The 57671-nt window shown below is 39.3% G+C and carries 59 protein-coding genes and 3 tRNA genes (2 of these 62 running past the window's edge); 32 read left to right on the plus strand and 30 right to left on the minus strand.

What is annotated here, in order from left to right:
* From PO830_RS10155 to PO830_RS10190, 8 genes are all read right to left on the minus strand, one after another.
* Positions 1–403 carry the 5' portion of a sugar O-acetyltransferase gene (locus tag PO830_RS10155; protein ID WP_272853598.1) on the minus strand. 173 nt of this gene lie to the left of the window's left edge, so 403 of the gene's 576 nt are visible here — the first part of the coding sequence; it begins with the start codon at positions 401–403; the stop codon falls past the left edge of the window.
* 72 nt (positions 404–475) lie between these two features.
* Positions 476–1342, minus strand: a complete 867-nt coding sequence (locus PO830_RS10160; protein ID WP_272853454.1) for a helix-turn-helix domain-containing protein — start codon at positions 1340–1342, stop codon at positions 476–478.
* Positions 1343–1417: 75 nt separating this feature from the next.
* Positions 1418–2137, minus strand: coding sequence for a heavy metal translocating P-type ATPase (locus PO830_RS10165; RefSeq protein WP_272853455.1), 720 nt, complete (start codon positions 2135–2137; stop codon positions 1418–1420).
* 1 nt (position 2138) lies between these two features.
* Positions 2139–3365 carry a permease gene (locus PO830_RS10170; protein ID WP_272853456.1) on the minus strand — a complete coding sequence of 409 codons (1227 nt, stop codon included), beginning with the start codon at positions 3363–3365 and terminating at the stop codon, positions 2139–2141.
* 15 nt (positions 3366–3380) lie between these two features.
* The gene (locus tag PO830_RS10175; RefSeq protein WP_272853457.1) at positions 3381–4223 is read right to left on the minus strand and encodes an NHL repeat-containing protein; all 843 of its coding nucleotides are present in this window, start codon (positions 4221–4223) and stop codon (positions 3381–3383) included.
* 77 nt (positions 4224–4300) lie between these two features.
* Positions 4301–4924: a heavy-metal-associated domain-containing protein gene (locus PO830_RS10180; protein ID WP_272853458.1), complete on the minus strand. Its 624-nt coding sequence runs from the start codon at positions 4922–4924 to the stop codon at positions 4301–4303.
* Positions 4925–4940: 16 nt separating this feature from the next.
* Positions 4941–5723 (minus strand): hypothetical protein, encoded by a 783-nt coding sequence (locus tag PO830_RS10185; protein WP_272853459.1) that lies wholly within the window; start codon positions 5721–5723, stop codon positions 4941–4943.
* Between the two features lie 68 nt (positions 5724–5791).
* Positions 5792–6196 carry an HYC_CC_PP family protein gene (locus tag PO830_RS10190; RefSeq protein ID WP_272853460.1) on the minus strand — a complete coding sequence of 135 codons (405 nt, stop codon included), beginning with the start codon at positions 6194–6196 and terminating at the stop codon, positions 5792–5794.
* Positions 6197–6354: 158 nt separating this feature from the next.
* Here PO830_RS10190 and PO830_RS10195 point away from each other — a divergent pair, with 158 nt between their 5' ends.
* Complete coding sequence (locus PO830_RS10195) at positions 6355–6981, plus strand: carbonic anhydrase family protein (protein WP_272853461.1); 627 nt, start codon at positions 6355–6357, stop codon at positions 6979–6981.
* A gap of 87 nt (positions 6982–7068) precedes the next feature.
* Positions 7069–7596: a DUF421 domain-containing protein gene (locus PO830_RS10200; protein WP_272853462.1), complete on the plus strand. Its 528-nt coding sequence runs from the start codon at positions 7069–7071 to the stop codon at positions 7594–7596.
* Between the two features lie 26 nt (positions 7597–7622).
* Here the strand turns inward: PO830_RS10200 and PO830_RS10205 are convergent, their stop codons facing one another.
* From PO830_RS10205 to PO830_RS10245, 9 genes are all read right to left on the minus strand, one after another.
* On the minus strand, positions 7623–8036 hold the full coding sequence (locus PO830_RS10205; protein WP_272853463.1) for a DUF6691 family protein: 414 nt from the start codon (positions 8034–8036) through the stop codon (positions 7623–7625).
* Between the two features lies 1 nt (position 8037).
* Positions 8038–8595 (minus strand): YeeE/YedE family protein, encoded by a 558-nt coding sequence (locus PO830_RS10210; protein ID WP_272853464.1) that lies wholly within the window; start codon positions 8593–8595, stop codon positions 8038–8040.
* A gap of 93 nt (positions 8596–8688) precedes the next feature.
* The gene (locus PO830_RS10215; protein ID WP_272853465.1) at positions 8689–9420 is read right to left on the minus strand and encodes an acetolactate decarboxylase; all 732 of its coding nucleotides are present in this window, start codon (positions 9418–9420) and stop codon (positions 8689–8691) included.
* Between the two features lie 77 nt (positions 9421–9497).
* Entirely contained in the window at positions 9498–9698 is a 201-nt protein-coding gene (locus PO830_RS10220) for a YgaP family membrane protein (RefSeq protein ID WP_272853466.1), read from the minus strand.
* Between the two features lie 35 nt (positions 9699–9733).
* On the minus strand, positions 9734–11041 hold the full coding sequence (locus PO830_RS10225) for an NAD(P)/FAD-dependent oxidoreductase (protein ID WP_272853467.1): 1308 nt from the start codon (positions 11039–11041) through the stop codon (positions 9734–9736).
* Positions 11042–11199: 158 nt separating this feature from the next.
* The gene (locus tag PO830_RS10230) at positions 11200–12618 is read right to left on the minus strand and encodes an MBL fold metallo-hydrolase (RefSeq protein ID WP_272853468.1); all 1419 of its coding nucleotides are present in this window, start codon (positions 12616–12618) and stop codon (positions 11200–11202) included.
* Positions 12619–12742: 124 nt separating this feature from the next.
* Complete coding sequence (locus PO830_RS10235) at positions 12743–13540, minus strand: sulfite exporter TauE/SafE family protein (protein ID WP_272853469.1); 798 nt, start codon at positions 13538–13540, stop codon at positions 12743–12745.
* A 16-nt stretch (positions 13541–13556) separates the two neighbouring features.
* On the minus strand, positions 13557–14183 hold the full coding sequence (locus PO830_RS10240; RefSeq protein ID WP_272853470.1) for a Crp/Fnr family transcriptional regulator: 627 nt from the start codon (positions 14181–14183) through the stop codon (positions 13557–13559).
* On the minus strand, positions 14183–14575 hold the full coding sequence (locus PO830_RS10245) for a DUF983 domain-containing protein (protein WP_272853471.1): 393 nt from the start codon (positions 14573–14575) through the stop codon (positions 14183–14185). Before PO830_RS10245 ends, PO830_RS10240 begins: the two co-directional genes overlap by 1 nt.
* Before the next feature lie 118 nt (positions 14576–14693).
* On the opposite strand from PO830_RS10245, the gene PO830_RS10250 reads away from it, so the two are divergent.
* Positions 14694–15551: a sugar phosphate isomerase/epimerase family protein gene (locus tag PO830_RS10250; RefSeq protein ID WP_272853472.1), complete on the plus strand. Its 858-nt coding sequence runs from the start codon at positions 14694–14696 to the stop codon at positions 15549–15551.
* A 97-nt stretch (positions 15552–15648) separates the two neighbouring features.
* Here the strand turns inward: PO830_RS10250 and PO830_RS10255 are convergent, their stop codons facing one another.
* Entirely contained in the window at positions 15649–16542 is an 894-nt protein-coding gene (locus PO830_RS10255; protein WP_272853473.1) for a T9SS type A sorting domain-containing protein, read from the minus strand.
* Positions 16543–16963: 421 nt separating this feature from the next.
* On the opposite strand from PO830_RS10255, the gene PO830_RS10260 reads away from it, so the two are divergent.
* The 5 genes from PO830_RS10260 (at position 16964) to PO830_RS10280 (ending at position 21387) form a co-directional block, all read left to right on the plus strand.
* Positions 16964–18211, plus strand: a complete 1248-nt coding sequence (locus PO830_RS10260) for a tyrosine-type recombinase/integrase (protein WP_272853474.1) — start codon at positions 16964–16966, stop codon at positions 18209–18211.
* Positions 18199–19095 carry a hypothetical protein gene (locus PO830_RS10265; RefSeq protein ID WP_272853475.1) on the plus strand — a complete coding sequence of 299 codons (897 nt, stop codon included), beginning with the start codon at positions 18199–18201 and terminating at the stop codon, positions 19093–19095. The genes PO830_RS10260 and PO830_RS10265 overlap by 13 nt, the downstream gene beginning before the upstream one ends.
* 105 nt (positions 19096–19200) lie before the next feature.
* Complete coding sequence (locus PO830_RS10270; protein ID WP_272853476.1) at positions 19201–19497, plus strand: helix-turn-helix domain-containing protein; 297 nt, start codon at positions 19201–19203, stop codon at positions 19495–19497.
* Positions 19498–19760: 263 nt separating this feature from the next.
* Complete coding sequence (locus tag PO830_RS10275) at positions 19761–20531, plus strand: AAA family ATPase (protein WP_272853477.1); 771 nt, start codon at positions 19761–19763, stop codon at positions 20529–20531.
* 145 nt (positions 20532–20676) lie between these two features.
* Positions 20677–21387: a hypothetical protein gene (locus PO830_RS10280; RefSeq protein ID WP_272853478.1), complete on the plus strand. Its 711-nt coding sequence runs from the start codon at positions 20677–20679 to the stop codon at positions 21385–21387.
* Here PO830_RS10280 and PO830_RS10285 read toward each other — a convergent pair.
* Positions 21377–21610, minus strand: coding sequence for a helix-turn-helix domain-containing protein (locus PO830_RS10285; RefSeq protein WP_272853479.1), 234 nt, complete (start codon positions 21608–21610; stop codon positions 21377–21379). The genes PO830_RS10280 and PO830_RS10285 overlap by 11 nt on opposite strands.
* A 102-nt stretch (positions 21611–21712) precedes the next feature.
* On the opposite strand from PO830_RS10285, the gene PO830_RS10290 reads away from it, so the two are divergent.
* The 3 genes from PO830_RS10290 (at position 21713) to PO830_RS10300 (ending at position 22852) form a co-directional block, all read left to right on the plus strand.
* Positions 21713–22144, plus strand: coding sequence for a lipocalin family protein (locus tag PO830_RS10290; protein ID WP_272853480.1), 432 nt, complete (start codon positions 21713–21715; stop codon positions 22142–22144).
* Between the two features lies 1 nt (position 22145).
* Positions 22146–22331: a hypothetical protein gene (locus tag PO830_RS10295; protein WP_272853481.1), complete on the plus strand. Its 186-nt coding sequence runs from the start codon at positions 22146–22148 to the stop codon at positions 22329–22331.
* A gap of 71 nt (positions 22332–22402) precedes the next feature.
* Entirely contained in the window at positions 22403–22852 is a 450-nt protein-coding gene (locus PO830_RS10300) for a JAB domain-containing protein (protein ID WP_272853482.1), read from the plus strand.
* A gap of 652 nt (positions 22853–23504) precedes the next feature.
* Here the strand turns inward: PO830_RS10300 and PO830_RS10305 are convergent.
* The 6 genes from PO830_RS10305 to PO830_RS10330 form a co-directional block, all read right to left on the minus strand.
* The gene (locus PO830_RS10305; RefSeq protein ID WP_272853483.1) at positions 23505–25325 is read right to left on the minus strand and encodes an AAA family ATPase; all 1821 of its coding nucleotides are present in this window, start codon (positions 25323–25325) and stop codon (positions 23505–23507) included.
* A gap of 67 nt (positions 25326–25392) precedes the next feature.
* Entirely contained in the window at positions 25393–26661 is a 1269-nt protein-coding gene (locus PO830_RS10310; RefSeq protein ID WP_272853484.1) for a 5-methylcytosine restriction system specificity protein McrC, read from the minus strand.
* Positions 26661–28640: an McrB family protein gene (locus PO830_RS10315; protein ID WP_272853485.1), complete on the minus strand. Its 1980-nt coding sequence runs from the start codon at positions 28638–28640 to the stop codon at positions 26661–26663. Before PO830_RS10315 ends, PO830_RS10310 begins: the two co-directional genes overlap by 1 nt.
* Before the next feature lie 3 nt (positions 28641–28643).
* Entirely contained in the window at positions 28644–32276 is a 3633-nt protein-coding gene (locus PO830_RS10320; RefSeq protein ID WP_272853486.1) for an Eco57I restriction-modification methylase domain-containing protein, read from the minus strand.
* A gap of 2 nt (positions 32277–32278) precedes the next feature.
* The gene (locus PO830_RS10325; RefSeq protein ID WP_272853487.1) at positions 32279–35524 is read right to left on the minus strand and encodes a helicase-related protein; all 3246 of its coding nucleotides are present in this window, start codon (positions 35522–35524) and stop codon (positions 32279–32281) included.
* 14 nt (positions 35525–35538) lie between these two features.
* Positions 35539–35730, minus strand: a complete 192-nt coding sequence (locus PO830_RS10330; protein WP_272853488.1) for a helix-turn-helix transcriptional regulator — start codon at positions 35728–35730, stop codon at positions 35539–35541.
* A gap of 691 nt (positions 35731–36421) precedes the next feature.
* Between PO830_RS10330 and PO830_RS10335 the strand changes: the two genes are divergently transcribed.
* Entirely contained in the window at positions 36422–36799 is a 378-nt protein-coding gene (locus PO830_RS10335; protein ID WP_272853489.1) for a hypothetical protein, read from the plus strand.
* Between the two features lie 86 nt (positions 36800–36885).
* Here the strand turns inward: PO830_RS10335 and PO830_RS10340 are convergent.
* Positions 36886–36970 (minus strand) — tRNA-Ser (locus PO830_RS10340).
* 205 nt (positions 36971–37175) lie between these two features.
* On the opposite strand from PO830_RS10340, the gene PO830_RS10345 reads away from it, so the two are divergent.
* Both PO830_RS10345 and PO830_RS10350 read left to right on the plus strand, forming a co-directional pair.
* Positions 37176–37664 carry a ferritin-like domain-containing protein gene (locus PO830_RS10345; RefSeq protein ID WP_272853490.1) on the plus strand — a complete coding sequence of 163 codons (489 nt, stop codon included), beginning with the start codon at positions 37176–37178 and terminating at the stop codon, positions 37662–37664.
* Positions 37665–37793: 129 nt separating this feature from the next.
* On the plus strand, positions 37794–38804 hold the full coding sequence (locus PO830_RS10350) for a M28 family metallopeptidase (protein WP_272853491.1): 1011 nt from the start codon (positions 37794–37796) through the stop codon (positions 38802–38804).
* Positions 38805–38886: 82 nt separating this feature from the next.
* Here PO830_RS10350 and PO830_RS10355 read toward each other — a convergent pair.
* The 3 genes from PO830_RS10355 to PO830_RS10365 form a co-directional block, all read right to left on the minus strand.
* Positions 38887–38962 (minus strand) — tRNA-His (locus PO830_RS10355).
* 74 nt (positions 38963–39036) lie between these two features.
* Positions 39037–39753 (minus strand): bacillithiol biosynthesis deacetylase BshB1, encoded by a 717-nt coding sequence (gene bshB1 / locus PO830_RS10360; RefSeq protein ID WP_272853492.1) that lies wholly within the window; start codon positions 39751–39753, stop codon positions 39037–39039.
* On the minus strand, positions 39750–40922 hold the full coding sequence (locus PO830_RS10365) for a trans-sulfuration enzyme family protein (protein WP_272853493.1): 1173 nt from the start codon (positions 40920–40922) through the stop codon (positions 39750–39752). Before PO830_RS10365 ends, bshB1 begins: the two co-directional genes overlap by 4 nt.
* A gap of 108 nt (positions 40923–41030) precedes the next feature.
* Here PO830_RS10365 and hutI point away from each other — a divergent pair, with 108 nt between their 5' ends.
* From hutI to PO830_RS10390, 5 genes are all read left to right on the plus strand, one after another.
* Positions 41031–42266, plus strand: coding sequence for an imidazolonepropionase (gene hutI / locus PO830_RS10370; protein ID WP_272853494.1), 1236 nt, complete (start codon positions 41031–41033; stop codon positions 42264–42266).
* Positions 42263–43264, plus strand: coding sequence for a formimidoylglutamase (locus PO830_RS10375; protein ID WP_272853495.1), 1002 nt, complete (start codon positions 42263–42265; stop codon positions 43262–43264). Before hutI ends, PO830_RS10375 begins: the two co-directional genes overlap by 4 nt.
* 3 nt (positions 43265–43267) lie before the next feature.
* Positions 43268–43726, plus strand: coding sequence for a GNAT family N-acetyltransferase (locus tag PO830_RS10380; RefSeq protein WP_272853496.1), 459 nt, complete (start codon positions 43268–43270; stop codon positions 43724–43726).
* Between the two features lie 62 nt (positions 43727–43788).
* Positions 43789–44586: an MBL fold metallo-hydrolase gene (locus PO830_RS10385; protein ID WP_272853497.1), complete on the plus strand. Its 798-nt coding sequence runs from the start codon at positions 43789–43791 to the stop codon at positions 44584–44586.
* A 67-nt stretch (positions 44587–44653) separates the two neighbouring features.
* A complete protein-coding gene (locus PO830_RS10390) occupies positions 44654–45484 on the plus strand; it encodes a universal stress protein (protein WP_272853498.1) in 831 nt (276 codons plus the stop codon).
* Between the two features lie 498 nt (positions 45485–45982).
* On the opposite strand, the gene PO830_RS10395 is transcribed toward PO830_RS10390, so the two are convergent.
* Positions 45983–46057: transfer RNA gene (locus PO830_RS10395), tRNA-Pro, on the minus strand.
* A 101-nt stretch (positions 46058–46158) separates the two neighbouring features.
* Between PO830_RS10395 and PO830_RS10400 the strand changes: the two genes are divergently transcribed.
* The 13 genes from PO830_RS10400 to PO830_RS10460 form a co-directional block, all read left to right on the plus strand.
* Complete coding sequence (locus PO830_RS10400) at positions 46159–47280, plus strand: PQQ-dependent sugar dehydrogenase (RefSeq protein ID WP_272853499.1); 1122 nt, start codon at positions 46159–46161, stop codon at positions 47278–47280.
* A gap of 11 nt (positions 47281–47291) precedes the next feature.
* Positions 47292–47741: a c-type cytochrome gene (locus PO830_RS10405; RefSeq protein ID WP_272853500.1), complete on the plus strand. Its 450-nt coding sequence runs from the start codon at positions 47292–47294 to the stop codon at positions 47739–47741.
* Positions 47742–47805: 64 nt separating this feature from the next.
* Positions 47806–48423: a uridine kinase gene (gene udk / locus PO830_RS10410; protein ID WP_272853501.1), complete on the plus strand. Its 618-nt coding sequence runs from the start codon at positions 47806–47808 to the stop codon at positions 48421–48423.
* Between the two features lie 38 nt (positions 48424–48461).
* The gene (locus PO830_RS10415; protein ID WP_336375870.1) at positions 48462–48755 is read left to right on the plus strand and encodes an FtsB family cell division protein; all 294 of its coding nucleotides are present in this window, start codon (positions 48462–48464) and stop codon (positions 48753–48755) included.
* Positions 48748–50130, plus strand: coding sequence for a methylmalonyl-CoA mutase subunit beta (locus PO830_RS10420; protein ID WP_336375871.1), 1383 nt, complete (start codon positions 48748–48750; stop codon positions 50128–50130). The genes PO830_RS10415 and PO830_RS10420 overlap by 8 nt, the downstream gene beginning before the upstream one ends.
* The gene (locus PO830_RS10425; protein ID WP_272853504.1) at positions 50120–50734 is read left to right on the plus strand and encodes a hypothetical protein; all 615 of its coding nucleotides are present in this window, start codon (positions 50120–50122) and stop codon (positions 50732–50734) included. Before PO830_RS10420 ends, PO830_RS10425 begins: the two co-directional genes overlap by 11 nt.
* A complete protein-coding gene (scpA, locus tag PO830_RS10430; RefSeq protein WP_272853505.1) occupies positions 50727–52859 on the plus strand; it encodes a methylmalonyl-CoA mutase in 2133 nt (710 codons plus the stop codon). Before PO830_RS10425 ends, scpA begins: the two co-directional genes overlap by 8 nt.
* 2 nt (positions 52860–52861) lie before the next feature.
* Positions 52862–53407, plus strand: coding sequence for a GNAT family N-acetyltransferase (locus tag PO830_RS10435; RefSeq protein ID WP_272853506.1), 546 nt, complete (start codon positions 52862–52864; stop codon positions 53405–53407).
* A gap of 100 nt (positions 53408–53507) precedes the next feature.
* The gene (locus PO830_RS10440; RefSeq protein ID WP_272853507.1) at positions 53508–54416 is read left to right on the plus strand and encodes a hypothetical protein; all 909 of its coding nucleotides are present in this window, start codon (positions 53508–53510) and stop codon (positions 54414–54416) included.
* A gap of 62 nt (positions 54417–54478) precedes the next feature.
* Positions 54479–55363, plus strand: coding sequence for an SDR family oxidoreductase (locus PO830_RS10445; protein ID WP_272853508.1), 885 nt, complete (start codon positions 54479–54481; stop codon positions 55361–55363).
* Positions 55364–55456: 93 nt separating this feature from the next.
* Complete coding sequence (locus PO830_RS10450) at positions 55457–56221, plus strand: ParA family protein (protein WP_272853509.1); 765 nt, start codon at positions 55457–55459, stop codon at positions 56219–56221.
* 6 nt (positions 56222–56227) lie between these two features.
* The gene (locus tag PO830_RS10455; RefSeq protein WP_272853510.1) at positions 56228–57127 is read left to right on the plus strand and encodes a ParB/RepB/Spo0J family partition protein; all 900 of its coding nucleotides are present in this window, start codon (positions 56228–56230) and stop codon (positions 57125–57127) included.
* Positions 57117–57671, plus strand: the 5' portion of a protein-coding gene (locus PO830_RS10460; RefSeq protein ID WP_272853511.1) for a DUF5683 domain-containing protein. 54 nt of this gene lie beyond the right edge of the window; the window shows 555 of its 609 coding nt (coding positions 1–555); the start codon lies at positions 57117–57119; its stop codon lies beyond the right edge, outside the window. The genes PO830_RS10455 and PO830_RS10460 overlap by 11 nt, the downstream gene beginning before the upstream one ends.

Consider the following 57671-nt stretch of genomic DNA (forward strand, 5'->3'; position numbering starts at 1 on the left):
GGATGGGTTTCGGGATTAGGGAATGCCTGTTTTCAGGTTCTATGGGATGTCCTTCGGAAAGCAGACGAACATTCGGGGCGATGAGCACTTCGTCTTCAATTGTGATTCCTCCAAGATCCAAAAAAGTACAGTTAAAATTGATAAATACCTTTTTCCCGATTCGCGTATTCTTCCCGTAATTAATGTATATCGGTGGAAAAAGTGCCGTGCTTGAATCAATTTCAGCCCCCGTAATAGCGGCCAAGAGTTGGCGTATCTCCCCGGCATCAAAAGCCGCATTCAACTGGCGAAGCAGTTTCATTGTGGCAAATGAAGCGTCTCGTAGTGATTCACGTTCTGGATCGTCATGAGCTATGGTTTCTCCATTTCGTAATCGATCAAATATAGTTTCGTTCTCCATCATAATGTACGCTATGCAAAGTTGCGGAAATAGATGCGGCATGGGTAGAAGGATTCAAACGAATCCTTAATATATTCAAACCTTTTCTTCTCTAACGGCAGTCGGACTCGCTCCTGTGTGCTTTTTAAAGAAGTTATTGAAATACGTAGGATAGTCAAATCCTAAGGCGTATGCGATCTCTGAAATATTCCAGTGCGTATGTAGTAAAATGGCTCGAGCTTCTTGTACAATACGCTCTGAAATTAGTGTTGTGGTGGTCTTCCCTGTAATGCTTTTTACGGAACGATTCAAATAATTAACATGTACCGAAAGATTTTCTGCGTACTCCTTTGCCGTCCGCAACTGCAAAGGGTGCTCCGGACTTTCCACAGGGAACTGCCGTTCTAATAATTCCATGAACACCGTCGTTAAGCGCTCGGCCGCGCTTTTTTCCTGATGAAAGTTTTCGGAAGGCTTCAGCTTGAGAGACTCGTGTAAGATAAGCTCTATATAATTACGGATCAGTTCATCCTTATGAGCGTATTTCGATTGTTGCTCATCAATCATCTTTTCAAAAATGTTATTTAAGAATTGGCGTTGTTCTTCTGAAATCTCGAGAATGGGGGTTCCGCCCATTTTAAACAATAACGATTTCCGAAGCATTTCTGAGCGCTTGGGAGAGATTAAAAAATCTTCCGAAAACAACACCGTGTATCCTCGATATTCGCTCGACAGTGTTTCCCATGAATAGGGAATATTAGGGTTTCCGAAGAACAAAATAGTCCCAGAAGCTTCGTAGGTTCTATCTGAATAATGGATCTTACTCTTTCCGGTGGTTAAGCAAATCTTGTAAAAGTCCTTTCTACTGTACACCCGAGTCGCCGCTTTATCATCTTCAATTTGAAAGACATTAAAACCCGTTAGCTTTAAATCGGTATTGTAAGGAGAAATACTTCGTTGCATTTAGCAAAGTTAAGATATTCAAATCAAACCAAGGCGTTATAGTGAGATCGTAATAGTCCTCTTTACCTTTGGATTTTAGACGAAGCCGAATAACATGACGAGCGCCATCACGATCATGATGGTATTTTCTATGAAGGTCGCTTCAGTCATGGGCAATTTAAGAGCCGTACCCAGACAGGCACATTGAATTTTCTTTTTATCCAACAAGGCTCGAGTCACCCCAACCGTCGTTATTCCTAAGATCATTAGCGTCGTAATAAGTGCCACGGTGACTTCAAACCGAAATAAAAACATCAATCCCAGCGCCGTTTCCAGAAAAGGATAGATCCAACCATAGACAGGCAGCCGTTTCGCCAGTGGATCGTACATGGCAAAAGAAGAGGGAAATCCTTTCAAATCCAACAGTTTGAAAAAGCTAAAAACAATATAGAAAAGTCCCATAAAGTCTAGCATCATTTCCCCGTAGGCCAGCGTTTCCCAGTGGAGCGCTACCGATGCTACCGTGATGTACAGAAAAATCAGGAATAATGGTCGTAATTGTTTCCACTTGTTTTTAGAAGCTTCGGAAACACCCATCATTGCTGGTTGTTCCTCTTTCATTTGAATCGTATATTTTTCAGGTAATGCCTTTCGGAATTGCGACAGCGAAATCATTTTGTCCATTTCGATTTCTGCTGTTTCCGTCTCGAGATCGACACGAACGTTGGAAACGCCTGAAACCGAACGCAATGCTTTTTCAACAGAAGCCTTGCAACCGCCACAGGTCATGCCTGATATATGATATTGATGTGTCATATTATTGTAGTGTGTAATAAATAATGATACCTGCGGTGAGCCATACATACGATACCCATGCCCCGTATTTCAACACCTGCTCTAACCATTTTCCTTTGGGCGCCATATTTCCCATCTGGTGCTTTAACGAGCGATGTTTAAAGAATCCGATGTAGATTAAGAGTCCGGTACATATCAAAAAAACTAAATTGAGAAAAAAAGTATAATCAATGGCAAAAAAATCAGATTCCTGAATAGAAACCTGTCCCGTTTCGGGTAACATTCCGAAGAGATCAAACCCATAATGTAATAGCAAAGAAGCACCTATCAAAGCCGTAAAAAGTAAAAATACGATGAAAAGCGACATGCGCCACCCATAATACTTGGCGTTGATACGAACCACCGGAAACACCACCAGATCACTAAAAATAAACGCCATCACGCCCGCAAAGCTCACGCCTTTACCAAATAGCAAGGCAGCCAGGGGAATATTTCCCATGGAGCCAATAAAGGTTAAAAATGCGGCCACGGGACCAATAACGGCATGTTGCAGCAATTCTAGAAAGGAATAATTCGTGGTTTCTGTACCACTATTGATAAACAAGGTTTGAAAAAACGAATCGGGAACAAAAGCCGCGACTATGCCGGCGATCGTAAAACCAATGGTTACATCTTTCCAGACCATCTGCCACTCCATTTTGTATTGCCTCGCGACATGCGCCCAACCTTCGGAGGAACGCAGTTTATCTTTCCAGGATTTTTTGGATGCTTCGGAAGTGTCTTGCTCCTCTTCTAAACGCTCACGGGATTTTTTGATCAATTTTATCGGCTGAATAAGACGCAGCAATAGCCAAACGATTCCGATCAATAAAATACCTCCTACATATTCTCCTACGACGAATTGCCACCCTAAAAAAATGGCGATGATCACTCCCAGTTCTATCACTAGATTGGTGGAAGCCAATAAAAACGCCATGGAGGCCACGAAAGAAGCTCCTTTTTTGAACAACGATTTGGTGGAGGCTAGGGCAGCAAAACTGCAAGAACTGCTTATAAACCCAAAAAAGGTTCCGAGCAGCACGCCTTTTGAATGCCCAGAGCCCATGGTTTTTTGCATGCGCTCTTCGGTGACAAACACTTGGATCATACTACTAATAATATACCCCAGTACGAATGCCCATAACGCCATCCAGAAAAAACTCAGACTTGTGTGTGCCGCTTCTCCCCAACGTGTTAAGAAGTCATCCATGGACTCACTTTTAGACTACTCTTTATTGGATTTCTTCGGATTGAGATCTTCTTTCCAATCGTAAATGTTTACCCGATTGTTCTTATAGTTTGCAATGTACAGCTTGCCATCCACAAGGATCATATCGGTAGGCTTTTCAATATTTTCTGAAAGCTCTTGTTGCAATACGCCTTCATGATCATACACCAGCACGCGATTGTTCTCGAAGTCGGTTACAAACAGTTGTTCTTTGGAAACATAAATACCAGTGGAAGCATTCATCTTTTCGGCCTCACCAATTTTCCGAAGAAAATTTCCGCTCTTATCAAAAACTTGGATTCGGTTGTTATAGGCATCGGCTACCCAAATTTCATCGCCCAATAATTGTACATCCGTTGGGTAATTAAATTGACCGTTTTCTTTCCCTTCCGTGCCAAAAGAGTTCCAATCGACACCGTCTTTAGAATACAGTATACGATGATTATAAAAATCGGCGATCACCGTTTCCTCTCCCTCGCGCCAAATTCCAGCAGGAGCATCCAAACTATCACTAATCCCTATAACTTTGACTACATTTTCCTTCCAACGCAGCACCTCGTCATTACCGTATTGTGGAATAAGAAGCTCATCCCCATTGGTAGCAATGTGCATGGGTCGATCGAGTGAGTCGATGGTTTCCGTTATGTCTCCGTTGGCGTCAATGCGAACAATGCGATGGTGATCACCGTCACTTAGCCAAATTCCGTCAGAACGATGTGTAATGCCGATTGGATTGACTCCTTCTATTTCGAGCATCTGACTCAGTTGCCAGCTTTTGGGTTGCTCTTTACACGAAAAAAGCAGTAGCATCGTAACCGCTGCAAGTATTATTTTTTTCATAATCTATGTATTCAATATCAAAGCGTAGTAAAGTTACAGGCTTGAACCGTACTACGCTCTGAATAGATTCTTAAAATTTATTGTTCTAAGCGTTCGTACTTACAACAAGCGGGCAAATTCTCGTAGGTAGCAGCCAAGGCCTTTACATTTTTGGTATCATGCCCAACTCCGGCTACCGCCTTTTCGATGGTCTCAGCAGTTACATTCTCTGCATCGTAAGAAACGTTAAGCATATTCGCCTCTACTTTCCATACGGCGGTTGCCACTCCGGGAACACCTTTGGCTGCTTTTTCAATGCGTGCTTTACACATTTCGCATTTTCCGGCTACCAGGATCTTGGCATCCGATAAAGTCGCATTGTCGGCAATCATCGTTGTTGTTTCAGAGCTTTCCACAGCACCGTCTGCTCTTGTAATCTTTGTTGTTATTGGCGTATAACCAGCTTTAACGACCTGTGCTTCTACAGCCTCCATACTTAGATTTGCTTCGGAAGGCAGGGTAAAACTAAAGTCACCGGTTTCAATTTCGATAGCGACATCTTTGATACCGTCAAATTCTTTGAACTTTTTCTCTAATCCATAGGCACAAAACGGGCAACCGAGTCCGTCTACCTGAATTTCATATTGGTCTCTTCCCTCCTGCGCGAAGGAAACGGTGCTCACAAACAAGAAGGCTAGTACATTAATGATTATATATTTCATGATAATTATTTTAAGTTTATAGAATGTAGCGGGTTCCTAAGAATACCGCATAGTTTAATTGTTCGGAAACGGGAGCGTCTTGAATCAGCGGTAGCTGAATGGCCATCTCCCACGTCCATTTTTTTCGTGCGTACTGAATTCCCTGTGCGTAGAGCAATTGATACGCATCGCGTTCGTGCAACCATTCACTGGAATATTCAAAATACAAATTCAATTGATTTACGGGATAGGTAGGTTTCAAAAGTGGTAGTCCGAAGCCTAACTTGGCCTGAAACTTATCGAGTGTTCCATCGGGAACCCATCGATATCCTACTTCCGAAGAAATTCCGAATTTTAAGGACTCATATCCGCCAACCCAAGCATAATAGCCGGCATAATCTCCCGTACTCATTTCTTCAATATCTAGCGATTTTCCGGTGGGCATCGTCTGTAGCGTCTTTGCCACCATACGAAAGGTCTTCCCGGTACCGTCTTTACGATAAAACTGATATTTACCGAGAATATTAATATCCCCTAATGTACTTCCGGCACCTCGTCCAGAGGCATCGTTGAAGTTGTAATGGACATACGGCAGATGAACCGCAACCAGAGAATTGGCAGAAATAATATAGTGCCCCATCAAAGGAGCATTTACGAAGGTACCTACTTCGGTATTTCGAATCTCCGTGAGGGTTTTTAGCACCACCGTATTCCCGCCCAGCATGATAGGTTTATCGGCTGTAATGGGTGGTCCCTGTGCTCGCCCGATTTGAGCGAACAACACGCCTGCAAAAAGCAGGAGTAACAATTGTTTAGACATGTAAAAAAGATAATAATGTGATACTTCGATTAGAACGTGTAATCTAAACCCTAGAGGGTTTCTCAGTATCAAATTAAGAACACTTCGTACCAAACCTGTATGTCACGCTCTAGAGGCGGTGGGCGGTACGTAATAAGGGCTGTCGTTTCTTTTGAATTAACAACGGGAATGTCTAGGACAAACACTGAAGCAAAGGCGATGACAAACGTTGTATCTAGGGCCATATCAAAAGAGGCCTTCGAAAAATGATCATCTGTGTCTACCTTGGTGAAGTGGTTATCGCAGCAACCATGTGTGTCGGACGGACCATCACAAGTTGAAGATTCCATTGCCATTCCGCAGGATAGGTGTTGTTCTCCCAGGGTCACTTTTGCCAACATTTCATAGTCACCACAAAAATGTTGCGCATATGAAAGTCCGCTACTGCTAAGCAGCAACAATAGCGATAACAGTATGGAAATACTTTGTTTCACAGGGCAAATATACTAAATTTTGTGCAATTTTAAGCTAGTTAAAGTAGCGTACCAAACCTTAATCTTTCGTTAATTTATCTTCTGAAAAGCTTGAAAGCGCTACTATTTGCGAAGAAATCGTTATTTTTCTAAAGAATTAAAAAACATACGATAGCACTATGATTACCCAGACGAAAGAGACCCAAGCGAAAATGACCCCCGATGCCGCCATTGCTGCACTTAAAAACGGAAATCAGCGTTTTGTCGCCAATGACATGGCGGTTCGAGACCTTCCCAACCAGGTGAAGCAAACCAGTAGTGGACAATATCCATTTGCAACCGTGCTTCACTGCATCGACAGCCGTGTAAGCGCCGAACTATTATTCGATCAAGGTATAGGAGACGTTTTTAGCGTTCGCGTTGCCGGAAATTTTGTGAATAAAGATATTTTAGGAAGTATGGAGTTTGCCTGCAAGCTCGCCGGAACCAAGGTAGTCGTTGTGTTGGGCCATACGAGCTGTGGGGCGGTAAAAGGGGCTTGCGATCACGCACGCTTAGGAAACCTCACCCACCTCATTAAGAATATTGAGCCTGCGGTAGATGCTGTTAGTGAACCTGCTGATGAAAACAAACGAAACTCCGGGAATATTGAGTTCGTAGATGCCGTGGCTAAAAAGAATGTGGAGATGACCGTTGATAATATCCGAAAACAAAGTGAGGTACTCAAAGAAATGGAGGACAACGGAGAAATTAAAATCGTTGGCGCCATGTATGACATTTCAGACGGGCGGGTCACGTTTTACTAAATTCCGCTCACTTCGACCAGAATAAAGCACTCCCAAGCGAGTGCTTTTTTGTATCATTATCATTCCTAACCATCAAAATAAAAACCTATGAAATGGATTTACGCCAGTTCTGATCCGCTTTGGGAAACCTTAGTAGGGTGTGGCCTTGTTTTTATCGTAATTGTGCTGCTCACACGAATCATCGGACTTCGTTCTTTTGCCAAATTTACGGCCTATGATTTTGCCTTTACGGTAGCTATTGGGAGTATAATCTCTTCCACCCTAACCTCCAGCACCTCTATTGTTCATGGTGCGGTGGCCATCGCAGGGTTGCTTGTACTTACCTTCATTTTCTCATGGCTACAACGAAAATCATCGTTATTGAACAAAACAATTTCGAATGCTCCTTTACTGTTGATGGAGGGCGATCAAATGCTGGAGAAAAACCTGCGTTACGCGCGGATCGAGAAATCACAACTCATCGCCAAATTACGCGAAGCTAATGTCTTGAATCTCGACCAGGTGAAAGCGGTGGTGCTGGAATCTACAGGAGATATTTCTGTGTTGCATACCAGTGAGGACGAAGAATGTGAGCTAGCATCTATTCTGCTACAGGGAGTGCGCCGCAGTCCGTAGCCTTAAAAGAACAGCTTTGATGAAGGTTAATGGGGTAATCGGTTTCTGAGAATACCGTATAAGAAGGTACCTATCAACGCGCCTAATATCACCCATAATATCGTGAGATAACCTGCACCGGCCAGTACGAACATAGGGCCCGGGCACGCTCCTGCCAGCGCCCATCCGAGTCCAAAGAGAATACCTCCGAAGAGATACCGCGGTACGCTCTTATTCTTTGCATGTAACTGCATAGGCTCTCCGGTAATAGGCTTTACGTTCTTTCTCTTAATGATCTGAACGCCAATAATACCAAGGACCAAGGCCGAACCAATAATGCCATACATGTGAAAGCTTCCGAAGCGAAACATTTCATAAATACGAAACCAAGAGGCGGCTTCCGACTTATACATTACAATGCCAAAAAAAGTGCCGATAAAAAGATATGCCAGATATTTCATACTAAAAGATCAAAGGGAATAAAAAGTACACCATGGTCATGCCGCCAATAAAAAAACCGATCACAGCTAATAACGATGGTAGTTGCAAATTACTTAGGCCCGAAATCGCGTGTCCGGAGGTACAGCCCCCAGCATAGCGGGCACCAAAACCAATGAGCACACCGCCGAGCAACAGGGTAACAACCGACTTCCATTCAAAAAACCGCTCATTGGCAAATAATTCACTTGGTAAATACGCTGTGCCCGCTCCAGAGATTTGATATTTCTGAGACAGTTCTGTTGCGATAGAAGGATTTATGGCTACGGTGTTTGTAGACATATAATTGGCGGCTAGATAACCACCAACGATGGCCCCTACAGCAACCATTAGGTTCCATCGGTCCTTTTTCCAGTTGAAGTTGAAAAAATCGGCAATCTTATCGCCCCCTACGGCAGCACAGCAGGTGCGTAGGTTAGAAGACATTCCAAATTGCTTTCCGATAAGTAAGAGCGCAAACATCGTCAACGCTATAAGAGGTCCGGCCACATACCATGGCCAGGGAGCATATATCCAATCCATACTATTTTTTGAAGCAAAGATGGACTTTTGTAAGGAAGGATACCGTAACAATGGTTACAGTTTCAAAAGAATTTCAGAAAAATTATTATCCCATTATCGCATCGGAAGAAGCAGTGTCGCCTTGCCCAACCTTACAGCATCGAGATGCCCCATTTTGGTACGCTCATTATTCATGAGGTGCATATGCAAAAAACTATCGTGATGCGTAAAAACGCCTTGATGTTCTGTTGAAAAAAACCCAATAATGACAACCTCTTCGTTTTGTAGAGAGTATGACACCTGTCCTTGATGCGCCTCTTGGGGTGAGGTTACAACAGTACCCGGTGGTAGATTTTGTACATGAATGGTTGCTTCGGAAACGGTCCCCTTAATTTGAAAAGCAAATGGTCCTGAGTTCGCTTCGGAAGCATTTTGAAGGAATGTTTCAAGCGTAGCCATAGTTTGTACTTCCGAAGGAATCGCCATGGGTTCCCATTCGGAAACTTCCGCATAAACAAAAAATGGCGCGGTCACTTCGGGAATTACGGAAACACGCATGCTAGTGTCTGAAGTGACTTCCGAAACATATGCTTCTCCTTCCAACAGCATAATTTCACCTCGCATAAATGCCACCGGCCCCAGTCCGTATAGTGGCGCCTTCGACCCGAGCGTATCCATACGTACTTTCCCCGAAATTTCACCCTTCCACATGGCGTCTTTCATGGCGCCAACAACAACCGGCGTGGATGTCGCTTGATGTGAAAACGATTCTGATTTTTCTTTACAGCCCATTAAAATGACCAGAAAAAATACGGCTGCTAGCGTATAACTTGTCATTGTATTCATAGGGGTAACTTTTGATATTTGGCAAACATACAAAAGTTTGCTAAGGGGCGAGAACAGAAATAGTACCTTCCATAGCCCTATCGCCTGCAGGTGCGAATTCTGAAGAGTGTGTATAACGGACAAATGCTAATGAGGCTCGTGAGTAAAAAGATTGCCGCCAAACCCAATAAGAGGTAGCCTAGAATACCGCTAATTAGCCCCTGCCAAAATAAGATGGCAATGACAATCGCAATCGCAATTCGAAGGATGCGGTCTGCACCGCCCATATTTTTTTTCATGATTATATATTTATGGATTGTATTGTTAGACATGCTTACACATCGGCCCCTTTCAACATTTTATTCCAGTATAGATAAGGGAGTCCGTATTTCTTCAACATCCACAAACGCCAGTGCTCTTTTGAACTGTCATTGATCAATAACTGTTTTAGCTTGGGATCCGGGATAAAGTTTTTATCGTAATCAAATTCAGCCAACACCATCTTACCATAATCGGTTACCAACGGACAGGAAGAATATCCATTGTACGATTTTGTGCCCAGACGATCGCGCTGCATCAGAAGATGAAGATTATCCACTACCACCGGAACCTGCTTTCGAATGGCCGCTCCTGTCTTGGCTGTTGGTAAGCCCGCGACATCGCCCAAACCAAAAACATTCTTGTACTGGGTATGTTGCAGGGTATGTTTATCTACAGAAAGCCATCCGTCTGCATTCACCAAGGCAGAGTTTCTGACGAAGTCGGGTGCCACACTAGGAGGAGCCGTATGGAGCATATCATAATGAATTCCGTAGCGATTTCCCTGAACGGTGACTTTGATATCTTTGTAGTTATATTGAAAATTATCGTCAATGGTTTCGTTGTTTTCAGCTTCGGCCATCACCACACATCCTCCTGCGGTTACATCTTTGGTCAACTCATACCAGGCGATGTTGTTGGCTCCATCCACTTCCACCAATTTGTGGTAAAATCGAATGTTAATGTCCTTTCTATCGATCACTTTCATGAGCGTTTTGGCTATTTCCTTTACGCCAAAGATCACCGTACCTGCGGTTGCGAAAATTACCTCTGATTTATCGCGTACGCCCGTTTTACGAAAATGACTATCGGCCAAATACATGATTTTTTGAGGAGCGCCTCCACATTTAATTGGCGTTGCAGGCTGCGTAAAGAGCGCCGTACCTCCCTTAAAGTTTTTTATTACCTCCCAGGTGTGTTGAGGGTCGGTATAGTTGCTACAAACCACACCCGAATCCATCGCCTCTCCTAAGCCGGGAACAAGACTAAAATCGTATGCCAGGCCGGGACAAACCACCAAGTAATCGTAGGTTATAGTACCCTGCTTGGCCGTATGTATGGCATTATTATCGGGGTCGAATGCCGTGGCCTTATCTTGAATCCACTGCACTCCTTTGGGCATTACCGATGCCATGGGTTTTGCAGTTTTAGAGAAATCGTAGGTCCCCGCGCCCACAAGCGTCCATGCCGGTTGGTAATAATGTGTGTCGGCAGGTTCTATGATGGCGACATCCTTTGCTCTCTGCTGTGATAACAATTGTGCCGCCGTCATGATTCCGGCGGTTCCGCCTCCTATGATTACTATTTGATGATGCGTTGCCATAAAGAATAAAATTTCAGTGATTTAATAAATTTATTCATATTATTCTTTGTCTTTGGTAACTATTGTTACACATCCAATAATGGAGCCACATACTTTTTGTCTTGAGCATAAAAAAAGCGACCCATATGGGTCGCTTTGTTACAGTTTCGAGTGAATTCCTATTGTAAGGTAGAAGGACACACATAATCGGTGGTGTTGATCCCAGCGTCCTTCATGGCTTTAAATCCGCCTTGTACATCAATAAGGTTGTGAATGCCTCGGCTTTTCAAAATAGAAGCGGCGATCATACTTCGATATCCCCCCGCACAATGCACATAAAAGGTTTCCTCTTCGGGATATTCCGCAAGGTGCTCGTTTAACGTTGAGAGCGAAGTGTGCTTGGCATCTACGACGTGTTCTGACTCAAATTCTCCGGGCTTTCGCACATCAAAAACTGGCACTTTATAGTCTGAATCTTCCAACGCCTGTAGTACTTCGGATGCGGCTACTGAAGTGACCGTATCGTATTCTTTAGAGGCCTTTTTCCAGGCTTCGAATCCTCCTTCCAAATATCCTAAGGTATTGTCGAAGCCTACTCGAGAAAGGCGCGTGATCGTTTCTTCAATTCGGTCTTCCTCAGCGATCAGCAAAATGGGTTGCTCCACGTCTTTGATAAGATCTCCTACCCAAGGAGCAAAGCTCCCGTCAATGCCTATAAAAATAGAACCCGGAATATGACCTTTGGCGTATTCTTGCTGATGGCGAACATCCAGCATCACTGCTCCGGTTTCGTTCGCGGCCGCTTCAAAAGCGTCTGGAGATAAAGCGCTTTGCCCTTTCTCGATAACTTCTGCCACATCCTTATAACCTTCTTTGTTCATTTTTACATTCATCGGAAAATACGCAGGTGGCGGAAGCAAACCATCTGTCACTTCTTTGATAAACTCCTCCTTCGACATATCTGCGCGCAAGGCGTAGTTCATCTCTTTTTGGTGTCCTAAAGTATCCACCGTTTCCTTCATCATATTCTTTCCGCAGGCACTTCCGGCGCCATGGGCCGGATACACAATGACCTCATCCCCCAACGGCATGATTTTGCTGCGTAAACTATCGTATAAGATTCCTGCCAGCTCCTCCTGGGTGATATCGTCTGCTTTTTGAGCCAGATCCGGCCGCCCGACGTCCCCTAAGAATAAGGTGTCACCGGTAAACAAAGCATGGTCTTTACCGTCCTTATCACGAAGTAAATACGTTGTGCTTTCCATGGTATGCCCTGGTGTATGCAACACTACGAAGGTAACTTCGCCTAGCGGAAATTCTTGTTTGTCTTTTGCAATGATTGCGTCGAAATTTGGGTTCGCATTCGGACCGTAAATGATGGGAGCTCCCGTTTTTTCGGAAAGTGTCACATGCCCCGAAACAAAGTCGGCATGAAAGTGTGTTTCAAAAATGTACTTAATGCTGGCATTGGCTGCCTTTGCCTTTTTGATGTAGGGATCCACTTCACGAAGGGGATCAATGATGGCAACCTCACCGTTACTTTCAATATAGTATGCGCCTTGCGCAAGACAACCTGTATAAATTTGTTCGATTTTCATATTCCTCATATTTCAATAAAACGCAAGGAGGTACTCCTACGTTTTAGGTACAAAATTAAGACCTATATTTTTGATAGTAGGCAACTCATGTTACCAATTTTAAATTCAATTGGGAACTCAACCGTTACCCAATTTCTTTATAAATGATATAAACAGCCATGACGAGTACGAACCAGCCAAAGACTTTTTTCAGTTTTTTTCCGTCGATAAAATTATTTAACCAAATCCCTACAAAGATGCCCACAATAGATAATCCGGTAAAAATTCCTAAAAAGGACCAATCAATTGCGAAGTTTTGAAGGTCTCCCACAAAACCGATTAGTGATTTAATAGCAATTATCAATAAGGAGGTGGCCACCGCTTTTTTCATGGGCAATTTTGCCAGCAATACGAGCGCAGGAATGATCAAAAAGCCTCCACCCGCGCCAACAATTCCGGTAATCACTCCAACAACCACTCCCTCGATTACAATAAGTGGATAATTATACGTAGGAGCTTGCTCCTGAAGATCTTCTTTCCGCTTGTTTCTAATCATCGAAAAAGAAGCCAACACCATAATCACCGCAAAAAATAGCATGATCGCCAGATTTTTGGTAACGAGCCAACCGTTGATTTCAAATAATTCTTCCGGAATTGCCGGAATTAAATAAGCTCTTGTGAGATACACCGCAATAAAGGCGGGGAGCGCAAAAATAAAAGCAGTTTTTAAATCGACATTTCCCTTCATCATATTTTTTACCGCACCCACCAACGAAGTGGCGCCCACCACAAATAGTGAATAGGCTGTCGCCAACACCGGATTTAACCCCAAGGCATATACGAGGATGGGTACCGTAAGAATAGAACCGCCCCCACCTATAAGACCCAAAACGAGTCCGATGAACAAGGCCCCAAGATATCCAAGAATTTCAACTAGTTCCATGCGTTTCTATACGTGTTTAGAGCATCTCGATAGCACTTCGGTGCAAGCGTATAACACCATCATTTTCCATTTTTTTTAGTAAACGTGACACCACCACCCGACTCGTATGCAGGTCGGCTGCAATCTCTTTATGCGTTATATCGATGTGAGTATTATTCAAAATCTTCACCTTTTCTTCCAGGTAATGCATCAAACGCGTATCCATATTATTGAAGGCAATATTATCGATGCTCTCCAAGAGCTCCATCAAGCGAATGTGATAACTATCCATCACAAAATGACGCCATGACTTGTACTTGCTAGACCAATATTCCATTTTGGAAACCGGGATCATTAAGAGTCGAACATCAGTTTCGGCCACGGCATGAATTTCACTGCGTACATCACTTAAACAACAGGTCATGGACATGGCGCAGGTTTCTCCACGCTCTAAATGGTATAACAACAATTCTTCTCCTTCGGCATCTGGTCGTAAAATTTTAATACTTCCTTCCAATAATAATGGGATCGAACGTATGTACTGCCCCGGTTTAATAAGGTCGGCTCCCTCAGGAACCTCCATAAAAGTCCCCACTCGATTCATTTCTTCGATTAGCGCAGGTTCAAAAGAAGCAGCAAAATATTGTTTGAGTTCTTGTATCATTACGAGGGTTGCTTTTGATTCGCTTTGGGTTCGTACGCAAAGAAAAAATGAGCCCAAATCGACTTAGAAACAGCCCCAATATACGGCATCAATAGCAGTAAGACCCCGACGATGGTCCATAAAATTTCAGCAGGACCTAATTCCCAACCCAATACTAAAGTGGTAAGATAAGTGGCGATAGCTAGGGCAACGCCCACAGCATACGACACATACATGGATCCCGTAAAAAAGCTGGGTTCCATCGCGTATTTCACATGACACGAAGGGCAAGCATCATGTACCTTGTTCATTTTAGAAATGCGATACGGATGCGATTCAAGCAGATCGCCTTGTCGACAACGCGGACATTTCAGAAAGAGAACACTATAGAGATAGGTGCGACGTATTGACATAACTTAATTTTTGTACAAAAGTAGGGCTTCTCAACAGAGGCTACCGTAACAAAAGTTACCAAGTTGAGGTTGTCCATTCCTTTGAATAGTCTATCTTTAATTTTCAAATCACTCCATTATGAAAGTATTTTTTACATTCGTTATGCTCTTTTCCATAGTTCACGTTAACTTGGGCCAGGAACAATTTGGCGGCGCGACCTTGTACACGGTTCGGAATGAAATGGAAAAATCTCCAAAAGAAACGCTGAAGGCCATCGCCGACATGGGTTACGTAAATATTGAAGTTACCGGATACAAGGAGGGCATGTTCTACGGAATGACTCCTTCGGAATTTAAAGACTATGTAAGCGGTCTCGGACTCAATGCCGTGAGTGGTCATTTTGCCAGCACCACCTATGATAATGCCGATACCCTCATTGCCGATGCCAAAGCGGCCGGACTCCAATACTTTGTGATTCCCATCCCTCCTATGGGACATTTTACTTACGATCCTGCGACGCAATCCATGGGCATGAAAGATGATGTAGCCTTTGTCAACACCTTTCTGAATGAGATCGGAAAAAAATGTAAAGAATCTGGATTGCAGCTGCTGTATCACAATCACGATTTTGAATTCAAAGAGATTAACGGGGTACGTCCATTGGATTACTTTCTGGAAAATACCGATCCCGAATACGTAAATTTCCAATTAGATCTCTATTGGATCACCAAAGCCGGTGAAGACCCACTTTCCTATTTTGAAGCCTATCCAGGGCGATTTAAGATGTGGCATGTGAAAGATATGGATTCCGAAGGGAAGTTTGCTCCGGTAGGCAAAGGAACCATCGATTTTGCACGTATTCTGGAGAAGCACGATCAATCCGGACTCGAATACTATATTGTGGAGCAGGACATGACATGGGAATTAGCGCCTTTGGAAGCGATAAAAATAAGTAGACAGGGACTGAAAAAGTTTGGATTTGATGGGTTCCAGTAAAGCTTCGAAAAAAGCTTTTCTACTTCCCTTAATCCTCAAAGACAGCTAACCATAAAAGCTTGTTTTCGCTATAGAAAATAAGAGTGATTTCTTCTCCCTAGTGAACGATAAGTTTCTTTTGCATTTTTGAACCATCTTGGGCTGTCAACCGAACAATATAGAGACCTGACGGATAAGTTTCCAATGACACTAGAATCTGCTCTTCTCCAGATAGTTGTCTCGTTAGCTTACGCTTTCCTTCCAGAGTATAGACCTCCACCGACCTTATAGCGGCTAGGCCGAAAATACCACATGTGTTTGAAGTGCGGTCCATAACAAGCCTTACAGTGTCGAACCCACTAGATTGTTCTTCTATTCCGAAGGTCACGGTGGGATCGCAAGAAGGGATCGCTTCCAGATTGGTATAAAACGAAGTTCCTTCCTTGAAAAAACAACTTAAATGACCTACGTCATTTATATTGGGAGTGCCTCCGGGCGCCGTGATAATAGATAGCGAACCCACGCCTTCTACCCAAACTGGGCGTTCATCGCTATTGGTATTGGCAGCCGTAGGGGAAAGATAAAAATGACGGTATAGATTGCCATCCGCCAAGGGTCGATTGACAATAGAGTCTAGTACATAATATCCGGCATTCTCTTCAAAAGGAGTGATGGGGTTTTTCATATCAATAGAATCTCCTACTTCCATTCCAAAATCGTATAACAAATATTGGCGGTTAGCGGTAGGTAAAAATAAATTCAGATAAACCTTGCGCGTGGCAATGTCTTCGCGAAGCAGAAAGCCCCTTGAAATATAATGATACCCGTCCAGGATTTTATATGATAGGCCATCTACCAAGGTATCTCCATCGGTATAATAAATGTCGGTTAAACAACCCGAATTGCAGGTGGTGAATTGCCATTCATTGAATTGATCCAAAAGTGGCACATACTCCTGCGACTGCAGACTATAAGTGAAGAGAAGCACTATTATGAATACGTACTTTTTCATTTCGGTCAGGATACGTAAAAATATAAATTTTATCGAGACTTTACATTTCTAAGCGATTCATCTGATAGGACAACAGTGATGAGCTTACTCCCTATACTGCTAATCCCCAAAAGGGATTATTGGTTTCTTTTGCGGAGTCAGCGGGATTTTGTTCCAATCTCCCTCTTTTGGCATTGTGCAAATGCCAATGTCTAAAAAGTAAAAAAACCGCTAGAGTAAACTCTGCGGTTTTTTAATTTTAAGCCTAGCGCTTGTTTGCGGAGGAAGAGGTTACTGAACTTCTTATAGGTTAATATCACTTAATAATACTGTTAACCTATGTTTTTTCAATATTTATCAATAATTTTATAACTTGTTTTTGGTGTGAAATTCGCATTAAATATGCTATTACTTACACCTCTACTTACACCCCGTTATTAATATGCGTTCAACATTCAATCTTAAAGATACTAATAAAGATAGACCTACATCCATCAGATTTATTGTCTTTTTTAAAAATGAAAATAAAAAAATGGTTTACTCTACCGGAGAAATCATTCACCCAGATGATTGGGATTTTGAGTCAAGACAACCCAAACATCTTACAGGTAGAAATGCTAAAGCTAATGAGATGCGAATGATTAAGCATCAATTAGACAGATATCAGAATAAATTAATAGAACTGGCCAACCGATTTAAGATCTTAAATCAGGAGCTCACTATTGATCAAACAAAGAAAGAATTCAACAAAGAATTTAAACGCGCTAAAAAGAAAGCTAATCAATTCTTTGAAGTATATGAACTCTTTCTAGAAGAACGAAAAAGTGATCAATCAAATCACGCTAATAGTGAAACCACAATCAAAAGGTATTCATATAACAAAAAATTATTGGAAGACTTTCAAGAGTATAGAAATAAGGAGATTCGATTTAATCAAATTGATGATTCTTTCTTTAATGAATTAGTTAACTATTGTGTAACTCAGAAAAAGCATGCCGTAAATACTTTGAGCAGAAACATGGGCTTGTTTAAAACATTTATGAACTGGGCCTTTACAAATAACTATACATATAAAGAGGATTACAAAAGCTTTAAGAATATTAAAAAAGAAGTTACCCAAGAAGTTGCCTTAACATTAAACCAAGTTAAGGAGGTCTATGAGCACGACTTCAGTAATAACAGAAGACTACAGCGTGTTCGCGATTTATTTGTTTTTGGATGCGCAACTGGTATGCGCTTCAGTAACTACTCTCTTGTCAACAAAAGTGATGTGTATAATGGGCATATACATGTTCGTGATAAAAAGAATTCCAACAAGCTTTTACAAATTCCATTAAATGACTTTTCACTTGCTATACTTGAAAAGTACGATTATAAACTTCCCAAAATAGCAAACCAAAAATTCAATGATTACATCAAGGAAGTTTTTGAAAAATTGGAATATACACAGGATGTTAAAAAGACTTCTAAAATTGGAAATAAGGTTATTGAAAAAGTAATGCCTCTTTATAAACGAATTTCAAGCCATACGGCAAGGCGTAGCTTCATAACTATCATGAAGAACAAAAAGATACCAGATAAGGTAATTATGAGCTATACAGGCCATAAAAGCCTTGAAATTTTTAATAAATACTACAAGCCTAACGAAGAAGAAAAGGCAGAATTCATGAAATCAGTATGGAGCATTTAATGAATTCATTAAAGGAATTTATCGAATTTAATTTTGGTGCGTTTCGTAGACATTATCAGCCAGGTCTTATTGGTATGTTTCCTTCATCTGAGGATAGAAAGGCAGAAAATTTTGCAAGTAAACTCCTTACTCAATTAAGTAGAGTCAAACTAAGAGAACATTACCAAAATATTATTGATGAGTTATTAATTGAATCAAGTATTAAAGCAAAAAAGAATCATGAAAGAAGAATGAATCGAATTGTTGCTAGGTACTTTGAGGATAACCAAGCTGTAGAACGAATTAAATATGAAAACAGAAAGAGTGAGCAATATTTTGAAATTTCTGAACACTTGCGAATCGCATTGCATGAATTTTATTCTGGCAAAGGTTCAATTCAAGATATTCTCACAATACTAATAGAAAAGACTTATATGTTTAAAAACTCTATAGGATCACTTCTTTTCATTACAGATATTAGATCATTCGCCGAACAACAACTCCTAAGTTTTTTTACCTATGAATTAATAAGGCAATCAAAAGAAGGAGAAATAATCAAACCTTTGAAATCTCTATTTCGATTGGAAGATAAATATCATGATATGATTGAAATACTTATCCTGAACAAGTTAATAACTGCTATTGAAGAAGATGACACTTTTGATCTGATTGAAGAGTTTTTCAAGAATGAAGGTGTATCACCTGGAAAAACGATGGCAGCGATATTATTTCTATTCAAACGAAATAATGTATTGAAGAATGGAACTACAGAAAAACAAATGGCTGCATCTCTAAGTTATACTTTCAACATAGGTTATACCCAACAAGCTTTAAGTGGAGCTTTTTCTGATTTCAGAAATGATTTTGACCAATCTAAGTATAGAAAAGTAATTTATTTTCTATAGCTAACAAAAATCAATTATAGATTTTTTTAGTTGTACACAACTTGTACAACCAAATATATAACACAAAATTTCAATTTTGGCATTGTTAATTTAAATCTAGTTACAATGTCAACATTCATTTCCATTGAAAGCATATCTAAAGAAGAGTTCTGTCGATTGCTCGAAGATACTCTTGATGCTAAACTCAAGCAATATGGTGCAAGCGACAAACCAGAATATTTAACTGTACAGCAAATCAGTAAAATATTAGCAGTTACAGAACTGACGGTTTACAACTATATTAAAAGAGGTCTGATAAAATCTCTAAAGATTGGTAGACGGCATATGATTGAGAGGTCGTCCTTCCATGAGTCCCTTGCCGAAGTCAAATCCTTTAAGTATAAACGAAATGGATCTATGTAGAACCATAGAAATTCAAAACCTAAAGAAGAGATTCATTGGCAAAGGAGAAGTCAAAGGCTTTGGATTTACTCAAATTAGGTATGCGAAACGAGCATACATCTACGAAGTAGACTCTGGTAGTACTAAGTACTATGAAGTATTCAAAAAACGAATAAATCGGCGTTTCGCACTTATTTCTTATCCAAACTCAAAAGCATTTGGAAAATGGGCTTGGACCTGCCTGAGCATTAACGATGCAATTAAAAAATTTAAATCAATAGAAGATGAAAAAGTCTAAACTCAATATAAAATCAGAATTAGAATCATGCTTAATACAACCCTTTACAGTTGATATCCCGAATCCTCCTCCGTTATTAGCTTTTGATAACGTTCCCATTTTTACAAGAGGTAATATCTCAACCATATCTGGAGCTCCTAAAAGCGGTAAAACAATGATTCTTTCTTATCTAACTGCTATCTGCATGCAAGCAAACCCTAGTAATGCATACTTCAAAACAGACTGCAAGTTCCCAGGCATATTATACTTCGATACAGAACAGTCAATATATCATTCAAAAAAGTGTATCGAGCGTATTTGTAAAATAGCTGAAATTAGACAACAGCAAACCAACTTTAAAGCATTTGCATTGAGGAATAAGAGCGTATCAAAACGTTTGGAACTCATAAAAGCTGGTATTGAGAGTTATCCAGACACATCGTTAGTAATTATCGATGGTATTGCTGATCTGGTCGAATCATACAATGACGAGCATGAAGCTTCTAAAATTGTAAATATACTTATGGCTAAATCTCTTGAACAAAATTGTCACATATGTACAGTCATTCATATCACAAAAAGTTCAAAAGATGCCAAAGGTCACCTTGGATCTTTTCTCAATCAAAAATCAGAAAACGTATTTCTTGTTGAAAAAAGTGAGAATAAATTATCACTTAGAACAAAAGTTTCTAGAGATATATGTTTACCTGAACTTAAGTTTTCCATAAATCAAGATGGAATTCCTAATCTTTTAGGCCATACATCACACCCCCCCTAAAGGGGGTGTGATTGTATAGGCTCAAAAAAACATTAAAAGTAATAAGGAGGTACCTGTATGGTTCCTCCTTTCTTTATGCTCAATAATTATTGAGCAATCATTTATTTTATTAACCAATAAAGTCCTAGAAATAGGCATTTAAATCATGAGAACTATTCTTAATGAGGACATTGTTATTGTCCTAACTGACCGAGGCTATGTAGCTTCAATTGAAGAAGTAAATTTACTTTTTTGGAATTTACCTTCTATAGATATTTTACTTGATGAGGTAAAAAAGAAATTTCCTTTAAAACATATTCATATTTTAATTGATGATAAAATCTTTTTTGAAAAAGTTGATCAGGTTGTTGAAGAATACCTTTCAAGTATTCATCTAACAACAATAAGCTATTGCTTGTTAAATGTTAATACAAAAACTCGAACAGGAGTTTTACAAGTCAAAAAAGATATTCCTAATACGATGAGTGTTGAACTTAATGTTTCAATATCTCCCTTACTAGCCTATAAAATAAAAACCAAAGATAAAAAGGAACTTAATCCTAATGATAATTATCTCGGAACCATTTTTACCAGTAGTTTAAATTCTCCAGATCCTAAAGAAAATCCTTTTAGATTAGTTGAATTCGTTCCTGATAGCAATTCTAATATCCCTAGAAATTTTCGGTTAGAGTTAGTTTATGAAACTAGTTCAGAAAAGGTTGATGATAATGGAAAGCAGAAATTTAAGTTCCGGAAAAGAAGCACAGATTATTTTAAAAGATTTGAATTCTTTTCTGTTTCGAAAAAAATGGAGAATTGTAGAAGTAGTATAAAAATTGTTCCAGCTTTAAGCAAAATAGAGGATGCTATTTCTTAAAATCAAAAAGTTGTTTCGGGCTTATTTTAAGTCCTTTGGCAATGGCATTTACAGTAGTAATCTTAGTATTGATAATACCTCTTTCGATTCTACTTATTTGAGAATATTCTAATTCTGAGGCGTGGGCTAAATCCTCCATACTCATATCTCTCTCATGGCGAACTTTTCTAAGATTGTCACCAAAAGCTTCAATAAATTTTTTGTCTAACTCAGATTTACTCACCGAGCTAAAGTCGGTACAATCTATGTAAAATATTATGGCACGTGTGCCATAATTTCTATCTTTGGGGAAACTCCCCAAGGTGTTAATTTAATTATATTAAATATGAAAAATTCCTTTGTACTGGTCTTTTTGGCCTTGTTATTATTGAATTGCTCAAAAGACAATTCAAAAAATGAAACCCCACTAGATTTGTTATTGGGAGTTTGGTATGTCAATGAACATATCAACAATAATGGGGAAAACCCAGTTGTTTCAGATTGTGAAAAAATGGATGAGCGCATCTTTTATGAAGATGGCACATTCTTGTTTTCTTATCACGTTGAATCTTCTGGTATTCCTTGTTTTAAGGATGGAGAAGAAACAGGAACTTGGCAGCGTACTGAAAATACTCTTACAATTCATTACGATGATTTTGATCCTAATGGACCTAATGAAATGGATTTTGAAATAGTAAATCTCAATGAAGACGAGTTGAGGTGGCGATTGATAATTCCAGAAAGTGACTATGACAGAACAACTATTTTAATTAAATAATATGTTGAAGAAAGTTATAGGTATTGTTCTTTTAGTTTGGTTCTTTTTTGCATTCAATAATTACCTAGATGCAAAATTTTATGGAAATACTGCAGCAGCCATTGGTGAATTTATGCCAGTAGGCTTATTAGGTTTAATTGCCATTATTTTAGTTAGCAGTAAATCAAAAAAGAAAAACAAAGAATAGATAAATTTATAATTATTATTAACCCAAAAGGGGAAGCAATTAAGCTTCCCCTTTTTTTATACACAAACATTATGATACACAATATCTCAGAAATAGAAATAGTTTACAAGCCTTCTAAGCTATCAAATACTTTAAAAATAAAAAGTAGTCTTACCGCTTATAAAGTTATAAAGAGTAATTGGAATAGTGATACGATAGAACTATTTGAAGAATTTAAAGTAGTCCTTTTAAATAATTCTAATGAAGTTTTAGGAATTTATACTTTATCAAAAGGTGGCTATACAGGAACCATAGTTGATTTACGGATTTTGTTTGCCATTTTATTGAAAAGTGCTGCAGTAGCATTTATTACAGTACACAACCACCCTAGCTCAATATTAAAGCCATCTCAATCTGATATACAGATTTACAAAAAAATAGAGAAAGTTGCACAGTTTCACGATATCAGTTATTTGGATAATTTAATAATTACCAATCAAGGGTATGTAAGTTTTAAAGATGATGGAATCCATAATTTATAGTTTATTATAGCTCAAATAATTACTTTCTTTTGAAAAATTATATATAATACACCTAAGCGAGTATATTTACCAATTAAACTCCCCAAGTTTTATTTTTTTTTAATTCTAAATAATTGGTAGGATTAATATTTATTTATCACAGCCAATCAAAATGCTAAACAACGCGCTCGCGATATTATTGACCAAAAATTACAAGCACGTTGGAAAGCGGAACAAAACAAAAGACAGAGGATTTTGAGGCACGAAAAAACTGGGTTTTGTTTTGAGGGAATTTATTTAACTAAAATTCTAAGATCTATTTCTGGATTATCTTCCAGCATTACAATTTCATTGTAAAATAAAACAATTATTCTATTTTGATTTAACTCTTTCATTAACCTTTTTGTTAGAAACAAAACACTTTCCTTAAATTTCTTTTCATCTAATGAAAATTTGGGTAGTTAATAAATTCTATCTTTAATGATGGTTCTACTTGTCCGCTCAAAATTATTTCACATTCTGATACTGCTGCACTTAAATAAATGTTTTTGTCTTGAATTAATTGATTTTGAAACCCTTGAAGTTTTACTATAACCTCTGATTTAGACCAATACAAATACTCTTAAACTTTATATTAATATTATAATTCTTAATTAATACTTCTTTATTCATTTTATACCAACCATTGTGTTAGAGTTTTACCATCACAAGTCATTGCGTTTTTCAAATCATCTAAAGGAATATTAGGTAGTCCTACATTAGTAAAAGAAATATTTAATGAAACAAGTATTTTATCAATCTTATATGGTCCTTTGGAGAGCACATTTAGCCATTCAGCTTTGGAATATTCTTGAGGAGGATTACCAGTCATTTTAGCATTATTCACTCCTTGTCTAGACCAAGAAATAAATGTAAAATCTGGAGACGAAAATGTAACCGCACCATCGTTATTGATTTTGTAAATATTATTAGCCGTTATAATTTCAGCGGTATAAGAAATGGCAGGTAAATCAATAGTGAATACTTTATTCTTTTCTATCACTACTTCTCTTGTAGGTAAATCAATTTTCTGTAAATCATCAACTAACTTAAATGCTGCCTCAATATCATTTTTGTAAATTGGACTTTCTACATCATCGTGCGACATCGGGTTTAACAAAACTGTTTTATACGTTTTTAATCCATCAATAATTGAGTTCGGTATTTCTAATTCTAACTCTTTATAATACTCTTTCAAACGATTTATTAATGTGTCTAATTTAGGTGGTTTTAACAAGCCTTTAACCTCTTCGCTTAAAGTATAGGTTTCGGGAAGTTTTTCTTTTAACGTTTTTTCAAGAACTTTTCTCAATGCATTAGCTGCAGCAGGGTAATCATAACTATTTTTATATACAACAGCCTTTTCTATATCTGATTTTACATTATCATTAATTTCTGGACCACTAGACCCCTTGTAAAATTCTAGAAATTTCCAATCGGTTAATTGAACCTTTGCTACTTCATACCAGTGCCTGTCATAAGTGGTGATGAAAATTTGAAAGTCTTGAAACTCTGGTTCTTTTAAAAGTTTTATCAATTTTAAACGGTGTTCATTATCTAAACCAATAAGAATATCATCTAAAAACAATATTTTAATGTCTTGTGAAAAACTTGATTGACGTACTATTGCCCCTAAAAATATACTAATAGCAATAGCTGATAGTTTTGCTTCATTTAATGAAAAATGAGGATAATGAGTATCTAAAGAAGTTCCGTTAGAAGAAATTAGTAATGCTATTTTAGGTTTACTTAACTCACCTTTCTGATCAACATTTATTCGATGTCTTAAAAAATTTATTTCTAAACCAGGAATTAAAGTATTTAAAATTTTATTTACCACAGGACCCAAGTAATCACTACCTCCTGTAAAAAACAATCTGTCTAATGCATTATTGAAAGCAACAGCTTTTACTTCAACAGCTTTACGTTTTTTAGTTGCGTGATAATATTTACCACTCCCATAAGGAATTTTACTTTCTGCTAACAAATCACTCCACAATTTACCTAGCTCTACACCCCCTGTAACTGTTTGTGATTTATAATGTTTTAATACCCCTTTTATTACTAAATCAAAAATATTTAACTCATTATCCAACTTTACGTTATGAACACCTAAAAGATGTTTGTAAGTCACGAAACTTTTTAAACGATTTGCATCTATTATGCTTGGAATATTTGTATCTCTTCCAGAATCAGATAATGAATTAGTTGTATTATTGTCAAATTCCACTTCAATAGCGCAATCTGTTAGCCCATCGGTTAAGTATAAATTGCGCAAATTTGCCATATTGATATTCTCAACACTCGATTGAAAGAAATCTTTAAGCGCGTAATAAACAGAACTTTTACCACTACCATTTTCACCATAGATAAATACATTTTTACTACCAATAGCAAGTATCTCTGAACGCTGAAAAGCTTTGTATTTGTTAATGGTTATATTTTGTATTTTCATACGCTTAAATTTTATTTTTATTAATCAATTGAAACTCTGCAATTGTAATTTAGATTGGTATTAATATTCATAATGGCTCATTTCGAATTATATCTTTTGTTGGTATTTTAACACCGACTTTATAGAAATTTTCAAACTGACTTATTGGATTGAGAAAAAGTTTGCTTTCAAAACTTTCTAGAATATCACTCGTTTGATCAGGAAAAACTATTAAACAATTTAATAATGTTGACTTCCAGAACTCCGATTTTATATTGGTTTTAGATAATGTCTTTTTATCTCTTGCATAACCACTTAATTGTCTAATATCATCAATTTCATAATTATTATTCACATATAGATTCTTGTATTTTGCATCAATTACTAGTTCTTTACCTTCTGTGATTCGTAGATAATCTAACTCTCCATAATTTGCACTGAATTGAAAAACTATATCTTTTCGACCAAATTCTTCTTTTAATATACCTAATACATAAAACTCAAATAGTTTAGGCATATCTATCCAATATGGATAGACATTTACGTCTTGATTGTTAGAGATTGAATTTATATTATAACCAAACCTCTTTATAATCATTTTAGCTAATTCTAAACCTCTATTGTATTCCGGAAAAAAATTATCGTTTTTAAAGTGCTTAATTTCAGATATTGATATACTTGAATTAACTGTTTTAAATGCTGGTGAAATGTAATTAATTAATGGTTCAAATTTATTTTCTAGGGTTTTGAATGACTTTAAATACTTAATTGAAAACAATAATGCTTTTTTTAAAATTCGGTTTTCAGGGCTGTCAACACCAAATTCTTCATATGCACAATAGGTATATAGATTCTTATTTCTAAACAGGTTTTGTTTAATGGTTTTAGACACCAATATTTTACCTCTTACATTTCCGTAAATATTTTTTTCGACTCTATAATAACTCTTTCTCAACCCTTTTCTTACTATTATAGAAAGCAGCTGTAAAAAGCTTACAATAATTAACGGTGTAATTAAATCTTGATCTTGTTTAACTTTTATAGGTTTAGCATCCAGATCCACAAAAAATAAATCTTTACCAAAACTAGCCATTTCAGGATGTTGCATCCCTTTTGATAACATTGACAGGTAATTGATTTTACTTGATTCTGTATCTAATTTAGGGGTTACATTTATAATATTTTGAGTTGAACCTAACCTAGAAATACCAATAAAATATCCTGTTTTTACAAACCCTTTTTCAAGATTAATTTCTTCTATTAATTGATTTGGGTTTTTTAATAAGTCAATTAATTCCTCTTCATTAAATTCGTAGGAATACGAATGCTCTTTAATATTTATTTTTTTAGCATTCATTAAAAATTATTTGCCAATAACTTCTTTATTTCATCTTCTGCGGAAGGTAACAGTATCCCATCATTAACATACTCATTTAATAATGGTATCACTTCATATTTTGTTTTGTAATACAGATCTTTTCCTTCAACCAGAAAATAACTATGACCTACTTGAATATCATTTACATCAAATTCAGGAGAAATATTATTTTTTACAATATTTCTAATAACGTTGAAAACCTTTTTAGCTTCCAAATTAGTTATTACCTGATCATTTACTGGCACTGGTATAAAGGTAAATCTTCTACGTATTGCATAATCTAAATGGCTAACACTTCTGTCTGCTGTATTCATAGTACCAATTACATACAAATTATGAGGAATGGTTATACCATAACCCTGTTCTGTTTTGTACATACTGTTTACCATTTTACCCCTATATTCTAAAGCATAAATTAACTCACCTAACACACTGTTTAGGTTTGCCCTATTGATTTCGTCTATAATAAGCACAAAAGCTTTATCCTGATTTTCTGGTTTAGCTGCTTCGAAAGCCATTTGACCAAGGATTTTATTTTCAACATCATAAGATATTTTTTCATCAACAACATTTACTTTAACACCTCTAACAAAATCATCATAAGTGTATGATGGATGAAATTGAATAATCTCTACATAAGGGTTGTCTTCAACTTCTGGTTCTTTATTAAACATCTTGTTTTCGATTGCTTCAAGAATCGATTTTTCTTTATCTGACGTTTCATCAGTTAACCATTCTGCTATTTGTTTGGCTAATCTTGTTTTTCCTGTACCTGGTGGTCCTTGAAGAATTAAATTCTTAAACTTTACTGCTGAATGATTTAACATAGTTTTTTGCTTATTTCTTATGTAATCTAATATTTTGAAAGTTTCGGGGTAACATTCTTTAAACCTATCAACAGTATTAGCTGTTGCATGACTAAAACCATCCCATTGTCCTAACGCTGTAGATTGAATTTTACGGTTGTCTTTAACTAACCATATAATTTTAATCATTAAATCGTCATCATAGCCATTGGGTAAGTACTCATTATTTACTATTAAACCAATACCCCCTAGTCGTTTAGTGCCTCTTCTTACCAAAACCACGTCACCTGGTTTATAATCTTGTAAAGGATATTTTGTATGTTCATTTAAAAATGCACTTCCTGTATAAACACCATTTTTGTTTACAAAATCATCAAAATAATCGCCTTCGTTTTGACCTTGAGCATTACTGCTTACTTGACAATAGGTATTAGAAACCCTTAACTGCTCTCCTGAGGTTGTATTAAGTAGGTAGTTGAGTAAATTAATTTCGTAGTAATAACATCCTGGAAAGTTACTTTTTAATATGCTTAAAACATCGTAGTAAGGCAGTATGCCATCTTCTTCAATTTGTAAGGATATTAATTTTAAATTATCTAATGAATCAACAGGAAGCTTATTCATTTGAGTATCAAAGGGCATATACTCGTTTGGATTTATTAAAAACATTGCTTGTGTTAGCTTTGTTACTCCAACATTTTTTAGCGCTAATACCTTTAAAAAATCATCGTTATTTATTTCTTCCCCATTATACACTTGATGAAATAAATTCCATAAACAATCATTTCCAATATCTATACCTTCGCCATCTACATAGTGCCCATTAAAAAAAAACAGACTTTTTGTATTAGGGGTAGGCGTTGGGAAAATAAAATCGGTTGGTAAATTTTCTTCTAAACCACAAACCGCTTTAATGCTTTCAAAAATATATTTTCTTTGATTTTTTGTGTTTTTTTGAGCTATAGAATAAATAATTGAAAACGGATCTGTTATTGAAAAATTCAATATTGCTGTGCCCTCCTCAAATAGTTCATTAGCAAGATTAAGTAACAATGAGTCACGGTTACTCTTGTCTTTACTAATCTCAAACATTTTAATAGCTACAGCTTTAAAATAAGGTATCCAATCGTAATAGGTAATATTAGATTTCATTGATTACGATTTTAAAGCCTCTCTAATAATACGTACCTCTTCTATACTATCTAGGGTTTCAATAGCAAAACGCACCGGATGATCTGGGTGGTACAACCGCTCATATTCGCTCTGTATAATGCCTAATTTTTCCTCTTCACTCATACCTTCTCTAATAGGTTTGAGGTCAGAAAGGTGTTTTAGAATGGATTTGTTGGCGGATTGAAATTCTTCTTGAAAATAAAGTTCAAACACAATAGAATCCAAGAGTAACTCATAAAAACTAAATTCCTCATTTTGGTTTAAAGATTTTGATGAAATAACATAATCAACTAAAACTTCATAAGGTTTTTGCTCTTCTTTTTTTATTTGAGGAATAGGAATCTGCTCAACATACTGTTTGGTATAGCGTTTTCTGCCACCTGCAATTTTTGCGGTAATTTGGAAAAAGTAATAATCCGAAACAGAAGAATTTAAAACCCCTGTTAAATACTTTAAATTATCTCCAGAAATGAAATAGGCTGAATTAGTCAAGAAATGAGATTCTGAATCATAAGCGAAATTTGCTTTGTTCGAAATTTCAATCCATACAATCTTTTCATTCAAAAATTCATTCCAATAGTTTGAACCATATCTTTGTAATGCATACCATTCATATCTTATACCTGTCTCACTTTTATTTCTATCAGATAATTCATTTTTAAAACCTTCTAAATAATTATACAAATAAGGATAATCATTTTTAAAAGCCACTTCAGCCTTCTGTGAGGCCTTTGTTATTGATAAATCATCCTGCAATGGAAAATGCCAAGGAATAAATAACATATAATTATCATCATACTCGTATTTCCATCTTTTAATATCCTTCCCTCTTAATAAAGGATATATATACTTGTTGGCTTTTGGTTCTTTTTTTATCAATTCATCTTTTACATCTTCATTAAAATGAAATGCCTTATTATATCCTGTTGTTATGCCACGAAAAAATTCTAATTTATGCCATCTTAAAAGTTTTGTTCCTTTACTTTCAATTATTCTATTAATACGGATTTCTTCTTCTGTACCAATTTTCCATACTTGTTCACCATCTAATCTAATTTTAACGCTATTGTTTAAAAAGTAAGTGGCGAGTGAAACATTTGGTAATTTATCTCCCTGCATAGCAACGGCTTTGACCTTTTTTTCTGGAAAACTGTTTTCAAGCATTAATATATTCACGAATACCGTAGCATTTGGAAATATTCTAACTTTTGCAAAATCAATTAAAAGGATTGGGTTTGTTTTTGTTGAAAAGAAATTTCTTGATTTTTTACCATAAGAAGCATTAATCCATTTGTTTGATGTTATTAGATTTAAATTCCCTCTATTCTTGAGTTTTCTAAAGCAATTTTCATAAAACAAAACATACAGATCTCCGGTTGATACAAAAGTCTCGTACTTTATTTCTTTTAAAATATCTTTGTAATCAACTTTAGAAATTGATAAGTAAGGGGGATTACCAATTATAACATCAAACCCACCTTTTTTTTTCCATACTTCAGAAAAGAACAATTCAAAGTCAAAGTCTATAGTGTAACCTTCAAAATCTTCGGCAGTTTTTAAAACCGTTTGTATCTTGTCATTGATTCTTTTGCGTAAAGATTTCTTTTCTTTTTCATTAGTTTCTTTATAAAACTTCTTCTTTAAAGTTTCTAATTCATCTTTTAAAGTTGGGTATCTATCCGCACCTTGTGGTGGTAAACCAACTAAAGAATTACCACAAACAATTTTATAATCGAGGTTTGGTAAAGTTTCTATAGGTTCTAAATCATCTTCATCTACCACCAAAGAGAGCCATAAACGTAAACGTGCAATATCTATCGCAGAACGGTCTATATCTACACCATAAATACTTTCTTGTATGATGTGTTTTTTTAAGCGGTACACATAACGGCTTTCGCTCACTTCGACTTCGCTCAGTGCAGGCTCGCTTTCTATAAGTTCAAATTTTAGCAGTTTTTCTTTTAAATAATTGTTGCTTAAATGTGGTTTTAATAGTAGTTGCGCTGTAACCAACTCGTGTAACAAACCAACAGGAAATGCCCCAGAACCAATAGCAGGGTCGCAAATGCGTATTTCGGTTAGTTTTTTATCTATAAAATCTGCATTGTTACGTACACTTTCTGGCAATAAGAATTTATAGGTTTTGGTCTCACCACGCTCTGCCACACGTACATCGTTTTCTAATGCTAAATGCCCTTCGCGTATGTATTGTTCTATATCTTTTTTGGGTACAATAATTTCATTGGTTTCAGCTTGTATGGTTTGTTGTCCTGTTTTACCTTGATTTCCAAACATATTTGTTTGGTCATCACCCAATTCTTGGTAAGTGTTATTGTAATTATTTAATGCATTATCTAAATAATGTATTAAGCTTTCTTGACACATATAATGTACAATTTCACGAGGTGTATAGAACGCTCCTTTACTCTTACGTTCTTTAATCTCCAACATATTTTCGAAGACTTTCCCTAACATTTCAGGGTCAACCGCCACTTCTTTATCGAGCGGTTCGTCTTCTTTAATGGTAAAGTTGTAACGGTCAAACACATCGAGAATCCCTGTACCTATGTCTCCAGATTTGTTTTTTTCATCATTACGAAATAACTCGGTAGGAATAACGAAATTGGCGTTTTGCCAATCGTACTGTGCTTCAAAAAGTCCTCCATTTAAAAATGGAATACGACAGTTGAAACGTGGGTAAAACGAATTGTCGTTATCACGTTCTTTTGCCAATGCTTCATAAAACAAGTATTGTAAATAGTCTTTAAAGAAATTAAGATTTTCTTGTTGTGCCTTTTCAAAAAGTTTTTGCACAAAGTGTTTGTCACCAAACCCCCAACGTTCATTTCTTGGTACACCTAACCAACCTTTTTTCTGTAAAAAGTATAAGAATACAATTTGGCCTAATAACTTTTTGGTAAAGCCTGACGCATCTAATTGGCTGTCTTGAAAAATAGATAAATCTTGTTTTTCAAAATACTCATAGACTTTAATGTATAAACTTTTGTATTGTTCAAAAAACTCATCGGTTACACGTTCTATACTAAACGCTTTTTCTAACTCTGAAATGGTTGGATTATTCGCAATGTTTTGTAAAAGCGGTAATAATTGCGTTTTTGCGGTATGCGATTTCTCGTATTTACCAACTAGAAAGGAATAACGTTTTGCAGGTGTAAACTCCTTACGCATTTTTACTTTTTGCTTTTCTTCATCTAAATAGGATTGATGTTCCATTTTTATAAAAGAAAAACGCCAATCGAACCCATCGTCTTCTTTAGAATAAAACGCTACTAAAGCATAATCTTTCTCAAAATTATTAAGATGCTTAATCACAAAGTTTCGTAATGCTGTTCTGGCTCTTTCCAGTTTAGAGACATTCTTTACTTGAACAATCAAGACATCTAAAGCTTCCCCTTCTGGATCTATGTATTTACCAATGCGTTTGTAGTAGCTTACGTGGTCGCGTTGGTCTTCCCAAATGGTATTGCCACTATATTTATTCTGTTTTATTTCAAAGTCGTTTAATAGGTTTTGTATGAAGTTTGTAAACTGTGCTTCATCAAACGCATTGTTAAACGTTTTATCAATTAGGTTAATAGCTGAATTTTTATCCATAATTACTTATTGGTAATATATCCTGAAAGAATGACTTCTCTTTTCTGAAATTTTTTATTGTCTTTGTTGGTTATATCCAATTGAATACGACCATACTTGCGTAATACTTGCAACACTTGTAAAGGTTCTATCACTTTTTCTAATTCTTTTTTTACAATTTGAGCGGTTTTCTTTGCCATTTTACCTTCTTTAAGCGTTGCCCTTACTGCTGCTATAAATTCTTCGTCGGTTTCGGTAAAGCCTTTAAAGTTTTTAAATAGCTTATCTTTTATGATGCGGTCTTCAATGTATTTAGCATTAGAACGTCCTTTATTACCACCTGTTTCTTCTTTGGATGTGGTATCTAGCGTAAATTTCGCCCTGTTGGTTTGCAACATTGTAAAGAAGTTTTCAGGGACTTTGGCTCTTGGCGTTTTTGGTGTACATTCTAATTCTTGAACAGCATCAAAGAACGTCACCTCATTGGATTTACCACTTTGAAACTGATAGAACTTTTTGAGTTTGCCAATACGGAAAAAAGTTAGCATTGTCTGTAATTCAACATCATTATTATTAAAACCACTACGAGCCTTTTTTGGTAGCTTTTTAATACGCTCGAATAAGTCTGCTTCGTTATCTCTGATGTTTCTAATGATTTCTAAATATTTCAACTCGGAATCACCTACCTCATCTTCTCCTGAATAAGCCTTTTTATTATTTAAGGTGTTGAATAACTCTTGACTACCAAACTCCTCACCATCACTTAAATATTTAGCATCTTCTCCTAAAATATCGTGAAACATTTGAATTTTATTCGTGATGTTAACTTCTAGTCCTAAATGCGCATCGGAATGTGTTGTTGGAAAAAAGTTGTAGATATATACAAAGTCAAATGCACTACCTAAACGATTTACACGACCCGCACGTTGTAATACACGTGTTGGGTTCCAAGGTAAATCATAATTCACCAATACATTTGAACGATGTAAGTTTATACCTTCTGCTAAAATATCTGTAGTTATTAAAATTTGAATATTGTTAACTTGGTCTTTCTTTTTTCGATTAGGGTCGAAATTACATTGGATAATATCTCTTGACACATTGTGATTAGATAGTAAGGTATCGTTAGTATGTCTACCACCTTTACTTGAAAAGAACATTACCTTTTCTGGAAATTCTTGTAATAAGGCTTCATATAAGTAATCTCCTGTTTCTTTGGATTCCGTAAAGATGACAAGTTTGCTTTTTTTAAGTGTTTTATCTTTTTTTAAGTCTTGAATAAACTTTTCTAGTTTTGGGTCTTCATTAACTGTTGACCATAACTCTTTTATACCTTTTAGAATATCGAGATCTTTTTGAAGTAAGTCAGGATAATTCTGTGTAAAATCTTCTGATTTGTATTTATGAGCCTTATCTTCATTTACCAACTCTTCTAGTTTATCAATATCATCGTTTTCCAATAAATCATATACATCTACTTTTTTACTTATGTAGATAGTACCTGATTTGTACATATCGATAAAATTCTCATAAGACTTAATAAAACGGTTAATACTCATTCTGAAGGCATAAAAACTACTCTCTAATCGTTTTACGAGAATACCTTTCATAAAGCCACCAACGTTTCGTTGTTGTTGCTTTTCAAATTCCGTTAATTGCTTATTTCCCTTGTAAAATAATAAAGGCGTATAACGGGCATAAGTAAACTCTAATAGCTGTTGAATGGTAGATTTAAAAATGATTTCTAAATTTCCTTCATATTGATAGACAATTTTGCTTGGATCGTTAAGAGTTGGAAATACTAAACCTTGTTTTTGCATATCATTTTGAAAGTAGGTCATGACATCATTACGTGTTCGCCTTACCATTACATAACGCAATACATTGTTACGAATATCATCAGATATTTCTTTAATAAGATGCTTGTATTCTGGGTCTGCTTTATCTACCTTATTCAATCTTGTTCGTAAACCTGCAAAGTATTTTTCAAGATTTACTACTCCTGGAATTGTTGAATTTTTTGGTGATTGGAATAATTTAAGTTGGGCAAAAATATCGTTAATGGTATTGTTGAGAGGTGTTGCAGTAACAAGAATTACTTTTTTGTTATTACAAATTTCCAATAAGTCTGCATAAGCTTGTGTACCTTCATTTCTAAACCTATGCGCTTCATCTACCACGATATAATCGTATCGTTCTGTTCCCTTTTTTAAAATATGAGTTAGCTTTCCTAATGATTCAACCTCAAAACTTCTAATACCAAAATCAAAAAGAGAGTCTTTCCAATATTCTTTTAATACAGGTGGACAGATTACTAAAGTTCTACCTAATAATTGTTGTAATAATAGGGCCGTAATGAATGTTTTACCAAGTCCTACTACATCAGCTAAAAACACACCATTATATCTATCTAATATTTTTTTCGCTTGTATGGCCGCTTGACTTTGGTATTTAAGTTTCATAAACCCATCAGGTAAAAATGGGTCGAACTCATCTTCTAAATTTATATCTTCTTCAAGATATTCGTAAATTAACTTTAAGTACAATTCATAAGGCGTGATATTTTCACTTAACCACGTTTTATTTTCAATAGTATCTATAAAATCTTCTGAAATATCAACAGACTCAGCCCATAGTTTATTGAATTGGTCTTCAGCAAATAATACATCCCGTTTTGTTCTTAACTCTACATTAAATTCACGATTTGCAATTAAGCCAGATTCAGAAAAGTTACTCGAACCTGTAATAACAAATCCGTAGTCTCTATCTTCTGGTTTAAACTTTCCGATATACACTTTAGCGTGAATGTTTTTAGATGGATATGCTCTTATTTCTAATTTTTTACCATTACCGTGATAAGCTTTATCTATTTCGGGATCTGAACAATCTGCGTTTAAAAAAGCTATGAATTTTTCAATACCCTCTTGTAGTTTGTTTTCAGGTTCTTCAGTATCTTCAATTTCTTCGAGTAAATTCTTTTGATATACTTTCTTGGTTCTTTTATGTGATTCTAAATCCAACATCGCCATTTCTTGATTATGTGAAATAATATCGTAAGAGTCCTTATCTACATTTAACCCTACCAGTATTCTAATTTTCTCTAAAGGTTCAAGGGAATCATATAATCTATGAAAACCACTTAACCTGAAATAACCAACTAACACATCAAATAACTGTGTATCACGTAAAGTTGATTTGAATCTATTTAATAAACTATGGCCTTCTTCATTAGTGAAAAACGTTAAGTCTGTTTGGTCTAAATTTGACATATTCTTATTTGCTTCTATTGATTTTCTATTAAAAGGTCACTAGCCTTTACGTTTAAAATTTCTGATATCTCATACAGTACTTCAAGACTTGGTTGGGTGCGGTTTTGCACATAGCCATTTACGGTGTTAAAACTCTTACCTAACTTATCTGCTAACCAGACTTGTTTTATGCCTTTTTCTTCTAAAACTTCTTTAATGCGATTCATAAGGGAAAATTGAACAATAAATATAGGATTTACTTTATAGAAATATACTGTTTTGCGTTATGTTTTTACAATGAGATTAAGAATGATATTATAGAAGCTTTACATTGAAAATATAATAGATAGAAAAAATATTAAAGAAGTTTCGTTCAGTAAAATTGAAAAGGGAATAACTACGATATCTTAATCGTTGGACTAATGTTTTGTATAAATTTGATTTTTTAATATTCGAATGTGGAGACTTACTAGGAATTACCACCTAAATTCTGACTTTAGATCTTCTAATATTTCTTGTTATTCCGTAAATTTTGGATTTAAAATATATTTTTATTTCTATACTAGATCTGAATATTCGAGTAATTTACTTACTTACAGCAATGTTTTAAATGAAGATCCCTGAATTTATCTTTTATTTTAGTTATAAAGTTTTTTTACTTAAAGCATCTCCTTTTCAAAACTATTATTAGCACTTTACTAATTGACTAATAACAGAATTCATCATTAAAATTTAAATTACCTCTGACGGTTACTTACCAGTAAATTACCCCCCGTACCCAAAGGGTTTTTAGGGGACGGGGTACTCTTTTTAGAACTTTTAAAAGAGAGTCTTTTTAAGGCCATATAAGTAATTTAAAAATTCAGAAAAAAGAATATTTGTTTAATTAATAAAGTCCTGGAAACAGGCAATATCAAAATGAAATTCTTATTTCTGATTAACTTAAAAAAATTACTCACTATTAAAGTCCCAAAAACTAGAGGTACTTCATTACGCAAGGGAATTTTATTCTATGGGTTATTAACCATTATCGGCCTATTGCTTGGTGCTGCAATAGCAACGTACATATTCTTCGGAATAATCATACTCGCTGGAATGATTGCGCTTATTGAAAGTAACCGTTATCTTAAATATCTTGCTGTTAAAAGCAATAAGTTAATAGATATTTTATTGTTTGCACTTTCTTTATATGCTACTATTTCATTAGGGATAACTATTACGGCTTCAATAACATTTGCTGGGTTAGGATATACGCTTGTTTATGCTCCAATTTTGAGAAGAAATAAATCAGAGTAGAATCTAATTTTAAAGCTTGTACTTACACCTCTACTTAACCCATAAAAAGTAAAACCCTGTAATACAATTAATTACAGGGTTTATTGCGGAGGAAGAGGGATTCGAACCCCCGGACCCGTGAAGGTCAACAGTTTTCAAGACTGCCGCATTCGACCACTCTGCCATTCCTCCAATGCGGGGGCAAATATAACACCCTTTTCTTATTCAAAAAAATCCTTCCATAGAATTTTTGAGCAATTCTTGGGTCTTCAGAAGGCAGCTATCTTAATACAATTTAACAGGCATCGTTAATTCCGTCTCAATTAATACTTCTATAAGAGAAACTCTCATATTGAGGTTGTACTTTTATTGTAGAAAATTTAAAAAACCAAATGTTATGAAAACCACGAGAGAAGAAGCCAAAGAAAATATTCATGAAAATTTGAATAACAATCTTCAAGCCTTGCTTGAGAAGAATTACGACGCGGAGGAAGGCTACAAAAAGGCCATGACCAATGCCAAGAATGAACAACTCAAGAATTTCCTAAAACATCAGTCGGCACAGCGGCAGAAATTCGCCACTGAACTCGATCAGGAAATTCGAAATATTAACGAAACCCCAAAAGAAAGCGGAAGCGCCACTGGAAAATTGCACCGAACCTGGATGGATGTAAAGTCGGCATTAAGTTTCAACAACGATGAAGCCTTGCTAGAAGAATGCATTCGCGGTGAAAAAGCGAGCGTCGAGGAGTATGAAGAGGTACTCACCAAGAATCGCTTCGAACCTGGACTGGAACAAGTACTTCAGGCGCAGAAGAGCACCATTCAAAATACATTAAACACGGTGAAGTCGCTAGAAGACCTTGCCGATAATTGGAATGAGTAATTGCCACTAATTCATCTTTAAAATCCCGATATTCCTATCGGGATTTTTCTTTTCTTAAAAATCTCTCAAAAATTGGTGCTACCCAACCACTTGCTGTATATTTACCTTTTATTGCTTAAAAATTTTTATATGAAGATCTACTTTTTGATCGCTGTAGCATTAGCTGCAGTATCTTGCAACACGGCTCAAACTGCGGCCACGGCAAAAAAAACAAACACCGATTACGCCAACACCATAACTTCTGAAGAACTTAAAACCCATCTCTACACCTTTGCCAGCGATGAAATGCAAGGGCGCATGACGGGAACGGAAGGACAAAAAATGGCGGCAAATTATTTAAAGGATTTTTACACCGCCCAGGGGATTAAAGCGCCTGAAAATGAAACCGATTATTTTCAAGAAATTCCGGCTTCCTATTTTTCGCGTTCGCGGAATAACAGCGCTTCTGAAAACGTGGTCGCCTTTATTAAAGGATCTGAAAAGCCCGATGAAGTTATTGTACTTTCCGCCCACTATGACCATGTTGGAGTAGACGAAAATGGAGCCATTTACAATGGTGCGGATGACGACGGAAGCGGAACGGTAAGTATGTTGGAAATGGCGGAAGCATTTCAGCAAGCTGTTAAAGAAGGTAATGGACCCAAACGTTCCATCCTATTCTTGCACGTTACCGGAGAGGAAATCGGACTCTATGGTTCGAAATACTACACCGAGAATCCCCTGTATCCACTAGAGAACACTGTTTGTAACTTAAATACCGATATGATTGGAAGAATTGATCCCGACAAAAAAGACAATCCAAATTATATTTACCTCATCGGAAGCGATAAACTAAGTCAGGAGCTTCACGATGTATCGGAACAAATCAATGAAAAATACATCAACTTAGAATTAGATTACACCTATAATGATGAAAACGATCCCAATCGTTTTTATTACCGTAGTGACCATTACAACTTTGCTAAGAATAACATTCCTATCATCTTCTACTTTAACGGGGTTCACGAAGATTATCACAAACCCACAGATACCCCCGATAAGATTGAATACGAGTTGATGGCGAAGCGTGCACGGCTTATTTTCTTAACCGCCTGGGAAATTGCCAATCGGGAAGGACGAATCACCGCCGATAAATTATAGCGCGTATTACCCTCTTCACTAAGGTTTTTATAAAACCGTAAGACACAAAAAAAGCTTCTCCAAACAGAGAAGCTTTACTTTTGGGTGGAAGACCGGGTTCGAACCGGCGACCTCTGGAACCACAATCCAGCGCTCTAACCAACTGAGCTACAACCACCATTTCGCTTTCATTTAAAAAGCGGATGCAAATATAGCGCATTTCATAAGTTTCCGCAATAGCTGAAACAAAAAATTAAATGAGATCGAATACAGAAGAAACCGCCAGGATTCGACTCTTCGTAAAGCCCTCTCCCGCTTCTGTACCAATAAGCCTACCCAAGTTTTGATTCCGGTATCGCAAACTATCTGTCGCATTTTTTGAAGAGATGGGCGTTTCCGGCTCTTTGGAATTCTTATCGTAAAACTGACTTTTGTAGGCCATCACCGCTTTCATTTTGACCTCCATAAATCCGCTAACATCGAAAACAATATCCGGCGTGAGCTCCTTCCACTGAATGTAATGGTACAACTGTTTGGGTCGCCAGGGTTTCTGATCGTTTCCGTCCAGTACGGTTTCAATCTTTCGGAGTCCGCTTAAAAAACAGGCATTCCGCACCAATTCCGCCGCCCTACCATGATCAATATGACGATCATCGACAGCATTTGCTAAAATAATTTCGGGTTGGTATTTCCGAATAATCTCAATGACGGCGAGTTGCGAATCTTTATCATCGTTAAAAAAACCATCATCTAATTGAAGGTTTTCTCGCACTTCCACGCCTAAAATTTCAGCGGCAGCCGCGGCTTCTTTCTCACGTATTTCTGGCGTGCCACGGGTTCCCAACTCACCACGGGTGAGGTCTAAAATCCCAACTTTCTTGCCACGCGAAATCTCCTTCGCCAAGGTTGCCCCACAACTCATTTCTACATCGTCGGGGTGGGCGCCAATGGCCAATATATCTAATTTCATAAGGCTATTTTTTGTCGTTTTGTAACCGACTCCAAGGCTTGCGAAATATCGACTTGCAAATCTTTAGCTTCTTCTATTCCTACCGAAAACCGCAGTAAGCCATCTGAAATACCCTGCGCAGCCCTCGCTTCAGGAGTGAGCAACGCGTGTGATGTCTCGGCGGGTGATAGTATAGTAGACTCCACTCCCGCTAAACTCATGGAAGGTTTAATAAGTTGTAGTTGTTTCATGAACTTTTTAGGATCGAGTTCCGGAAGTAATTCAAAAGAAAGCATCCCCGTATATCCCTTCATTTGCTTTTTCGCCAGGGCGTAATTAGAATGACTTTTTAGGCCGGGATAATACACTTTCTTGATCAAACTGTGCGCGTCAAGCCATTTTGCCATTCGCTTTGCATTTTTATTCTGCGCTTTTACACGAATAGCCATGGTTTTCATGCTGCGTTCCAGCAACCAAACCGTATAATCGCTAAGGCTTCCTCCCGTATTCTTCGCGAAATTCCAAATGGTATCCATATGCGCTTCGGAAGCTGCCACGGCCCCGGCACAGATATCGCTGTGACCACCCATATACTTTGTGGCGCTGTGTATCACGATATCCATTCCGAAATCTCCAGGTCGCTGATTAATCGGACTGGCAAAGGTGTTATCGATCATACTCACCAAGCCGTGGGCTTTAGCCAACTCGTTGATCATTTCCAGATCGACAATGCGCATTAATGGATTGCTTGGTGTTTCCACATAAATCACCTTCGTTCGCTCATTGATCTTAGCGGCAAAGCCTTCTTGGCTCAACCCCTCTGAAAAGTCATACGAAATCCCGTACTTCTCAAATTCCTCAACGATAAAATTATACGTTCCGCCGTAAATATCGTGCTGTACCACCACATGGTCTCCCTGATGCAAAAAAGATAACAAACAAGCACTTACCGCAGCCATGCCGCTTCCAAACAACATTCCCACCTCCTTCTCTTCAAGCGCCGCGATTTTTCGGCCCAAGGCTTCTTGATTTGGGGTGTTAAAATAGCGCGGGTAGCGCTTCACAGCAACGTCTTCATAGGCATAACTACTCGACATAAACAAGGGAGAAACAGCCCCTTTAAATTGCGTGTCAGCAACTTCACCTACATGCGTGCAGATGGTGTTAATTCCTCTTTTTTTAGGCTTCATAAGCAAGTACTTTTGATCGTACTAAGGTATTAAATTCGCTGCGGTTCTACTCAGCTAGCTTCTCTTTTTTATCTTTACAGAAATTTAAACGGAAAGGACTTCAACCCAATGAGCATTTTGCTAAAGAACATCAAAGAACTCTTACAAGTGCGCCCTGAAGCACCCAATATGATTCGTGGCTACGATATGCGGAAGCTGCCTACGCTAACCGATGCCTGGTTGCTTTGTGAAGGCGATGAGATCGTAGATTTTGGAAGCATGGATACCTGTCCGGAAAGCTCGGAGGCGCAATCAATAGATTGTTCCGGACAAATAGTGTTGCCGTCTTGGTGCGATTCACACACGCACCTGGTGTATGCCGGCAATCGGGAGCAAGAGTTCGTAGATCGCATCAACGGGCTCAGCTATCAGGAAATCGCCGCCAAAGGTGGCGGTATTGTTAATAGCGCGGAAACCTTGCAACATACTTCCGAAGAAGCGCTCTATGAACAATCGGCAAACCGACTTCAAGAGGTGATACAACTGGGTACTGGCGCCATTGAAATTAAAAGTGGATACGGACTCACAACGGCTGCAGAAGTAAAAATGCTTCGTGTTGCCAAACGGTTGGAAGAAACCTTCGGAATTACCGTGCGTCGTACCTTTTTAGGAGCGCATGCGGTTCCGAAGGACTTTAAAAACTATAAAAACGGTTATATCGATCTCCTCATTAACGAAATGCTCCCGCAAGTGGCAGAAGAACAACTGGCGCACTACGTGGATGTGTTCTGCGAATCGGGCTATTTCTCGGTAGCCGATACCGAGCGAATTCTCGAGGCCGCTGCCCGTTTCGAACTCATTCCTAAAATACATGTCAATCAGTTTAATAGTATTGGCGGTGTGGGTGTAGGCGTCGCTCATAATGCCCTCAGCGTAGATCATCTCGAAGTGCTAGAGGCAGAAGACATTGAAGCCTTACAAGGAAGTCAAACCATACCGGTGGCGCTTCCCTCCTGCTCGTTCTTTCTAGGTATTCCCTATACTCCGGGACGAAAATTGATTGATAACGGACTCCCACTGGCGCTCGCAACCGACTACAATCCGGGATCGTCGCCTAGTGGGAACATGAATTTTGTGGTGGCCAGTGCCTGTATCAAAATGAACCTTTCTCCAGAAGAAGCCATCAACGCGGCTACCATTAATGGTGCCTATGCCATGGGACTTAGTGAAACCCACGGAAGTATTACACCCGGTAAAAGGGCCAACCTCATCATCACAAAACCTATTCCTTCGTACGGATTTTTGCCGTATGCCTTCGGAAGTAATTTAATCGATCGTGTCATCCTAAACGGAACCCTCCAATGAGTGCATTACACCACTATTCAAAAGAAAAAGTACAATCCTATATCCAGCTTCGGAAAGGGGAGAAGAAATTTGGAGAGTCGGTTCATACCGTAACATCGCTATCAGAATTAAAGGATCATGCGGCACGCTTTGTTCTGTTCGGCATTCCAGAAGATATTGGGGTACGTGCGAATCACGGGAAACCGGGTGCGGCAAAGGCGTGGCAAGCCTGCCTTAGCAACTTGCTGAACATGCAATCGAATACCCATACCAATCCAGAAGCCTTGATCGTCTTAGGGGAGATCGATTGCGCTAAAGAAATGAAAACCGCCGACATGATGGATCCTACCGGCGCTACCTATTTCGAAACGCTTGGAAGACTGGTAGAAAAGATCGATCAACAAGTTTCTGAAGTCGTTCGCGCCATCGTTCACGCGGGGAAAATACCGATCATTGTAGGAGGGGGCCACAACAATGCCTTTGGAAACTTAAAAGGAGCCTCTGAAGCGCTGGGAACGGCCTTGAACGCCATCAATTTTGATGCGCATACTGACTTTCGACCTTTGGAACACAGGCATAGTGGCAATGGGTTTTCGTTTGCCATGGACCGCGGCTTTCTTCAGAAATATGCGGTTTTCGGACTCCATAAAAGCTACACTTCCCAAGAAATTTATGATCGTATGAACCAGTTTAAAGGGCGTGCGGCCTTCTATTTCTTTGAAGATATGGAGATCATGGAACAACTCACTGTCAAAGAAGCGATGCTGAACGCCAAAAACTTTTTGGGCATGGCGCCCTTCGGACTCGAATTTGACGTAGATGCCATCGAAAATTTTCCTAGCAGCGCCATGACCCCTTCAGGGTTTTCAATGAAGGATGCGCGTACCTTCTTGCGCTATTTTTCGAGGCGTAACGGACTCACTTATGTGCATATTTGTGAGGCGGCAATGACTAACGAAGCAACACATCGTACCGGAAAGGCCCTGGCCTATTTAGTGAATGACGTGATCTCCGATTAAGCCATGAAGATCATTCCTTTTGACCGCAAGTACAAGCAGTCCTTTTACGATTTGAATATCGAATGGCTCCGCACCTATTTTTATGTAGAACCCTTTGATGAAGAAGTACTTTCCAAACCCGAAGCCTATATCCTTGACAAAGGCGGACATATTTTTTTTGTATTAGCAGACAAGGCGGTTGTGGGTACCGTGGCCCTGATGCCCTATGCCGATAATGTTTTGGAACTTACCAAAATGGCGGTATCTCCAGAACACCGCGGACAGAAGATCGGTCAGCACTTGCTGGAATACACGCTTGACTTTGCACGTTCACACTCCTACGAAAAGCTGATCTTATATTCGAATACGCGACTTGAAAATGCTATCTATTTGTACCGCAAGTACGGATTTGTTGAAATTCCGCAGGAAACCAATGTACCCTATGAACGTAGCAACATAAAAATGGAGTTGGTACTTTCTTAAAGTATTGTAAAAGAGCACGGCTACCGCATAATTTCTTAGTACATTAAAAAAAATTTACGATCATGAAAAAGCTATTACTCTTAGCCACATTACCTCTTTTCGTTGCGTGCCAGGAAAAAGGAAACAAAAATGAAACCAACAGCCAAGCCACAAACAACACGGCTCAGATTGTGGAGGAAACCTCAACGGAAGAAAATCCATTGAATATTTCACCGATATCTCATGCCACTATGGTGATGCAATGGGGAGACACTATAATATACACCGATCCCGTTGGTGGTGCTGAAGCCTTTGCCGGTCAGCCGGAAGCGCAACTCATTCTAGTAACTGATATTCACGGAGACCATTTAAACGTGGAAACCTTAGAAGCCGTTCAGGGCGGAGCTACCATCATAGCTCCAAAAGCGGTGGCCGATGAACTTCCGGAAGCCATGAAGGCAAGTGTGATGGTATTGAATAATGGAGAAGAAACTACGGTAATGGGATTCACCGTTGCCGCCATCCCCATGTACAATTTGCCAGAATCACCAGACAGTCGGCATACCAAAGGACGTGGCAATGGCTATGTGATAAGTAAAGACGGCATGCGGGTCTATGTATCTGGAGATACCGAAGACATTCCCGAAATGCGCAATCTTAAAGATATTGATGTAGCCTTTGTTTGTATGAACCTTCCCTACACCATGGATGTTGATGCCGCGGCGGATGCTGTAATTGAGTTTGCGCCCAAAACCGTCTACCCATATCACTATCGTGGGAAAGGGGGATTGAGCGATGTCGATAAGTTCAAGAACCTCGTAGAAGGTGCCGAAGTGAATACGGAAGTCCGTTTGCTCGATTGGTACCCCAACCGTTCGTAAAGAACCGCTGATAAATGTCAGCTATTCGCCCCTAGAAAAGCAGTACCTTTATAGAAAGTTATAAAACATGATGAACGTACTGTTGCCAACCGACTTTTCTGAAAATTCTAAAAATGCCATAACCTATGCCATGGAGTATTTTTCAGGGATGTCGTGTACCTTCTTTTTTTTGAACATACAGCGATCTGGGGAAATGACGATGGATGACTTTTATTCAGCGTCCAACAGCGACTCAGTGGAAAAAGCCTTGCTGGATGATAATTTGAAAGACTTGCAGGCCTTCTCCGGAAGAATCAAAAAACAATTTCCTTCCCATAACTTTGCATTTAAAGAAAAAGTGGCCTTTGGAACCTTTGCTTCGGTGGTATCACGTGCTGTAAACAGGTTCAATATTGACATTATCGCAATGGGTAGCAATGGGGCAACCGGAGCGAAGGAAGTATTATTTGGAAGCAATACACTTCAGATTATTCGAGAACTCCCCTGCACAATGTTGATTATTCCTGAGCAACATTCGTATCAACCCGTTAGTTCTGTTTTATTTTCTATGCATTCTGAAGAGCGCTTGCAACACGAGAAGCTAACGACACTCGTTGCCATTTTAGATCGTACCCAGGCTCATTTACATGTAGTGGAAGTGGTTTCCAACGAAGCAGAGGCGTTTCACGAAGCCGCGGTGAAGGATGTGTTGCCAAGAGAGCAATTATCGTTTCATTTTCTGAACAAATTGCCGTATCCCATGGCGATAGATGCGTTCACGCAGCTTTTTACTCCTAATATGCACTGTCTTTTTATTCCGAAAGAATCGTTTATGGATCGATGGCTATACGGCTCGGAAGCACAGCAATTACAATACGGGAGCCGTATTCCTTTACTTATTCTAGGGTATACAAAGTAACCAATTCGTAATTCTTCTACAATTATCGCGTAGCGTGTTTTAGAGACCCCTACAAAACCTTCGCTACAAATGAAACACACGGAGCTTCCATGCTACTTTCATAGTTCATCTGAATCTTTTCAGCAAGCGAAAGATTTTAGGATTTGAAGTATCCTTTTACATCGCTTTTGTTCCGATGACAGGATTTAAAGAATCCCACAAAACCCTCAGTGCAAATCAAAAGTGAACACTTCGTGTTCGTTCTTTTTTATTTCCTCAAACTTACAAAAGCAAGTTTTTGACGTTTTCGGAAATAAAAAAGTGGCTCACTCACGCGAACCACTTTTGGTTAAGTCGGGATGACAGGATTTGGAGAATCTCTTTACATTGCTAATGTTGCAAATACATGCCTAGTGCTTCCGCACTACGGTCATCTTTATTTAATGCCTTCAATCAAACTTCGTTTGGCTCGTCACTAAATAAAAATGCCCAAGGACTTTGTCCTTAGGCATCTAATTGTCGGGATGACAGGATTTGAACCTGCGACCCCACGCCCCCCAGGCGTGTGCGCTAACCGGGCTGCGCCACATCCCGAAAATTTCGTTGGCAAAAATAACGAAAATAAAGGACCTCGCAAACAAGTCGACTTTTTTTATTCCTCCCGTTTTAGTACCTTTTCACAAACCAAAAACGCTATGAAAAACATCCTCCTGCCCCTCCTCTGCTGTACCTTTTTTTTGAGTTGCGCCCAGCGTACCAAAAAAGATGATGTAGCGATCAAAACTCCCGCAGAACGCGGGTATACTACTGAACGAATCGTTGATAACTTAGACAATCCCTGGGGCATGACTTGGCTTCCAGATGGCAGCATTCTCATCACCGAGAAAAGTGGAACATTATTACGGATTCAGAATGGTGAAAAATGGGAGGTGGCGAACCTACCCGAAATCTATAATCGTGGACAAGGAGGACTCCTGGACATTGAATTACATCCCAACTATGAGGAAAATGGTTGGCTGTATATCACCTACGCTTCTACCGAAGGAGGCGGGAATGGTGGAAATACCAAACTCATTCGCGCCAAACTCGAAAATAATGCGTTGGTTCAAATAGAAGACTTATACAAAGCCATGCCCAACACTTCCAAAGGACAGCATTTTGGCTCACGTATTGAGTTTGATACCGAGGGATACCTGTACGTTACGATTGGTGAACGAGGGGAACGCGATGTCAATCCACAAGATATCACTCGCGATGGCGGAAAGGTATATCGTCTGCATGACGACGGTCGCATTCCTGAAGACAATCCCTTTGTGAATGACGCTGACGCGAAAAAAGCCATTTATACCTACGGAAACCGGAATCCACAAGGCATGGCACTACATCCCGATACCGGAGAGATGTGGATTCATGAACATGGCCCTAAAGGAGGAGACGAAATCAACATCCTGAAAAAAGGGGCCAACTACGGATGGCCCGTAGTTAGCTATGGTGTCAATTACAGCGGAACATCCTTTACCGACGAAACCTCACGTCCCGATATGGAACAACCAATCTATTATTGGGTGCCTTCTATTGCTCCTTGCGGAATGGATTTTGTTACCGGAGACCGATATCCGGAATGGACCGGACACCTCCTGGTAGGATCGTTGAAATTTAATTATGTGGAATTGGTAAAACTGAAAGGAAACGAAGTAGTGGGTAGAGAAAAAATTGCAGAAGGAATCGGGCGCGTTCGCAATGTGAAACAAGCACCAGACGGCTATATCTATATCGCCGTGGAAGGTGATGGTCTGTATAAAGTAGTACCTAATTAAACCAAACCGTAATGCTAAAACATCTCATTGTTATTACACTTTTACTCTGCTTCGGTTGTAATTCGAATGCCAAGAAGCGTAGCTCTTATTCCGCAGGAACCATTACCGTAGGCAACGACCCACAAGACAGGTTAAAGGAAAGTATGGAGCGCGGAGGAATGCTCTACACCGATTTTTGTATGCAATGCCACATGGCAAACGGACAGGGAGTACCGGGTACCTTTCCGCCCTTAATGAACTCCAATTGGCTGCAAGACAAACGTACCGAAAGCATTCATGCCGTAAAATACGGACAAAAAGGAGAGATCACCGTCAATGGAGAAACCTACAATGGCGTCATGGTTTCTATGGGGCTTAGCGATCAGGAAGTAGCCGATGTGATGAACTATATTATGAATCGTTGGGGAAATACTCAAGAAACCATGGTTACCGAGGAAGAAGTAGCCAATATTCCCGAATAGATTTACCACTTCGGCTCCGGTACCCTTCGTAGAAATTTCTAACTTTGCGTCAAAGTGTTATTGTATGCTCATTATTGGCATTGCCGGAGGAACCGGTAGCGGAAAAACAACGGTGGTAGAACAAATTGTGGAACAACTTCCTACCGATGAAGTTGTGGTAATTTCACAAGATTCGTATTATAAAGATTTGAGTCATCTTTCCTTTGAAGACCGTGTGGCGATCAATTTTGACCATCCCCAGGCAATTGACTTCGACTTGCTAGTGCGTCACTTACAAAAATTGCGCAACGGAAACTCCTTCGAGCAGCCCGTGTACTCCTTTAAAGAGCACAACAGAACCAGCGAAACAGTGTTGACGCATCCCAAAAAGGTAATCATCGTTGAGGGTATTCTTATTCTTACGCATCCGGAGATTCGCGATATGTTCGATATTAAAGTGTACGTCCATGCCGATAGTGACGAACGTCTTATTCGGCGCCTGAAACGCGACATAGCCGATCGGGGACGCGATCTGGAAGAGGTATTGCATCGCTATCAAACCACGCTCAAACCCATGCATCAGCAATTTATAGAGCCTACAAAAGAATTTGCCGATATTATCGTTCCTACCAATAGATATAATACCGTAGCAGTAAATCTCATTCGAAATATCATTCACCAAAAACTCGAACAGGAAACGTGAAGTTTAAACAAATCAAAGAAAAAAAATGGTTCAAGATTGTGAGTAATACGTACGTGCTCATTTTAATCTTGTTCGTAGTTTGGATGCTTTTCTTTGATACCAACTCGTATGTCATTCAAAAAGAATTGGATGATGATATTGAAGCCCTGGAAGAGAGCAAAGAATTTTATGAATCTGAGATAAACAAAGACAAACAGTTCCTGGAAAAGATGCAAGACAGCGACGAATTAGAGCGATTTGCACGCGAAAAGTACTATCTTAAAAAAGAGAACGAAGATATTTTTATCATAGAACACGAGGATAGCCTCGAAAACCAAACCGATGATGAGTAAGTTATTTTCTGAATTTGAACCGGTTTCAGCAAAACAGTGGAAACAACAAATACAAGTGGACCTAAAGGGAGCCGATTACAACGATTCCCTGGTGTGGTCGAGTCCCGAAGGTATTGACGTAAAGCCGTTTTATCATGCCGACGATCGCTCGGAAGCACCGTCCCCCATTCCGGGACATCCTAAAACTTGGAATAGTACCGCCTCGGTATTTGTCGATGACGTTTCCATCGCGTCAGACCTGGCGCGCGCTGCCTTAGACCGTGGCGCTGAAGCTCTCTATATTTCGGCAGACAGCCCTTTTGACATGGCGAACATGTTTGATGCTATTTCATGGGACGATCAAACGCTGTATTTCAATTTTCAATTTCTTTCTGAAACGTTCTTCGGAAGCGTGTATTCCTATTTTGAGAAACGCAAGGCAACTGTCGTATTTCTTGTAGACATTCTGGGGAACTTGGCTCGGACGGGCAATTGGTTTCATTCTGAAGCAAAAGATCATGAAATCCTTCAGAAACTCCTTGCAACCTACCCAGACCAAGCTTTTTTACATATAGACACCACGCTCTATCAAAATGCCGGAGGCACCATGGTGCAGCAGCTTGCCTACGCTTTGGGCCAATGTAATGAATACCTTAATCACATCGCTCAGCATGCCATCGTGCCTATGGAGACACTTCCCCCGGTTACCTATTCGGTTGCTGTTGGTGGAAATTATTTTTTTGAGATAGCTAAGATAAGAGCCCTTCGGAAACTACATGCTGTCCTAGCATCAGCATACGATTGTTCGGAAGAATGTCATATCATTGCCCAGTCCTCCCTCAGAAATAAAACCCTGTACGACTACAACGTAAACATGCTACGAACCACTACGGAAGCCATGAGTGCCATTTTAGGCGGCGCCAACAGTGTGGTGGCCTTGCGATACGACGCCTTGTATCACAAGAGCAATGAGTTTGGAGAACGCATCGCTCGAAATCAATTACTGATCCTCAAAGAAGAAAGTTATTTTGAGGCCGTGGGCAATCCTGCCGACGGTGCTTACTATATCGAAGAATTCACAGAGCAACTCGCTGAAAAAGCATTATCGCTCTTCAAGCAACTTGAAAAGTCTGGAGGCTTGCTTAATCAATTGCAAGAGGGACAACTTCAAAAAAAGCTGAAAGAACGCGCCGCGGAAGAGCAAGATCGGTTCGATGCTGGTAAGAAAGTACTTGTGGGTACCAATAAGTACGTCAACGAGCAAGACCGGATGAAGGATGATCTAGAACTGTATCCATTCGTAAAAATAAAACCCAGAAAGACCTTAATAGAACCCATCATTCCGAAGCGTCTCTCTGAAAGTGTAGAGCAAAACCGACTTAAAAATGAAGCTTAAATACATTATTTTAATATGCTGTATAGCTGTTACTTGCTTTTCTTGCGAGTCAGATAAAGACATACCCTTTCTCTATCAGCACTTTGCGCAACCCATTAGTTGCGAAGGCGCCGATAAAGCCTTGATGCATGAAGCCTTATATACCTTCCAACACGATATTGCGCGTCGGTATAAAACCACCACCGAAGTAGACACGACCGCCGGAGTCTATTTTTTGGATGGCTACCGAAATTATATTTTCCGGGGCACCAAAGGGGGGGCGAAATACCAGGAGATCCAACGTTCGCATACCCAGAAAATAGTAGAACAATTACTGGAAAAGTATCCTGATTTTTGGATTGAACAGGAACGCGGAGTGGCGCTAAACTACAACCATCCGTATGTCGCCTGTATATTGGATAAGTTTACGAATCCAGATGTAAAATTGACCATCAAGAATTTACGGGAGGCCCATTCGTACCGGCCCGGTATGATGGCAGAGGTCTTCCGTAAAAATATTTCAGACGTTGCCAGCGATCCGTATTTTGCGATGTACATCGCGTTAGATACGTATTACCGAAATCTTATAACGATACAACAAGAAAATGCGGTGAACAATGACTAGAAAGAATGTAGAACACCTCACCCTCCACAAGACCTCCGCAAAAGCTGCGTCGAACGAAGTAAGCGCACAAACAGCAGAAGGTATCGCCCTTCAGAAAACGTATGATGCCGATGATGTTGCTGATTGCAAGCATTTGAATTTCGCCGCAGGGATCGCACCCTATCTTCGAGGGCCTTATAGTACTATGTACGTACGCCGCCCTTGGACGATTAGACAATATGCCGGATTCTCCACGGCAGAAGATAGCAATGCCTTTTACCGAAGAAACTTGGCGGCCGGACAAAAAGGGCTGTCGGTGGCCTTCGATTTAGCAACCCATCGCGGCTACGACAGCGATCACGAACGCGTTGTGGGAGATGTGGGAAAAGCAGGAGTAGCCATCGATTCGGTGGAAGACATGAAGGTCTTGTTCGATCAAATCCCGCTCGAAAAAATGAGCGTCTCCATGACCATGAATGGTGCCGTATTGCCCATCATGGCCTTTTATATTGTTGCTGCGGAAGAACAAGGTGTTACCCCTGAAGCTTTAGCGGGCACTATTCAGAATGATATTCTTAAAGAATTCATGGTGCGCAACACCTACATCTATCCGCCACAGCCTTCGATGCGCATTATTAGTGATATTTTTGAATTTACAAGCGAACATATGCCGAAATTCAACAGTATCTCTATTTCTGGCTATCATATGCAGGAAGCCGGCGCGACTTGCGACATTGAGTTGGCGTATACCCTCGCCGATGGTTTAGAATACTTACGAACCGGGATCGAAGCAGGTATGGATATTGATCGCTTTGCCCCGCGGCTCTCGTTTTTCTGGGCAATTGGTATGAACCACTTTATGGAAATTGCCAAAATGCGGGCGGCACGGATGCTGTGGGCCAAAATTGTCAAACAATTTAATCCTAAAAACAAAAAATCACTTTCGCTTCGAACGCATTGTCAAACCAGCGGGTGGAGCCTTACCGAACAAGACCCGTTTAACAATGTGGCTCGCACCTGCATTGAAGCTTCTGCTGCCGTTTTTGGAGGCACACAAAGTTTGCACACCAATGCATTGGACGAGGCCATCGCGCTTCCCACCGATTTCTCCGCGCGTATTGCCAGAAATACGCAGTTGTACCTACAGGAAGAAACCGAAATGATTCGGACGGTAGATCCCTGGGCAGGCAGCTATTACGTAGAAAGATTGACCAATGATATCGCCGAGAAAGCATGGGAGCTCATCGAAGAAGTAGAGTCGCTAGGCGGCATGACCAAAGCCATCGAAGCAGGCATTCCGAAGTTGCGTATTGAAGAAGCCGCCGCAAGAAAACAAGCGCGAATCGATAACGGACAAGATGTTATTGTAGGGGTTAATAAATACCGACTCGCGAAGGAAGATCCGCTTCAAATTTTGGACGTGGATAATGAAAAGGTGCGCAGGGGGCAGCTTCAGCGATTAGAGAAGATTAAGTCGGAACGCAACAAGAAAAAAGTACAAGAAACCCTGGAGGCACTCACCCAAAGTGCCGCCACAGGAGAAGGAAATTTATTAGCTTTGGCGATTGAGGCCGCGCGCGAAAGAGCTACCCTGGGGGAAATTTCTACAGCATTGGAAGCAACATTTGGAAGGTATCAAGCGCAGATCAAATCGGTTTCCGGAGTCTATAGTAATGAAATGAAAAAAGATCCTAGTTTCGAAAAGGCCAGAAACATGGCCAATGAATTTGCGACATTAGAAGGACGTCGCCCGCGTATCATGATCGCAAAAATGGGACAGGATGGGCACGATCGGGGTGCGAAGGTAGTCGCCACAGGGTATGCCGACGTTGGATTCGATGTTGATATTGGACCTCTTTTTCAAACCCCGAAGGAAGCCGCCAAGCAAGCCGTAGAAAATGATGTGCATATTCTGGGGGTATCTTCCCTGGCCGCGGGTCATAAAACGCTGGTGCCTCAGGTAATTGACGCCTTGAAATCCTATGGCAGAGACGATATTATGGTGATTGTGGGAGGCGTGATCCCGGCTCAAGATTATCAATTTCTTTTTGATGCGGGTGCCGTAGCGGTGTATGGTCCTGGTACCAAAATAAGTGAGGCGGCGATCGAAATGCTTCAGATTTTGATTGATTCGGTGGCGGACTAAAAATGGACTATCTTCTGAAAACAGATCGATTGGGACTTCGGAACTGGAAAGACTCAGACTTCCCTCCGTTCATTGCCATGGGACAGGATCCCGAGGTAATGCGGTATTTTCCGAAGCTTTTATCCACCCAAGAATCCGAAGACTTAATACAGCGATTTTTACAACATTTTATCCTCCATGGCTTTACCTATTTTGCCGTGGAACGCTTAGATACTTCTGAATTTATTGGGTTTACGGGGCTCATGCACCAAAATTTTGAAAGTGACTTTACCCCCTGTGTTGACATCGGCTGGCGGTATAAACCCTCCGCCTGGGGTTACGGATACGCTACGGAAGCCGCCCGCGCCTGTCTAAATGCAGCGTATCAAAAGTTTAATGTAACAGACGTGTATTCGGTAGCCCCTCAGCAAAATCAAGCCTCCATTGCCGTAATGAAACGAATTGGCATGAGCTATGATAGCACATTCACGCATCCATCCCTTTTCGAAGAGTCGTCACTAAACCCCTGTGATGTCTACAAAAAGACGCTTGCTGCTAACACGCTCTAATCTAGTCGAGGACATAAAACCTTGTGGCATACATAACGTTTTGATATACTAAACCCAGGCAGAACGGCGTTTTATAGTCACTAATCAAATAACACCATCTATGAAATATCTGTTGCTACCACTACTTGCCATTGCTTTTTGTGCTTGTTCGAACGATGATGAGGCATCGCTCCCAAGTAACGAGGACCCCTCTAATGAAACTCCTTTCGTTATCATAAAGAGAACAGATTCAACCTATACAGAAGAGGGAATTCAAAACACGCTCCTTACCACCGGCATTATTAATAATCAACGGCAAAATACGAGTCAAGAAATATACTTAGAAGGTGTATCTCAAGGTCTAAATGCCTATGGTGAATATCGATATGAAGGAGGCCGGGTAACCTACGTGAATAATTACATACCCGGTGATGAATTTCGAAATTTTGAGTACGATTCGGATGGCAATCTTGCTACCGCAGATTATACCGTAAATGCCGAAACAACATTATACTATCGTTTTCTATATCCTTCGGAAAATAGCGTCGTTTTTGAACGGAGCCACCTACCCTTCTCTAATCCCGACGCTACGGTGAACAAGCGCGTTATAGGCACCTTCGACGCTGATGATAATCTTATTAGCGCAGGCTACGATATGAATTTTGATGGAGCAATGGATTACGTGAACTCCTTTGCCTATGCCGATGGTAATCTCATCAGCGCATCACTAGATTCTGGAGCGACATATACTTTTACTTATTCAGACATTAAAGATACTGAACAACTCATTGAGCAAGCTACCTATGGAAAGAAAATGAAACATATACTATGTATTGAGTTGTATGGTGGACGTAATGTTCCGGAGTACTTATTACTAGAAAGTAACAATTCTACAAACTTAACCATTGCACAATCATTGGAAGACGAATTTGAGTTATTTCCGAATAATTACTATTCCAAAAGAACCAGAAGCTACAACCCGTCTGATGACACCCCGTATTTTGTCACTACGGAATATATCTTAGAATAATTTAGCAGAAATCGGCTAAGAGCCGTCATTTAGTTTTATTTTTGAATAATCAATTGCTATTTATGAACTATTCAGAAAAAATGCTTCGTGATGACGCCTTAAAGGGGAAAACCATTGTCGTGACCGGGGGTGGGAGCGGACTCGGAAAATCGATGACCACCTACTTCCTGGAGTTAGGCGCCAATGTGGTGATTACCTCACGAAATCTCGAAAAATTAGAAAACGTAAAAACCGAATTAGAATCGGAAACAGGCGGTACGGTGCTGCCCGTGCAATGCGATGTTCGGCATTATGACCAGGTGGAAGCCATGGTAACCGCTTCCGTAGAACGCTTCGGAAGTGTAGATGTGCTTCTGAACAATGCTGCCGGCAACTTCATCTCTCCTACCGAGCGTCTTAGTGCCAATGCCTTCGACACCATCATTGATATTGTGCTCAAAGGAACCAAGAACTGCACCCTCGCGTTTGGAAAGCATTGGATCGATTCTAAAGAAACCAATAAAACGGTATTAAATATTGTAACCACCTACGCCTTCACAGGTTCAGCCTATGTGGTTCCCAGTGCCAGCGCTAAAGCCGGTGTGTTGGCCATGACGCGCTCGTTGGCAGTAGAATGGGCCAAATACGGAATTCGCTTTAATGCCATTGCTCCGGGACCTTTCCCAACAAAAGGCGCGTGGGACAGACTGCTTCCAGGCGACTTGAAAGAAAAGTTCGACCTTGCTAAAAAAGTGCCTTTAAAACGGGTTGGCGACCACCAGGAGCTCGCCAATCTAGCAGCCTATTTAGTTTCGGATTTCTCGGCCTACCTCAACGGGGAAGTCGTTACCATCGATGGCGGAGAGTGGTTGAAAGGCGCGGGACAGATGAATCTGCTTGAAGAAGTTCCCGACCAAATGTGGGACATGCTAGAAATGATGATACGTTCCAAAAAGAACAAGTCGTAACCACCTGTGAATTGTTGATTTTCTGTTAACAAAATACATTTTCTGTCCGCTTAATAAGTTGTATTTTTATCATTCAAACCGTAACGAACCTTCATGGGTAAAATTATTGCTGTTGCTAACCAAAAAGGCGGTGTAGGTAAAACCACCACATCGGTAAACCTGGCGGCATCCTTAGGCGTTCTAGAGAAGAAAGTGCTCTTGATCGATGCCGATCCTCAGGCGAATGCAACCTCTGGACTGGGTATTGATGTAGAATCTGTTGACATTGGTACCTATCAATTGTTAGAACATACGGCCAAGGCGAAAGAGGCCATCATGAGCACCAGTTCTCCAAACCTTGATGTAATCCCGGCGCATATTGACCTCGTTGCCATTGAAATCGAATTGGTCGATCAGGACCAACGCGAATCGATGCTGAAAAAAGCGGTAGAGGGACTTAAGGAAGAATATGATTTCATTCTCATTGATTGTGCTCCTTCGTTAGGATTGTTAACGCTGAACGCCTTAACCGCTGCCGACTCAGTCATTATTCCCATTCAGTGTGAATACTTTGCACTGGAAGGCCTCGGAAAACTTCTCAATACCATCAAAAGTGTTCAGAAAATTCACAATAACAAATTAGATATTGAAGGGTTGTTATTAACCATGTACGACTCGCGTCTCCGACTCTCGAATCAGGTGGTAGACGAAGTAAAAAAACACTTTGATGAAATGGTCTTTGAGACAATCATCCAACGAAATGTTCGTTTAAGTGAAGCCCCCAGTTACGGCGAAAGCATCATTAGTTACGATGCAAGTAGTAAAGGTGCCAATAATTACTTAAGTTTGGCGCAAGAACTAATTGAAAAAAACGCATAACGCCACATGGCTAAAGCAACTAAAAAACAAGCGTTAGGTCGCGGTCTTTCGGCTTTGCTGAAAGATCCTTCTAACGATATCAAATCGGCTTCCGATAAGAATGCCGATAAGGTCGTAGGAAATATTGTTGAATTGGAGTTGGAAACCATTGAAATGAATCCGTTTCAGCCTCGTACCAGCTTTAATGAAGAAACCTTACGCGAATTAGCCTCTTCTATCAAAGAGTTGGGTGTTATTCAACCGATCACCGTTCGGAAACTCGATTTTAATAAGTATCAGCTGGTAAGTGGAGAACGTCGTTTCCGTGCTTCGAAGCTCATCGGACTCGAAACCATTCCGGCCTATATTCGAATTGCCAACGATCAGGAATCCTTGGAAATGGCCCTGGTGGAAAACATCCAGCGTCAGGACCTAGATCCCATCGAAATTGCGTTGTCCTACCAGCGACTCATTGAAGAGATCGATATTACGCAGGAAGAACTCAGTGATCGCGTCGGAAAAAACCGTTCTACCATCACCAATTACCTTCGACTCCTAAAATTAGACCCGATCATTCAAACGGGAATGCGCGACGGCTTTATTTCTATGGGGCACGGAAGAGCATTAATTAATGTGAATGACACCGATGACCAACTCGCTATCTACGAAAAGGTGATCAGCAAAAAATTATCGGTTCGAGATACCGAAGCCCTGGTACGAAACCTGAGAGGCCCGGAAGAAAAAAAGGAAACCTCCAAGAAAAGCCTTCCCACCTATGCTAAAAAAGGAGCGCGAGAGCTTACAGACGTGTTTGGAACAACCGTTAAAGTAAGCGTGGGCAGAAGCGGTAAAGGACATTACACCATACCTTTTAAAGACAAGGAAGAGTTTGAACGTATTTTGAACCTTATCAAAAGTGGTCAATAAGCTTCTATATCTCTGTTGTTTTTTCATAACGACTGCAGCCTGGTGTCAAGTGACGGATGCTATTCAAAGCACCCCAGAAGATGCGGCATTGGTTGTTAACGACACAGTTGCTAACAACACCTCTGTTGTAGCATACGACCCGCTAGCTCCATCCAAGGCTGCGTTTTATTCGGCTGTCGTTCCCGGACTTGGACAAGCCTACAATAAGCGTTATTGGAAAATCCCGGTGATCTATGCCGGAATTGCAGCAGGTGTTTACTTTTACGTACAGAACGATAAAGATTACGATCGCTTCCGAAACGCATACAAACGACGCTTAGCGGGATTTACCGATGATGAATTCTTCGGAACCGGATCGGAACCTGTGATCTCGAACGACCGACTTATAGATGCGCAGAAAAATGCACAAAAAAATAAGGATGTAAGCATCCTAGTAGCTATTGGATTCTATTTGCTGAATATTGTAGACGCCAATGTGGACGCCCATTTACGTCAATTCAATGTGAGCGAAGACCTCTCCTTGCAACCCAAGGTAGAAGTTGAC

This window comes from Altibacter sp. HG106 (assembly GCF_028561755.1).
Taxonomy (GTDB): domain Bacteria; phylum Bacteroidota; class Bacteroidia; order Flavobacteriales; family Flavobacteriaceae; genus DFVG01.

Excerpts from the sequence above, each read along its gene's own strand:
- PO830_RS10160 (WP_272853454.1), bottom strand. The coding sequence starts at position 1,342 with ATGCAACGAAGTATTTCTCCTTACAATACCGATTTAAAGCTAACGGGT.
- PO830_RS10165 (WP_272853455.1), bottom strand. The coding sequence starts at position 2,137 with ATGACACATCAATATCATATATCAGGCATGACCTGTGGCGGTTGCAAG.
- PO830_RS10170 (WP_272853456.1), bottom strand. The coding sequence starts at position 3,365 with ATGGATGACTTCTTAACACGTTGGGGAGAAGCGGCACACACAAGTCTG.
- PO830_RS10175 (WP_272853457.1), bottom strand. The coding sequence starts at position 4,223 with ATGAAAAAAATAATACTTGCAGCGGTTACGATGCTACTGCTTTTTTCG.
- PO830_RS10180 (WP_272853458.1), bottom strand. The coding sequence starts at position 4,924 with ATGAAATATATAATCATTAATGTACTAGCCTTCTTGTTTGTGAGCACC.
- PO830_RS10185 (WP_272853459.1), bottom strand. The coding sequence starts at position 5,723 with ATGTCTAAACAATTGTTACTCCTGCTTTTTGCAGGCGTGTTGTTCGCT.
- PO830_RS10195 (WP_272853461.1), top strand. The coding sequence starts at position 6,355 with ATGATTACCCAGACGAAAGAGACCCAAGCGAAAATGACCCCCGATGCC.
- PO830_RS10200 (WP_272853462.1), top strand. The coding sequence starts at position 7,069 with ATGAAATGGATTTACGCCAGTTCTGATCCGCTTTGGGAAACCTTAGTA.
- PO830_RS10205 (WP_272853463.1), bottom strand. The coding sequence starts at position 8,036 with ATGAAATATCTGGCATATCTTTTTATCGGCACTTTTTTTGGCATTGTA.
- PO830_RS10210 (WP_272853464.1), bottom strand. The coding sequence starts at position 8,595 with ATGGATTGGATATATGCTCCCTGGCCATGGTATGTGGCCGGACCTCTT.
- PO830_RS10215 (WP_272853465.1), bottom strand. The coding sequence starts at position 9,420 with ATGAATACAATGACAAGTTATACGCTAGCAGCCGTATTTTTTCTGGTC.
- PO830_RS10220 (WP_272853466.1), bottom strand. The coding sequence starts at position 9,698 with ATGAAAAAAAATATGGGCGGTGCAGACCGCATCCTTCGAATTGCGATT.
- PO830_RS10225 (WP_272853467.1), bottom strand. The coding sequence starts at position 11,041 with ATGGCAACGCATCATCAAATAGTAATCATAGGAGGCGGAACCGCCGGA.
- PO830_RS10230 (WP_272853468.1), bottom strand. The coding sequence starts at position 12,618 with ATGAAAATCGAACAAATTTATACAGGTTGTCTTGCGCAAGGCGCATAC.
- PO830_RS10235 (WP_272853469.1), bottom strand. The coding sequence starts at position 13,540 with ATGGAACTAGTTGAAATTCTTGGATATCTTGGGGCCTTGTTCATCGGA.
- PO830_RS10240 (WP_272853470.1), bottom strand. The coding sequence starts at position 14,183 with ATGATACAAGAACTCAAACAATATTTTGCTGCTTCTTTTGAACCTGCG.
- PO830_RS10245 (WP_272853471.1), bottom strand. The coding sequence starts at position 14,575 with ATGTCAATACGTCGCACCTATCTCTATAGTGTTCTCTTTCTGAAATGT.
- PO830_RS10250 (WP_272853472.1), top strand. The coding sequence starts at position 14,694 with ATGAAAGTATTTTTTACATTCGTTATGCTCTTTTCCATAGTTCACGTT.
- PO830_RS10255 (WP_272853473.1), bottom strand. The coding sequence starts at position 16,542 with ATGAAAAAGTACGTATTCATAATAGTGCTTCTCTTCACTTATAGTCTG.
- PO830_RS10260 (WP_272853474.1), top strand. The coding sequence starts at position 16,964 with ATGCGTTCAACATTCAATCTTAAAGATACTAATAAAGATAGACCTACA.
- PO830_RS10265 (WP_272853475.1), top strand. The coding sequence starts at position 18,199 with ATGGAGCATTTAATGAATTCATTAAAGGAATTTATCGAATTTAATTTT.
- PO830_RS10270 (WP_272853476.1), top strand. The coding sequence starts at position 19,201 with ATGTCAACATTCATTTCCATTGAAAGCATATCTAAAGAAGAGTTCTGT.
- PO830_RS10275 (WP_272853477.1), top strand. The coding sequence starts at position 19,761 with ATGAAAAAGTCTAAACTCAATATAAAATCAGAATTAGAATCATGCTTA.
- PO830_RS10280 (WP_272853478.1), top strand. The coding sequence starts at position 20,677 with ATGAGAACTATTCTTAATGAGGACATTGTTATTGTCCTAACTGACCGA.
- PO830_RS10290 (WP_272853480.1), top strand. The coding sequence starts at position 21,713 with ATGAAAAATTCCTTTGTACTGGTCTTTTTGGCCTTGTTATTATTGAAT.
- PO830_RS10295 (WP_272853481.1), top strand. The coding sequence starts at position 22,146 with ATGTTGAAGAAAGTTATAGGTATTGTTCTTTTAGTTTGGTTCTTTTTT.
- PO830_RS10300 (WP_272853482.1), top strand. The coding sequence starts at position 22,403 with ATGATACACAATATCTCAGAAATAGAAATAGTTTACAAGCCTTCTAAG.
- PO830_RS10305 (WP_272853483.1), bottom strand. The coding sequence starts at position 25,325 with ATGAAAATACAAAATATAACCATTAACAAATACAAAGCTTTTCAGCGT.
- PO830_RS10310 (WP_272853484.1), bottom strand. The coding sequence starts at position 26,661 with ATGAATGCTAAAAAAATAAATATTAAAGAGCATTCGTATTCCTACGAA.
- PO830_RS10315 (WP_272853485.1), bottom strand. The coding sequence starts at position 28,640 with ATGAAATCTAATATTACCTATTACGATTGGATACCTTATTTTAAAGCT.
- PO830_RS10320 (WP_272853486.1), bottom strand. The coding sequence starts at position 32,276 with ATGGATAAAAATTCAGCTATTAACCTAATTGATAAAACGTTTAACAAT.
- PO830_RS10325 (WP_272853487.1), bottom strand. The coding sequence starts at position 35,524 with ATGTCAAATTTAGACCAAACAGACTTAACGTTTTTCACTAATGAAGAA.
- PO830_RS10330 (WP_272853488.1), bottom strand. The coding sequence starts at position 35,730 with ATGAATCGCATTAAAGAAGTTTTAGAAGAAAAAGGCATAAAACAAGTC.
- PO830_RS10335 (WP_272853489.1), top strand. The coding sequence starts at position 36,422 with ATGAAATTCTTATTTCTGATTAACTTAAAAAAATTACTCACTATTAAA.
- PO830_RS10345 (WP_272853490.1), top strand. The coding sequence starts at position 37,176 with ATGAAAACCACGAGAGAAGAAGCCAAAGAAAATATTCATGAAAATTTG.
- PO830_RS10350 (WP_272853491.1), top strand. The coding sequence starts at position 37,794 with ATGAAGATCTACTTTTTGATCGCTGTAGCATTAGCTGCAGTATCTTGC.
- bshB1 (WP_272853492.1), bottom strand. The coding sequence starts at position 39,753 with ATGAAATTAGATATATTGGCCATTGGCGCCCACCCCGACGATGTAGAA.
- PO830_RS10365 (WP_272853493.1), bottom strand. The coding sequence starts at position 40,922 with ATGAAGCCTAAAAAAAGAGGAATTAACACCATCTGCACGCATGTAGGT.
- hutI (WP_272853494.1), top strand. The coding sequence starts at position 41,031 with ATGAGCATTTTGCTAAAGAACATCAAAGAACTCTTACAAGTGCGCCCT.
- PO830_RS10375 (WP_272853495.1), top strand. The coding sequence starts at position 42,263 with ATGAGTGCATTACACCACTATTCAAAAGAAAAAGTACAATCCTATATC.
- PO830_RS10380 (WP_272853496.1), top strand. The coding sequence starts at position 43,268 with ATGAAGATCATTCCTTTTGACCGCAAGTACAAGCAGTCCTTTTACGAT.
- PO830_RS10385 (WP_272853497.1), top strand. The coding sequence starts at position 43,789 with ATGAAAAAGCTATTACTCTTAGCCACATTACCTCTTTTCGTTGCGTGC.
- PO830_RS10390 (WP_272853498.1), top strand. The coding sequence starts at position 44,654 with ATGATGAACGTACTGTTGCCAACCGACTTTTCTGAAAATTCTAAAAAT.
- PO830_RS10400 (WP_272853499.1), top strand. The coding sequence starts at position 46,159 with ATGAAAAACATCCTCCTGCCCCTCCTCTGCTGTACCTTTTTTTTGAGT.
- PO830_RS10405 (WP_272853500.1), top strand. The coding sequence starts at position 47,292 with ATGCTAAAACATCTCATTGTTATTACACTTTTACTCTGCTTCGGTTGT.
- udk (WP_272853501.1), top strand. The coding sequence starts at position 47,806 with ATGCTCATTATTGGCATTGCCGGAGGAACCGGTAGCGGAAAAACAACG.
- PO830_RS10420 (WP_336375871.1), top strand. The coding sequence starts at position 48,748 with ATGAGTAAGTTATTTTCTGAATTTGAACCGGTTTCAGCAAAACAGTGG.
- PO830_RS10425 (WP_272853504.1), top strand. The coding sequence starts at position 50,120 with ATGAAGCTTAAATACATTATTTTAATATGCTGTATAGCTGTTACTTGC.
- scpA (WP_272853505.1), top strand. The coding sequence starts at position 50,727 with ATGACTAGAAAGAATGTAGAACACCTCACCCTCCACAAGACCTCCGCA.
- PO830_RS10435 (WP_272853506.1), top strand. The coding sequence starts at position 52,862 with ATGGACTATCTTCTGAAAACAGATCGATTGGGACTTCGGAACTGGAAA.
- PO830_RS10440 (WP_272853507.1), top strand. The coding sequence starts at position 53,508 with ATGAAATATCTGTTGCTACCACTACTTGCCATTGCTTTTTGTGCTTGT.
- PO830_RS10445 (WP_272853508.1), top strand. The coding sequence starts at position 54,479 with ATGAACTATTCAGAAAAAATGCTTCGTGATGACGCCTTAAAGGGGAAA.
- PO830_RS10450 (WP_272853509.1), top strand. The coding sequence starts at position 55,457 with ATGGGTAAAATTATTGCTGTTGCTAACCAAAAAGGCGGTGTAGGTAAA.
- PO830_RS10455 (WP_272853510.1), top strand. The coding sequence starts at position 56,228 with ATGGCTAAAGCAACTAAAAAACAAGCGTTAGGTCGCGGTCTTTCGGCT.